Origin of the sequence: Micromonospora sp. CA-244673, assembly GCF_050948395.1 — a bacterium.
Classification (GTDB): Bacteria; Actinomycetota; Actinomycetes; order Mycobacteriales; family Micromonosporaceae; genus Micromonospora.
In genome coordinates this window covers 668,203-723,134 of sequence record NZ_CP192019.1, presented here as the reverse complement: position 1 = coordinate 723,134, position 54,932 = coordinate 668,203, and the positions used below count along the sequence as shown (strand labels likewise).

Annotated in this window: 57 protein-coding genes, 2 tRNA genes and 1 pseudogene (2 of these 60 only partly in view); 25 read left to right on the top strand and 35 right to left on the bottom strand. The window is 73.1% G+C overall.

Annotation, left to right across the window (positions count from 1 at the left end; translation table 11 throughout):
- Positions 1 to 140 carry the start of a hemolysin family protein gene (locus tag ACQP12_RS03670; protein ID WP_357940791.1) on the bottom strand. 886 nt of this gene lie to the left of the window's left edge, so the window shows 140 of its 1,026 coding nt (coding positions 1-140); it begins with the start codon at positions 138 to 140; its stop codon lies off the left edge, out of view.
- A 227-nt stretch (positions 141 to 367) separates the two neighbouring features.
- Here ACQP12_RS03670 and galE point away from each other — a divergent pair, with 227 nt between their 5' ends.
- Both galE and galK read left to right on the top strand, forming a co-directional pair.
- On the top strand, positions 368 to 1,297 hold the full coding sequence (gene galE / locus ACQP12_RS03665; RefSeq protein ID WP_433289111.1) for a UDP-glucose 4-epimerase GalE: 930 nt from the start codon (positions 368 to 370) through the stop codon (positions 1,295 to 1,297).
- A complete protein-coding gene (galK, locus tag ACQP12_RS03660; RefSeq protein WP_433285008.1) occupies positions 1,294 to 2,460 on the top strand; it encodes a galactokinase in 1,167 nt (388 codons plus the stop codon). Before galE ends, galK begins: the two co-directional genes overlap by 4 nt.
- 59 nt (positions 2,461 to 2,519) lie before the next feature.
- Here galK and cysN read toward each other — a convergent pair whose 3' ends face one another.
- The 9 genes and pseudogenes from cysN to ACQP12_RS03615 all read right to left on the bottom strand — a co-directional run bounded on the left by cysN (position 2,520) and on the right by ACQP12_RS03615 (position 11,040).
- Complete coding sequence (gene cysN, locus ACQP12_RS03655) at positions 2,520 to 3,824, bottom strand: sulfate adenylyltransferase subunit CysN (protein ID WP_357940785.1); 1,305 nt, start codon at positions 3,822 to 3,824, stop codon at positions 2,520 to 2,522.
- Positions 3,824 to 4,735, bottom strand: a complete 912-nt coding sequence (gene cysD, locus ACQP12_RS03650; RefSeq protein ID WP_433285006.1) for a sulfate adenylyltransferase subunit CysD — start codon at positions 4,733 to 4,735, stop codon at positions 3,824 to 3,826. Before cysD ends, cysN begins: the two co-directional genes overlap by 1 nt.
- An 80-nt stretch (positions 4,736 to 4,815) precedes the next feature.
- A complete protein-coding gene (locus ACQP12_RS03645) occupies positions 4,816 to 5,649 on the bottom strand; it encodes an inositol monophosphatase family protein (protein WP_357940781.1) in 834 nt (277 codons plus the stop codon).
- Between the two features lie 92 nt (positions 5,650 to 5,741).
- Positions 5,742 to 6,332, bottom strand: coding sequence for an aminoacyl-tRNA hydrolase (gene pth / locus ACQP12_RS03640; protein ID WP_357940779.1), 591 nt, complete (start codon positions 6,330 to 6,332; stop codon positions 5,742 to 5,744).
- A gap of 97 nt (positions 6,333 to 6,429) precedes the next feature.
- Entirely contained in the window at positions 6,430 to 7,122 is a 693-nt protein-coding gene (locus ACQP12_RS03635; RefSeq protein ID WP_357940777.1) for a 50S ribosomal protein L25/general stress protein Ctc, read from the bottom strand.
- A gap of 296 nt (positions 7,123 to 7,418) precedes the next feature.
- On the bottom strand, positions 7,419 to 8,399 hold the full coding sequence (locus ACQP12_RS03630) for a ribose-phosphate diphosphokinase (protein WP_154229876.1): 981 nt from the start codon (positions 8,397 to 8,399) through the stop codon (positions 7,419 to 7,421).
- A gap of 52 nt (positions 8,400 to 8,451) precedes the next feature.
- Positions 8,452 to 9,921, bottom strand: a pseudogene (gene glmU / locus ACQP12_RS03625) (bifunctional UDP-N-acetylglucosamine diphosphorylase/glucosamine-1-phosphate N-acetyltransferase GlmU).
- 171 nt (positions 9,922 to 10,092) lie between these two features.
- Positions 10,093 to 10,164: transfer RNA gene (locus ACQP12_RS03620), tRNA-Gln, on the bottom strand.
- A 15-nt stretch (positions 10,165 to 10,179) separates the two neighbouring features.
- Positions 10,180 to 11,040, bottom strand: a complete 861-nt coding sequence (locus ACQP12_RS03615; RefSeq protein WP_433285003.1) for a helix-turn-helix domain-containing protein — start codon at positions 11,038 to 11,040, stop codon at positions 10,180 to 10,182.
- Positions 11,041 to 11,160: 120 nt separating this feature from the next.
- Between ACQP12_RS03615 and ACQP12_RS03610 the strand changes: the two genes are divergently transcribed.
- Both ACQP12_RS03610 and ACQP12_RS03605 read left to right on the top strand, forming a co-directional pair.
- Positions 11,161 to 12,132 (top strand): acyl-CoA desaturase, encoded by a 972-nt coding sequence (locus ACQP12_RS03610; RefSeq protein ID WP_357940771.1) that lies wholly within the window; start codon positions 11,161 to 11,163, stop codon positions 12,130 to 12,132.
- Between the two features lie 40 nt (positions 12,133 to 12,172).
- A complete protein-coding gene (locus ACQP12_RS03605; protein WP_357940769.1) occupies positions 12,173 to 12,856 on the top strand; it encodes a TetR/AcrR family transcriptional regulator in 684 nt (227 codons plus the stop codon).
- 6 nt (positions 12,857 to 12,862) lie between these two features.
- Here the strand turns inward: ACQP12_RS03605 and ACQP12_RS03600 are convergent, their stop codons facing one another.
- The 6 genes from ACQP12_RS03600 to ACQP12_RS03575 form a co-directional block, all read right to left on the bottom strand.
- Positions 12,863 to 13,336 carry a DUF4383 domain-containing protein gene (locus tag ACQP12_RS03600; RefSeq protein ID WP_433285000.1) on the bottom strand — a complete coding sequence of 158 codons (474 nt, stop codon included), beginning with the start codon at positions 13,334 to 13,336 and terminating at the stop codon, positions 12,863 to 12,865.
- 115 nt (positions 13,337 to 13,451) lie between these two features.
- Entirely contained in the window at positions 13,452 to 13,907 is a 456-nt protein-coding gene (locus tag ACQP12_RS03595) for a DUF4383 domain-containing protein (protein ID WP_357940765.1), read from the bottom strand.
- Between the two features lie 94 nt (positions 13,908 to 14,001).
- Entirely contained in the window at positions 14,002 to 15,801 is a 1,800-nt protein-coding gene (locus ACQP12_RS03590; RefSeq protein ID WP_433284997.1) for an ABC-F family ATP-binding cassette domain-containing protein, read from the bottom strand.
- Positions 15,802 to 15,923: 122 nt separating this feature from the next.
- Complete coding sequence (locus ACQP12_RS03585; RefSeq protein WP_433284995.1) at positions 15,924 to 16,877, bottom strand: 4-(cytidine 5'-diphospho)-2-C-methyl-D-erythritol kinase; 954 nt, start codon at positions 16,875 to 16,877, stop codon at positions 15,924 to 15,926.
- Between the two features lie 83 nt (positions 16,878 to 16,960).
- Positions 16,961 to 17,830 carry a 16S rRNA (adenine(1518)-N(6)/adenine(1519)-N(6))-dimethyltransferase RsmA gene (rsmA, locus tag ACQP12_RS03580; RefSeq protein WP_357940759.1) on the bottom strand — a complete coding sequence of 290 codons (870 nt, stop codon included), beginning with the start codon at positions 17,828 to 17,830 and terminating at the stop codon, positions 16,961 to 16,963.
- A gap of 13 nt (positions 17,831 to 17,843) precedes the next feature.
- On the bottom strand, positions 17,844 to 18,740 hold the full coding sequence (locus tag ACQP12_RS03575) for a TatD family hydrolase (protein WP_433284993.1): 897 nt from the start codon (positions 18,738 to 18,740) through the stop codon (positions 17,844 to 17,846).
- An 82-nt stretch (positions 18,741 to 18,822) separates the two neighbouring features.
- Here ACQP12_RS03575 and ACQP12_RS03570 point away from each other — a divergent pair, with 82 nt between their 5' ends.
- Entirely contained in the window at positions 18,823 to 20,061 is a 1,239-nt protein-coding gene (locus ACQP12_RS03570; protein ID WP_357940755.1) for a hypothetical protein, read from the top strand.
- 58 nt (positions 20,062 to 20,119) lie between these two features.
- A complete protein-coding gene (locus ACQP12_RS03565) occupies positions 20,120 to 20,971 on the top strand; it encodes an alpha/beta fold hydrolase (protein ID WP_357940753.1) in 852 nt (283 codons plus the stop codon).
- Between the two features lie 58 nt (positions 20,972 to 21,029).
- Here the strand turns inward: ACQP12_RS03565 and metG are convergent, their stop codons facing one another.
- Entirely contained in the window at positions 21,030 to 22,832 is a 1,803-nt protein-coding gene (gene metG / locus ACQP12_RS03560) for a methionine--tRNA ligase (RefSeq protein WP_433284990.1), read from the bottom strand.
- A gap of 138 nt (positions 22,833 to 22,970) precedes the next feature.
- On the opposite strand from metG, the gene ACQP12_RS03555 reads away from it, so the two are divergent.
- Positions 22,971 to 23,840: a hypothetical protein gene (locus ACQP12_RS03555; protein WP_357940749.1), complete on the top strand. Its 870-nt coding sequence runs from the start codon at positions 22,971 to 22,973 to the stop codon at positions 23,838 to 23,840.
- A 6-nt stretch (positions 23,841 to 23,846) separates the two neighbouring features.
- Here ACQP12_RS03555 and rsmI read toward each other — a convergent pair whose 3' ends face one another.
- The gene (gene rsmI / locus ACQP12_RS03550) at positions 23,847 to 24,686 is read right to left on the bottom strand and encodes a 16S rRNA (cytidine(1402)-2'-O)-methyltransferase (RefSeq protein ID WP_433289108.1); all 840 of its coding nucleotides are present in this window, start codon (positions 24,684 to 24,686) and stop codon (positions 23,847 to 23,849) included.
- Positions 24,687 to 24,778: 92 nt separating this feature from the next.
- Here rsmI and ACQP12_RS03545 point away from each other — a divergent pair, with 92 nt between their 5' ends.
- From ACQP12_RS03545 to ACQP12_RS03535, 3 genes are all read left to right on the top strand, one after another.
- The gene (locus ACQP12_RS03545; protein ID WP_433284988.1) at positions 24,779 to 26,479 is read left to right on the top strand and encodes a dolichyl-phosphate-mannose--protein mannosyltransferase; all 1,701 of its coding nucleotides are present in this window, start codon (positions 24,779 to 24,781) and stop codon (positions 26,477 to 26,479) included.
- A gap of 406 nt (positions 26,480 to 26,885) precedes the next feature.
- Positions 26,886 to 28,166 carry a VWA domain-containing protein gene (locus tag ACQP12_RS03540; protein ID WP_433284986.1) on the top strand — a complete coding sequence of 427 codons (1,281 nt, stop codon included), beginning with the start codon at positions 26,886 to 26,888 and terminating at the stop codon, positions 28,164 to 28,166.
- 2 nt (positions 28,167 to 28,168) lie between these two features.
- Positions 28,169 to 28,945, top strand: a complete 777-nt coding sequence (locus ACQP12_RS03535) for a peptidase (RefSeq protein ID WP_433284984.1) — start codon at positions 28,169 to 28,171, stop codon at positions 28,943 to 28,945.
- 54 nt (positions 28,946 to 28,999) lie between these two features.
- On the opposite strand, the gene ACQP12_RS03530 is transcribed toward ACQP12_RS03535, so the two are convergent.
- Positions 29,000 to 29,218 carry a hypothetical protein gene (locus ACQP12_RS03530; RefSeq protein WP_433284982.1) on the bottom strand — a complete coding sequence of 73 codons (219 nt, stop codon included), beginning with the start codon at positions 29,216 to 29,218 and terminating at the stop codon, positions 29,000 to 29,002.
- Between the two features lie 162 nt (positions 29,219 to 29,380).
- On the opposite strand from ACQP12_RS03530, the gene ACQP12_RS03525 reads away from it, so the two are divergent.
- The 4 genes from ACQP12_RS03525 to ACQP12_RS03510 all read left to right on the top strand — a co-directional run bounded on the left by ACQP12_RS03525 (position 29,381) and on the right by ACQP12_RS03510 (position 32,286).
- Positions 29,381 to 30,037 carry a 4'-phosphopantetheinyl transferase family protein gene (locus ACQP12_RS03525; protein ID WP_433284980.1) on the top strand — a complete coding sequence of 219 codons (657 nt, stop codon included), beginning with the start codon at positions 29,381 to 29,383 and terminating at the stop codon, positions 30,035 to 30,037.
- A gap of 75 nt (positions 30,038 to 30,112) precedes the next feature.
- Positions 30,113 to 31,189, top strand: coding sequence for a hypothetical protein (locus ACQP12_RS03520; RefSeq protein WP_433284978.1), 1,077 nt, complete (start codon positions 30,113 to 30,115; stop codon positions 31,187 to 31,189).
- Between the two features lie 107 nt (positions 31,190 to 31,296).
- Positions 31,297 to 32,010, top strand: coding sequence for a VOC family protein (locus ACQP12_RS03515; protein WP_433284976.1), 714 nt, complete (start codon positions 31,297 to 31,299; stop codon positions 32,008 to 32,010).
- 84 nt (positions 32,011 to 32,094) lie between these two features.
- Entirely contained in the window at positions 32,095 to 32,286 is a 192-nt protein-coding gene (locus ACQP12_RS03510; RefSeq protein WP_433284974.1) for a general stress protein CsbD, read from the top strand.
- Between the two features lie 415 nt (positions 32,287 to 32,701).
- Here ACQP12_RS03510 and ACQP12_RS03505 read toward each other — a convergent pair whose 3' ends face one another.
- Positions 32,702 to 33,106 (bottom strand): hypothetical protein, encoded by a 405-nt coding sequence (locus tag ACQP12_RS03505; RefSeq protein WP_433284972.1) that lies wholly within the window; start codon positions 33,104 to 33,106, stop codon positions 32,702 to 32,704.
- A 160-nt stretch (positions 33,107 to 33,266) separates the two neighbouring features.
- Positions 33,267 to 34,445, bottom strand: coding sequence for a low temperature requirement protein A (locus ACQP12_RS03500; protein WP_357940728.1), 1,179 nt, complete (start codon positions 34,443 to 34,445; stop codon positions 33,267 to 33,269).
- A 141-nt stretch (positions 34,446 to 34,586) separates the two neighbouring features.
- Here ACQP12_RS03500 and ACQP12_RS03495 point away from each other — a divergent pair, with 141 nt between their 5' ends.
- A complete protein-coding gene (locus ACQP12_RS03495) occupies positions 34,587 to 35,051 on the top strand; it encodes a hypothetical protein (RefSeq protein ID WP_433284970.1) in 465 nt (154 codons plus the stop codon).
- Positions 35,052 to 35,090: 39 nt separating this feature from the next.
- Here ACQP12_RS03495 and ACQP12_RS03490 read toward each other — a convergent pair whose 3' ends face one another.
- Positions 35,091 to 35,435 carry a VOC family protein gene (locus tag ACQP12_RS03490; RefSeq protein ID WP_433284968.1) on the bottom strand — a complete coding sequence of 115 codons (345 nt, stop codon included), beginning with the start codon at positions 35,433 to 35,435 and terminating at the stop codon, positions 35,091 to 35,093.
- A 182-nt stretch (positions 35,436 to 35,617) separates the two neighbouring features.
- Between ACQP12_RS03490 and ACQP12_RS03485 the strand changes: the two genes are divergently transcribed.
- Positions 35,618 to 36,139: a SigE family RNA polymerase sigma factor gene (locus tag ACQP12_RS03485; protein ID WP_433284966.1), complete on the top strand. Its 522-nt coding sequence runs from the start codon at positions 35,618 to 35,620 to the stop codon at positions 36,137 to 36,139.
- A complete protein-coding gene (locus ACQP12_RS03480) occupies positions 36,136 to 37,431 on the top strand; it encodes a hypothetical protein (protein WP_433284964.1) in 1,296 nt (431 codons plus the stop codon). The genes ACQP12_RS03485 and ACQP12_RS03480 overlap by 4 nt, the downstream gene beginning before the upstream one ends.
- 90 nt (positions 37,432 to 37,521) lie before the next feature.
- Here the strand turns inward: ACQP12_RS03480 and ACQP12_RS03475 are convergent, their stop codons facing one another.
- Together ACQP12_RS03475 and ACQP12_RS03470 are read right to left on the bottom strand one after the other, a co-directional pair.
- Positions 37,522 to 38,670, bottom strand: coding sequence for a hypothetical protein (locus tag ACQP12_RS03475; protein ID WP_433284962.1), 1,149 nt, complete (start codon positions 38,668 to 38,670; stop codon positions 37,522 to 37,524).
- Entirely contained in the window at positions 38,667 to 39,173 is a 507-nt protein-coding gene (locus tag ACQP12_RS03470) for a SigE family RNA polymerase sigma factor (RefSeq protein WP_433284960.1), read from the bottom strand. Before ACQP12_RS03470 ends, ACQP12_RS03475 begins: the two co-directional genes overlap by 4 nt.
- Positions 39,174 to 39,642: 469 nt before the next feature.
- Here ACQP12_RS03470 and ACQP12_RS03465 point away from each other — a divergent pair, with 469 nt between their 5' ends.
- Positions 39,643 to 39,999, top strand: a complete 357-nt coding sequence (locus tag ACQP12_RS03465; protein WP_433284958.1) for a PadR family transcriptional regulator — start codon at positions 39,643 to 39,645, stop codon at positions 39,997 to 39,999.
- Positions 39,996 to 40,910: a hypothetical protein gene (locus ACQP12_RS03460; RefSeq protein ID WP_357940711.1), complete on the top strand. Its 915-nt coding sequence runs from the start codon at positions 39,996 to 39,998 to the stop codon at positions 40,908 to 40,910. Before ACQP12_RS03465 ends, ACQP12_RS03460 begins: the two co-directional genes overlap by 4 nt.
- 508 nt (positions 40,911 to 41,418) lie before the next feature.
- On the opposite strand, the gene ACQP12_RS03455 is transcribed toward ACQP12_RS03460, so the two are convergent.
- From ACQP12_RS03455 to ACQP12_RS03425, 7 genes are all read right to left on the bottom strand, one after another.
- A tRNA-Ala gene (locus tag ACQP12_RS03455) sits at positions 41,419 to 41,495 on the bottom strand.
- A gap of 166 nt (positions 41,496 to 41,661) precedes the next feature.
- Positions 41,662 to 42,213 (bottom strand): dihydrofolate reductase family protein, encoded by a 552-nt coding sequence (locus tag ACQP12_RS03450; RefSeq protein WP_433284956.1) that lies wholly within the window; start codon positions 42,211 to 42,213, stop codon positions 41,662 to 41,664.
- A gap of 93 nt (positions 42,214 to 42,306) precedes the next feature.
- Positions 42,307 to 43,089 carry a divisome protein SepX/GlpR gene (gene sepX / locus ACQP12_RS03445; protein WP_433284954.1) on the bottom strand — a complete coding sequence of 261 codons (783 nt, stop codon included), beginning with the start codon at positions 43,087 to 43,089 and terminating at the stop codon, positions 42,307 to 42,309.
- 178 nt (positions 43,090 to 43,267) lie between these two features.
- Positions 43,268 to 43,912 carry a GNAT family N-acetyltransferase gene (locus ACQP12_RS03440; protein WP_433284952.1) on the bottom strand — a complete coding sequence of 215 codons (645 nt, stop codon included), beginning with the start codon at positions 43,910 to 43,912 and terminating at the stop codon, positions 43,268 to 43,270.
- Between the two features lie 52 nt (positions 43,913 to 43,964).
- Positions 43,965 to 45,278, bottom strand: a complete 1,314-nt coding sequence (locus tag ACQP12_RS03435) for a molybdopterin molybdotransferase MoeA (RefSeq protein WP_151464315.1) — start codon at positions 45,276 to 45,278, stop codon at positions 43,965 to 43,967.
- Entirely contained in the window at positions 45,275 to 46,270 is a 996-nt protein-coding gene (locus ACQP12_RS03430; RefSeq protein WP_433284949.1) for a UTP--glucose-1-phosphate uridylyltransferase, read from the bottom strand. The genes ACQP12_RS03435 and ACQP12_RS03430 overlap by 4 nt, the downstream gene beginning before the upstream one ends.
- A gap of 9 nt (positions 46,271 to 46,279) precedes the next feature.
- Positions 46,280 to 48,499 carry a diguanylate cyclase gene (locus ACQP12_RS03425; protein ID WP_433284947.1) on the bottom strand — a complete coding sequence of 740 codons (2,220 nt, stop codon included), beginning with the start codon at positions 48,497 to 48,499 and terminating at the stop codon, positions 46,280 to 46,282.
- Between the two features lie 82 nt (positions 48,500 to 48,581).
- On the opposite strand from ACQP12_RS03425, the gene ACQP12_RS03420 reads away from it, so the two are divergent.
- The 3 genes from ACQP12_RS03420 to ACQP12_RS03410 all read left to right on the top strand — a co-directional run bounded on the left by ACQP12_RS03420 (position 48,582) and on the right by ACQP12_RS03410 (position 50,427).
- A complete protein-coding gene (locus tag ACQP12_RS03420) occupies positions 48,582 to 49,229 on the top strand; it encodes a 5-formyltetrahydrofolate cyclo-ligase (protein ID WP_433284945.1) in 648 nt (215 codons plus the stop codon).
- Positions 49,230 to 49,292: 63 nt separating this feature from the next.
- The gene (locus ACQP12_RS03415) at positions 49,293 to 49,673 is read left to right on the top strand and encodes an FmdB family zinc ribbon protein (protein ID WP_433284943.1); all 381 of its coding nucleotides are present in this window, start codon (positions 49,293 to 49,295) and stop codon (positions 49,671 to 49,673) included.
- Between the two features lie 289 nt (positions 49,674 to 49,962).
- On the top strand, positions 49,963 to 50,427 hold the full coding sequence (locus ACQP12_RS03410) for a flagellar biosynthesis protein FlgA (RefSeq protein WP_433284941.1): 465 nt from the start codon (positions 49,963 to 49,965) through the stop codon (positions 50,425 to 50,427).
- 10 nt (positions 50,428 to 50,437) lie between these two features.
- On the opposite strand, the gene ACQP12_RS03405 is transcribed toward ACQP12_RS03410, so the two are convergent.
- A complete protein-coding gene (locus ACQP12_RS03405) occupies positions 50,438 to 50,623 on the bottom strand; it encodes a hypothetical protein (protein WP_355053696.1) in 186 nt (61 codons plus the stop codon).
- Between the two features lie 109 nt (positions 50,624 to 50,732).
- Between ACQP12_RS03405 and ACQP12_RS03400 the strand changes: the two genes are divergently transcribed.
- On the top strand, positions 50,733 to 51,386 hold the full coding sequence (locus ACQP12_RS03400; RefSeq protein ID WP_433284939.1) for a hypothetical protein: 654 nt from the start codon (positions 50,733 to 50,735) through the stop codon (positions 51,384 to 51,386).
- Between the two features lie 43 nt (positions 51,387 to 51,429).
- On the opposite strand, the gene ACQP12_RS03395 is transcribed toward ACQP12_RS03400, so the two are convergent.
- Positions 51,430 to 51,912: a DUF2231 domain-containing protein gene (locus ACQP12_RS03395; RefSeq protein WP_357940693.1), complete on the bottom strand. Its 483-nt coding sequence runs from the start codon at positions 51,910 to 51,912 to the stop codon at positions 51,430 to 51,432.
- 174 nt (positions 51,913 to 52,086) lie between these two features.
- Here ACQP12_RS03395 and ACQP12_RS03390 point away from each other — a divergent pair, with 174 nt between their 5' ends.
- Together ACQP12_RS03390 and ACQP12_RS03385 are read left to right on the top strand one after the other, a co-directional pair.
- Positions 52,087 to 52,515 (top strand): Fur family transcriptional regulator, encoded by a 429-nt coding sequence (locus ACQP12_RS03390; protein WP_262286943.1) that lies wholly within the window; start codon positions 52,087 to 52,089, stop codon positions 52,513 to 52,515.
- 64 nt (positions 52,516 to 52,579) lie between these two features.
- On the top strand, positions 52,580 to 53,431 hold the full coding sequence (locus ACQP12_RS03385; RefSeq protein WP_433284936.1) for an oxygenase MpaB family protein: 852 nt from the start codon (positions 52,580 to 52,582) through the stop codon (positions 53,429 to 53,431).
- A 10-nt stretch (positions 53,432 to 53,441) separates the two neighbouring features.
- Here ACQP12_RS03385 and ACQP12_RS03380 read toward each other — a convergent pair whose 3' ends face one another.
- Both ACQP12_RS03380 and ACQP12_RS03375 read right to left on the bottom strand, forming a co-directional pair.
- The gene (locus tag ACQP12_RS03380) at positions 53,442 to 54,287 is read right to left on the bottom strand and encodes a RecB family exonuclease (protein ID WP_433289106.1); all 846 of its coding nucleotides are present in this window, start codon (positions 54,285 to 54,287) and stop codon (positions 53,442 to 53,444) included.
- 132 nt (positions 54,288 to 54,419) lie between these two features.
- Positions 54,420 to 54,932, bottom strand: partial view of a MarC family protein gene (locus ACQP12_RS03375; RefSeq protein WP_189193044.1) — the 3' portion only. The gene runs 102 nt beyond the window's last position; only the last 513 of its 615 coding nucleotides appear in the window; the start codon falls outside the window, past its right edge; its stop codon occupies positions 54,420 to 54,422.

Sequence of the window (54,932 nt, the reverse complement as noted above, 5' to 3'; positions counted from 1 at the left end):
AGCAGGTCGGTGACCAGGCGGGTGGCGCCGTCGGCGGCGCGCACCACGAGCCGGGCCACGGTGCGGGCCACGGGTCCGGGTTCGCGTCTCGGCCGCCCCGGCGGGCGTCGCCGGGGCCCGGGACCACCTCCCTCCCGCATGACAAGGATGGTAGACAGCGGGCGCCGGGCAGCCGGGGCGATGTTCGGATCTGTTCAATCATGAAGGATTATGATGGAATAGCGGACGCCCCACCCGCAGCCGCGACACCGCCCGCGGCCTTAGGGTGATCACGGACGGCCGCCGCGGCGCGCGGCCAGGCAGGAGGAGCGACGTGAAACTGCTCGTCACCGGCGGCGCCGGTTACATCGGCAGCGTGGTGACCCGGATGCTGCTCGACCACGGTAACCAGGTGACCGTCCTGGACGACCTGCGCACCGGTCATCGGGAGGCGCTCGCCCCCGAGGCGACCCACGTCGACCTGCCGATCCACGAGGCCGCCCGGGTGCTCACCCCCGACGCCGGGTTCGACGGCGTGCTGCACTTCGCCGCCCTGATCGCCGCGGGCGAGTCGATGGTCAAGCCGGAGCTCTACTGGCAGACCAACACGGTCGGCTCGCTCGCCCTGATCGACGCGGTCCGCGCCGCCCGGGTGCCCCGGCTGGTCTTCTCCTCCACGGCCGCCGTCTACGGCAACCCCACCGAGCTGCCCATCCCGGAGACCGCCGTCAAGGCCCCCACCAACACCTACGGGGCGACGAAGCTGGCCGTCGACATGGCGCTCACCTCCGAGGCGGTCGCGCACGACCTGGCCGCCGTCTCGCTGCGCTACTTCAACGTGGCCGGGGCCTACCGCCACGACGGGCGGACCATCGGCGAACGGCACGACCCCGAGACCCACCTCATCCCGCTCGCCCTCGACGTGGCCGCCGGCCGGCGCGACAAGCTCCAGCTCTTCGGCGACGACTACCCGACCGCCGACGGCACCTGCGTCCGCGACTACATCCACGTCGCGGACCTGGCCCGCGCGCACCTGCTGGCTCTCGACGCGGCCACCGGGGGCCGGCACCGGATCTACAACCTGGGCAACGGCAACGGCTTCACCAACCGGCAGGTGATCGAGGTGGTCCGCGAGGTCACCGGGCACCCGGTGCCGGTCGAGGTGGCCCCGCGTCGCGAGGGCGACCCCGCCGAGCTGGTCGCGTCCTCCGCGCTGGCCCGCGCCGAGCTGGGCTGGGTGCCGGAGAAGCCCACCCTCCAGGACATGGTCGGCGACGCGTGGGAGTTCTACCGCACGCACATCCTGGGACAGCAATGAGCGTGGGAAGTGACGTCGCGGCCCGCGCCACCGCCGGCTTCCGGCAGCGGTACGCCGCGGAGCCGGCCGGCCGCTGGGCGGCTCCCGGCCGGGTCAACCTGATCGGCGAGCACACCGACTACAACGACGGGTTCGTGCTGCCCTTCGCGCTGCCGCTGCGTACCGTGGTCGCCGCGGCGGTCGCCGACGACGGGCGCTGGGCCGTCTGGTCGGAGCTGGACGACGAGCCGGTGGAGTTCGGGCCCGCCGAGGCCGACGAGCCGGGCCGCGTCGACGGCTGGGCCGCCTACGTGGCCGGGGTGGTCTGGGCGCTGCGCGCCGCCGGCCACGACGTCCCCGGCGCCCGGCTGGCCATCGCCTCCGACGTGCCGGTCGGCTCCGGGCTCTCCTCGTCGGCGGCCATCGAGGCGGCGGTGCTCGCCGCCCTGGTCGACCTCGGCGGGCTGGACCTTCCCGCCGACCGCCGGCCCCGGCTCGCCCAGCGGGCCGAGAACGACTACGTCGGCGCGCCCACCGGCATCATGGACCAGTCCGCGGTGATCCGCGGCCGGTCCGGGCACGCCCTCTTCCTCGACTGCCGCACCGAGGAGGTCGAGCAGATCCCGTTCGACCTGGACGCCGCCGGGCTGGCCGTGCTGGTGGTCGACAGCCGCGCCCCGCACCGGCACGCCGACGGCGAGTACGCCGCCCGCCGCAAGTCCTGCGAGCGGGCCGCCGAGGCGCTCGGGGTGGCCGCGCTGCGCGACGTCGCCACCGCCGACCTGGACGCCGCGCTGGCCCGCCTCGACGACGACGAGACCCGCCGCCGGGTCCGGCACGTCGTCACCGAGGACCAGCGGGTGCTCGACACGGTCGAGCTGCTGCGCGCCGGCCGGGTCCGCGACATCGGCCCGCTGCTGACCGCCTCGCACGCCTCGATGCGGGACGACTTCGAGATCACCGTTCCGGAGATCGACACCGCGGTCGAGGCGGCCCTGGCCGCCGGGGCGTACGGGGCGCGGATGACCGGCGGCGGCTTCGGTGGCTGCGTGCTCGCCCTGGTCGACGCGGACGCCGCCGACGCCGTGGCGGCCGCCGTGACGGCCGCGTACGCCGACCGCGGCTTCGCCGCGCCCGGCACGCTCACCGTTCTCCCCTCCCCCGGCGCGACCCGCCTCGACTGACGACGAGGAAGGGCCCCCGGTCGGTCGACCGGGGGCCCTTCCTCACACGTGGGCAGTGGTCAGCCGGCCTCGACGATCATGCCGGCGCCGACCGTGCGGTTGGTGGCCTCGTCGATGATGACGAACCCGCCGGTGGTGCGGTTGCGCCGGTACTCGTCGGCCAGCAGCGGGACCGTCGTCCGCAGCCGCACCCGGCCGATCTCGTTGAGCTTCAGCTCGCCGGCCGTCTCGTCGCGGTGCAGCGAGTTGACGTCCAGCCGGTAGTGCAGCCCGCGCACGATCGCCCGCGCCGAGCGGGTGGTGTGCTTGATGGCGTACCGGCCGCCGACCTGCAGCGGGCGGGTCTCGTCCATCCAGCAGATCATCGCCTCGATGTCCTGCGCGACGGCCGGGGCGTTGTTCGGCCGGCAGATCATGTCGCCGCGCGAGATGTCGATCTCGTCGGCCAGCCGGACGGTCACCGACATCGGCGGGAACGCCTCGTCCACCGGGCCGTCGGCGGTCTCCACGGCGGCGATCCGGCTGGTGAAGCCCGAGGGCAGCACCATCACCTCGTCGCCGGCCTTGAGCACGCCCGAGGCCACCTGGCCCGCGTAGCCCCGGTAGTCCGTGACGGTGGTGGACTGCGGCCGGATCACGTACTGCACCGGGAAGCGGACGTCGACCAGGTTGCGGTCCGACGCGATGTGCACCCGCTCCAGGTGGTGCAGCAGCGACGGGCCCTCGTACCAGGGCATGTTCTCCGAGCGGGTGACGATGTTGTCGCCCTGCAGCGCGGAGATCGGCACCACGGTCAGGTCCGGCACGTCGAGCTTCGCGGCGAACGCCGTGAACTCGTCGGCGATCTGCTCGAACACCTCCTGCGACCAGTCGACCAGGTCCATCTTGTTCACGCACAGGACCAGGTGCGGCACCCGCAGCAGCGAGCAGAGGAACGCGTGCCGGCGGGACTGCTCCACCAGGCCCTTGCGCGCGTCCACCAGGATCAGCGCCAGGTCGGCCGTGGAGGCGCCGGTGACCATGTTCCGGGTGTACTGGATGTGCCCCGGGGTGTCGGCGATGATGAACTTCCGCCGCGGCGTGGCGAAGTAGCGGTACGCCACGTCGATGGTGATGCCCTGCTCCCGCTCGGCGCGCAGGCCGTCGGTGAGCAGCGCCAGGTTGGTGTACTCGTCGCCCCGGGCCGCGCTGACCGCCTCCACCGCGGCGAGCTGGTCGGTGAAGAGCGACTTCGTGTCGTACAGCAGCCGGCCGATCAGGGTCGACTTGCCGTCGTCGACGCTGCCCGCGGTGGCGAACCGCAGCAGGTCCATCGGCCGGGCCGACGCGTCGGCCTCGGCCGGCGCAACAGTCTCGACGCTCATCAGAAGTAGCCCTCCCGCTTGCGGTCCTCCATGGCGGCCTCGCTGACCCGGTCGTCGCCGCGGGTCGCGCCGCGCTCCGTGATCCGGGTGGCGGCCACCTCCTCGATCACCTTCTCCACCGTGTCGGCGTCCGAGCGGACCGCCGCGGTGCAGGAGGCGTCACCCACGGTCCGGTACCGCACCTGGGCCTTGAACGGCTGCTCACCGGCGCGGCCCCGGAAGAACTCGTTGACCGCGTAGAGCATGCCGTCGCGCTCGATCACCTCGCGCTGGTGCGCGTAGTAGATCGACGGCAGCGGGATCCGCTCCCGGGCGATGTAGTGCCAGACGTCCAGCTCGGTCCAGTTGGAGAGCGGGAACACCCGGATCGACTCGCCCGGGTGGTGCCGGCCGTTGTAGAGCGCCCACAGCTCGGGGCGCTGGTTCTTCGGGTCCCACTGGCCGAACTCGTCGCGGAAGCTGAACACCCGCTCCTTGGCCCGGGCCTTCTCCTCGTCCCGGCGCGCACCGCCGAACAGCGCGTCGAAGCGGTGCTTCTCCACCGCGTCGAGCAGCACCGGGGTCTGGATCCGGTTGCGCATGCCGTCGGCCGACTCGCGCACCAGCCCCTTGGTGAGGGCCTCCGGCACGCTGGCCACGATGAGCTGGAGACCCAGCTCGGCGACGCGCTGGTCCCGGTATTCGAGAACCTCGGGGAAGTTGTGCCCGGTGTCGATGTGCATCACCGGGAAGGGAATGTTGGCCGGGGCGAACGCCTTCTGGGCCAACCGGAGCATCACGATCGAGTCCTTGCCGCCGGAGAAGAGCAGCACGGGGCGCTCCATCTCGGCGACGACCTCTCGCATCACGAAGATGCTCTCCGCCTCGAGAGCGTCCAGATGCGACACCTGGTACGCGGCGGTGGCCGTCATGACACGAACTCGATTCGCTCGGATCCGCACATCGGGATTCCAGACCTTTCCGGTCGGACTCGTGAAGAAGAACGCTCAGGCTACCCGGAATGCCTCTGCAGCGCTGCAAGCAACCGGCTGGCGAGATCCTTGCGGCAGACCAGCAGGTCGGGCAGGCGTGGGTCGGCCTCGTTGTATTTCAGCGCAGATCCGTCGATCCGGGAAGCGTGCAGTCCGGTGGCCGTCGCCACAGCGACCGGAGCGGCGGAGTCCCACTCGTACTGACCGCCCGCGTGGATGTACGCGTCGACCTCGCCGGTGACCACAGCGGCGATCTTCGCGCCCGCCGAGCCCATCGGAACCAGATGCGCGCCGATGTCCTCTGCCAGATCGGTCAGGAAAACCGGCGGACGGCTACGGCTGGCCGCCAACCGGATGGTCCTCGCGCCGCCCGCCGTGGCGGCCTCCAGGGTCATCGGCGGGTACGCCGGCGGGTAGTCCGTGCCCAGCACCCGGTGCTGGGCCGGCAGCCCCACCGCGCCCGCGACCAGACCGTGCGGCGTCGGCGCGCTGCGCGACCAGAGCGCCACGTGCACGGCCCAGTCCGAGCGGCCCTCCTCGGCGAACTCCCGGGTGCCGTCCAGCGGGTCGATGATCCACACCCGGTCGGCGTTCAGCCGGGACACCGCGTCGCTGCTCACCTCGGCCGTCCAGGCCAGCCGGGAGCCCTCGTCCTCCTCCGACAGCACCGCGTCCGCCGGCCGCCACTTCGCCAGCTCGGTGCGGATCAGATCGTGCGAGACCTTGTCCCCGGCCGACTTCAGCGCCCCCGCGTCGGCGAAGCCCAGCTCCGCGCGCAGGCCCATCAGCGCCTGCCCGGCCCGGGCCGCCAACCAGCGGGCGAACGCCCCATCGATCATCGGAGGACTGCCCATGGTGTTACCGCTCCCGTCGCCCGCCTTCGCACGTCAGAAGGCGCAGACTACCGGCACCGGACCGGCCCGCCCGGGATGCCCCGCCCGGCGCCTCAGGCGCCGTGGTAGAGGTTCTGCGTCGGCTCCACACCCTTGGTGACCACCGACTCCACCACGTCCGCCGCCCGGTCCACCAGGAACTCCAGTTCCTTGCGCTCGGCCGCGGAGAAGTCCGACAGCACGTAGTCAGCCGGGTCCTGCCGGCCCGGCGGCCGGCCGATGCCGAACCGCACCCGCACGTAGTCCTTGGTGCCCAGCGACTTCGACATCGAGCGCAGGCCGTTGTGGCCGCCCTCGCCGCCGCCGCACTTCACCCGCAGCTGACCGTAGGGGATGTCCAGCTCGTCGTGCACCGCGATCACCCGCCCCGGCGGGATCTTGTGGAACTGCGCCAGCCCGACCACCGGGCCGCCGGAGAGGTTCATGTACGTCAGCGGCTTCACCAGCACCAGCTTCGGGCCGCCGAAACCCAGCCGCCCCTCGGCCACCTCGGCCACCGCCCGCTTGTGCCGGCCGAACTTCCCGCCCAGCCGGCCGGCCAGCAGCTCCGCCACCATGAAGCCGACGTTGTGCCGGTTCCCCGCGTACTCCCGACCGGGGTTGCCCAGGCCGACCACCAGCCACGGCCCCGCCTCGTCCGTCACCACACGTCCCTTCCGCCCGGCCCCGCCGGCCCGTCTCCGATACGCCGACAGGCGCCCCCGGCAACCGGGGACGCCTGTCGCACAGCCTGCGAAACGATCAGGCTTCGGTCTTCGGCTCCTCGGCAGCCGGCTCGCCCTCGGCCGGGGCGCCCTCCGGGGCCTCGGCGGTCTCCTCGCCGACCTCGGCCTCGGCCTCGGACTCGGCGACCTCCACCTCGGGAAGGGTGGCCTCGAGCTGCTCGGCGGTCGGGGCGGCGGTCACCGAGGCGACCTGCAGCTCCCCGTCCGCGACCAGCTCGACACCGGCCGGCAGCTCGACGTCGGCGGCGGTGATCTGGGTGCCGGGCTCGGCGCCCTCGATGGAAGCCTCCAGGTGGTCCGGCACCTTGGTGGCGTCGGCGGTCACCGTGAGGGTGTCGTGGTCGTGCACGATCAGGGTGTCCTTGGCGGCCTCACCGGTCAGCTGGACCGGGACCTCGACGGTGACCTTCTCGCCCCGGCGGACCAGCAGCAGGTCCACGTGCTCGAAGGTGTCCTTGATCGGGTCACGCTGGATCGCCTTCGGCAGCGCCAGCACCTGGGTGCCGTCGCTGACCTCGATCGCGAAGAGCTGGTTCGCGCCGCCCTTGCGGATCGCGGCGGCGAACTCACGCGCCGGGAGCGCGATGTGCTTGGGCTTCTCGCCGTGGCCGTACAGCACGGCGGGCACCTTGCCGGCCCGGCGGGTACGACGGGCACCACCCTTGCCGAACTCGGTACGGGGCTCGGCGCTGATCTTTACCTCGGACACGGGGAAACTCCTGATGCTTCGCTGCGGCGGCTTGTCGTCTGGCGGTGCTGGGCGAGGGGCTCGCTGGGGCTCAAGGTCATGAACGACCGCCCGGAGCACCGCGTCGATGACGGCGCCTCCGTGCGGTGCTTTTCAGCGGCCCGCCGGGCACCCTCGCCGTGGCAACCGCACCAGTCTACCCGAGGGATTTCCGAGCTATCCGGCAGTCCCCATATCACCGCCGGTGACACCCCGCAGGCCAACTTTCCCACCGGCGGCGACCGTCTCGGACGGCCACCGCCGGCAGGCGCCGGACCTCAGCTCAGGCCACCGAACAGGGTCGTCACCGAGCCGTCGTCGAAGACCTCCCGGATCGCCCGGGCCAGCAGCGGGGCGATCGACAGCACGGTCAGCTTGTCGAGCTGCTTCTCCGGCGGCAGCGGCAGCGTGTTGGTCACCACGACCTCGCTGATCGGGCTGTTCTTCAGCCGCTCCGTCGCCGGGTCCGACAGCAGCGCGTGGGTGGAGGCCACCACGATCTCCGCCGCGCCCGACTCCTTCAGGATGTCGGCGGCCTTGGTGATCGTGCCACCGGTGTCGATCATGTCGTCGACGATCAGGCAGACCCGGCCCTCGACCTCACCGACCACCCGGTTCGCCACCACCTGGTTCGGCTTCAGCGGATCCCGCGTCTTGTGGATGAACGCCAGCGGGCAGCCACCCAGCCGGTCCGTCCACCGCTCCGCCACCCGCACCCGGCCCGAGTCCGGCGCCACCACGGTCATCGGCCGGCCCGCGTACCTGTGCTCCACGTACTCGGCCAGCACGTCCATGGCGAACAGGTGATCCACCGGACCGTCGAAGAAGCCCTGGATCTGCGCGGTGTGCAGGTCGACCGTCAGGATCCGGTTCGCGCCCGCGGTCTTCAGCAGGTCGGCCACCAGCCGCGCCGAGATCGGCTCCCGGCCGCGGTGCTTCTTGTCCTGCCGCGAGTAGGGGTAGAACGGCAGGACCACGGTGATCCGCTTGGCCGAACCACGCTTCAGCGCGTCGACCATGATCAGGGTTTCCATCACCCAGGTGTTGACCCCGTGCGTCACGGACTGCACCACGAAGGCGTCCGAACCGCGTACCGAGTCCTTGAAGCGTACGAAGATCTCCCCGTTGGCGAAATCGTACGAGTCGGAGGGAGTCGGCGCGACGCCGAGCACCTCACCGATCTCCTTGGCCAGCTCCGGAAAACCCCGTCCGGAGAAGAGCATCAGGCTCTTGCGGTTTTCGGCGACGATGCTGCCCATGGGCCCGTCTGCTCCCGTATGTCGGTGGTTCCCGGCGGCGGTGAGCCGGGGACTATTCGGTTGCAGTATCCCCCGCGTTCACCGGTCCTCCCACGGTCTCCGGCCCCCCGTGGATTCAGTCACCTTCGCTTGCGGCACCGGCCGGGTCCGACGCACCCTCGCGGGCCCGCTGCGCCGCCTCCGCGGCCGCCGTGCCGGACCGCTTGCGCAGCACCCAGCCCTCGACGTTGCGCTGCTGACCCCGGGCCACCGCCATGGCACCCGCCGGCACGTCCGAAATGATCACCGAGCCCGCCGCCGTGTACGCCCCGTCACCCACCCGCACCGGCGCCACGAACATGTTGTCCGCCCCGGTACGCGCGTGACTGCCGATCGTGGTGTGGTGCTTCCGCACCCCGTCGTAGTTGACGAACACCGTCGCCGCGCCGATGTTGCTGTGCTCGCCGATCGTCGCGTCACCCACGTACGACAGGTGCGGCACCTTCGAACCCTCGCCGATGGCGGCCTTCTTCGTCTCCACGAACGTGCCGACCTTCGCCTTGCGGCCCAGCCGCGACTCCGGCCGCAGGTACGCGTACGGCCCGACGCTGGCCTCCGGGCCCACCTCGGCGCCCACCGCGTGGCTGCGCACCACGCTCGCGCCCGCGCCCACCGTGGTGTCCACCAGCGTGGTGTCCGGGCCGACCAGCGCGCCCGCGCCGACCACCGTCGCACCCTGGAGCTGGGTGTTCTGGTCGAGCACCGCGTCCCGCTCGACGGTCACCGTCACGTCGATCCAGGTGGTGTGCGGGTCCAGGATGCTCACCCCGGTCCGCATCCAACCCTCGTTCACCCGGTCCCGCAGCAGCCGGCGCAACGCGGCCAGCTCGACCCGGTCGTTGCAGCCCAGCGTCTCCACGTGGTCGGCCGCGCAGTGCACCGCCACCGGCTCCCCCGCGTCCCGCAGCAGGCCGAACACGTCGGTGAGGTACTCCTCGCCCTGCTCGTTGTCGGTCGAGAGCTTGCCCAGCGCGTCCCGCAGCCGCGCCACGTCGAACGCGTAGATGCCCGCGTTGATCTCCCGCAACGCGCGCTGCTCCGGGGTGGCGTCGCGCTCCTCGACGATCTGCGCCAGCCGCCCCTCGACGTCCCGGACGATCCGGCCCAGGCCGGTCGGGTCGGGCACCTCGGCGGCCAGCACGGTCGCCGCCGCGCCGGCGCCCTCGTGCGCCTCGACCAGGGCCACCACGGTCTCCGGCCGCAGCAGCGGCACGTCCCCGTTGATCACCACGACCGTGCCGGCGGCCTCCGGGACCGCGTCCAGCGCGATCCGGACCGCGTGTCCGGTGCCGAGCTGACGCTCCTGGAGCACGGGGGTGGCCGCCGGGGCGACCTCGGCCAGGTGCGCGCGCACCTGGTCGGCGCCGTGACCGACCACGACCACCTGGCGGTCCGCGCCGAGCGGCGCGGCCGCGGCCAGCACGTGACCGAGCAGGGTACGGCCGAGCAGCGGGTGCAGCACCTTGGGCAGGTCCGACTTCATCCGCTTGCCCTCACCGGCGGCGAGCACGACAACGGTGCGGAGGTGGGGCTGGGACACGACGTGGCTCCAGTCGGGACGGCGACAGTCTCGCGGCCATGCTAACCACGCGGCTCGCTGCAATTCGCATCTGGCCACACAAATGCCGTCATCTCGCGTGCGATTGACGGGGAGCTGGGGTGCCTGGATTCGAACCAGGAGCTCAAGGCTCCAAAGGCCTGCGGGTTGCCGTTACCCCACACCCCATTGCCGCGTCAAGACCTACGGCCCCTCTTTTTGGGTCCCCGTATCGTCCGCGATCCGGAACAGCTCGGCGATCATACCTTCGATCCGCCAGTAGAGCGCGCGGCTACGGGGCACCGTGATCACCAGACAGCCGTGGTAGTCGTCGCCGGTGTTCCGGCGCACCGTGGTCGGGTTGTGCCGTTTGAGCACCGACCGACGGAACCGGTCGGCGGGAAGTCGGAGCCGATCCGCCCACCACCGGACCGCCGCCTCCGCATCGGCCGACTCATGGATGCTCACCCGGTAGGTCGGCACTGTCGGGTCGACGCCGCACACCTCGAGGAACCGGAGGAAGAGGGCCAGCAGGCCGGGATCACTGTTGACGAACTGCATGGTCACAGCCGGGCGCCACGGTTTCGCCTTGGCCCCCTCGCACCAGTAGATCGCCGCGCCGAGCACCAGCAGGTCACGTTCGTCGAGCGCGCCGACCACACCGGCCGCACGCTCGTGTTCCGCCGCCCGGGCCGCGTCGCGCGCCTGCCGGTGCGCGCCCCAGCGGGCGTCCGTCATCGCCTTCGAATGCGCCCGCCGCCGCTCGGCCGTCGCCTCGTCCGGGTTCAACGGCAGGTGCCGCACCCACTGGTACGCGGTCGACTTGGCGATGCCGAGCTGCGCCGCGATCTCGGTGACCGACCGCCCCTCGCCCCCTAGCCGCTCGGCTTCGGCGCGGGCCGCGTCACGGGCCCGGGGCCGCCGGGTCCACTCGGGTGGCGGGACGCCGCGCAGCAGCGCGTAGGCCCGGTCGCGGCCGATGCCCAGGCGGGCCTGGATCTGCGCGACGGAAAGCTGTTCCTCGACGCGCAGGCGGCGCGCCTCGGCGGCGAGCGGGTCGGTCACTTCGACAGGTTAGGACTGGCGTACGACAGGTCGGCCATCGACGGAGTGACGTGTCCGCTGCGGTCCGGCCCGTTCCTGGTTACGGTGACGTAGGCGTAGCCCGTACCGCTGGGAGGTGCCATGTCGACCACCCTGACCGGCCCGGAGAGCGGCCCGAAGCCACTTACCCAGGGCCACCAGTCCCGCGGCATCCTGATCGCCCTGTGGGCCTTCGTGGCCGTCCCGTTCCTCGCCCTGCTGGCCGCCGTGCCGGTGGCCTGGGGCGGTTGGCTGGGCTGGACCGACGTGCTGGTGGCCGGGTTCTGGTACGTGCTGTCCGGACTCGGCATCACCGTCGGCTACCACCGCTACTTCACGCACGGCTCGTTCAAGGCGAAACCGTGGCTGCGGGCGGCCCTGGCGGTGGCGGGTTCGTTCGCCGTGCAGGGCGAGATCATCCAGTGGGTGGCCGACCACCGGCGGCATCACGCGTTCTCCGACCAGGAGGGCGACCCGCACTCGCCGTGGCGGTTCGGGGAGAGCGTCGGCGGGCTGGCCAGGGGGCTGTTCCACGCGCACGTCGGGTGGCTGTTCAACCGGGAGTTGTCGAACCGGGAGCGGTTCGCACCGGATCTGCTCGCCGATCCGATCACCCGCCGCGTGGACCGGCTGTTCCCGGTGCTGGTGGTGGTCTCGGTGCTGGGGCCGGCGGCGATGGGCGGGCTGCTCACCGGGTCGTGGCAGGGCGCGTTGACGGCGTTCTTCTGGGGCGGGCTGGTCCGGATCGCGCTGCTGCACCACGTCACCTGGTCGATCAACTCGGTGTGCCACGTCTACGGTGAGCGCCCGTTCGCGGTGCGGCAGGGTGACCGGGCGTCGAACTTCTGGCCGCTGGCGTTGCTGTCGTTCGGGGAGAGCTGGCACAACCTGCACCACGCCGAGCCGACCAGCGCGCGGCACGGGGTGCTGCGCGGGCAGGTCGATCCGTCGGCGCGGGTGATCTGGCTGCTGGAGAAGGTCGGTGCGGCGTGGTCGGTGCGGTGGCCGAAACCGGAGCGGATCACGGCGAAGCTGGTGGAGCCGGGGCGGGTGCGCGGCCGGCCGGCGCGGTGACCGGTCGATCGGCTGGGGCGGGTTTGGCAGGATGGGCCGGGTGACCGACGTTCCCGGCAGCGACGCCAGCACCGCCCGCCGGCGGGCCGTCCCGGCGGCGAAGCCCTCCCGGGTACGGATGTCCGCGACCCAGCGGCGCGAGCAGTTGATCTCGATCGCGCGGCAGATCTTCGCCGAGCGGGGGTTCGACGCGACCTCGATCGAGGAGGTGTCGGCCCGGGCGAAGGTCTCCAAGCCGGTGGTCTACGAGCATTTCGGCGGCAAGGAGGGGCTCTACGCGGTGGTGGTGGACCGGGAGGTCCGCTCGCTGCTGGACCGGATCACCACGGCGTTGACGGCGGGGCATCCGCGGGAGTTGCTGGAGCAGGCTGCGTTGACCCTGCTGACGTACATCGAGGAGGAGACCAGCGGGTTCCGGGTGCTGGTCCGGGAGTCGCCGTTGATGTCGGCGACGGGAAATTTCAGCAGCGTGATGAACGACGTGGCGCACCAGGTGGAGCACATTCTGGGCGCCGAGTTCTCCAGCCGGGGTTACGACCCGAAGTTGGCGGAGCTCTATTCGCAGGCGCTGGTGGGCATGGTGGCGTTGACCGGGCGCTGGTGGTTGGAGGTGCGCAAGCCGCGGAAGGAGACGGTGGCGGCGCACCTGGTGAACCTGGCCTGGAACGGCCTGTCGCACCTGGAGGCGAAGCCGGGTCTGATCACCGTCCGTAAGCGGGGCTGAGCCGGTTCAGCGGTGGGCGTCGGCGACGGGGTGCTCGCGGCGGCGTCGCTCGTCCGCGGCGTGCTCGTCCGTCCCGACCTTGTCGTAGAGGCCGGTGGCGAGCAGGATCAGCCCGAACACCAGCGAGATGAGCACGGTGGACATCGAGAAGTTGAGGAAGTTCGCCGACGTCTGCAGCACGGCCATCATGAGGATGCCGGTGACCAGGAAGACCGCCCCGGCGGTCAGGTTCATGTAGTGGCCGAGGTTGTCGCGGCGGGACGCGCCGATCAGCAGGAAGGCGCCGAACACCACGGAGACCAGGGAGAACGCCAGGTTGGTGCGGAGGCCGAGGGCCGTGGTGTTCTCCCGGCTGAAGAGTCCGTCGCCCCAGGTTTCGAAGACCCCGTAGACGCCGAATACCAGGATGTAGAGGCCGATGAGCCCGGACAGCACCCGGTAGAGCGGCCGTGCGGGGTGGTTCACCGGGAAGTGCGCCATGGGAGCCTCCGGTCTGCTGACTGATTTGGCGCAATTGTCCCCCGAGTTACCCGGTCCCGTCCCCGGAAAACGCCGAAGGCCCGGCGGGCGCCGGGCCTTCGGGGGTGGCTGCGGGTCAGAGCACCAGCCGGGCCTTCTGCCAGGCCTCGTGCTCGTCGTCGGTGCCGACCTTGCCGTACATGCCGACCATCAGGAGCACCAGGGAGAGCGTGAGCACCACGATGACGGTCATGATCGAGAAGTTGAAGACGTTGGCGTCGGTGTGGAGGAACGCCAGCTCGGCCAGGCCGAGGACCATCAGGACGTAGGCCAGCCACTGGTTGATCGCCACGTCGAGGTTGCGGCCGATCGCGGTGCCGACCAGGATCGCGGCGCCGAGCAGGATCGCGAGCATCGACAAGCCGAGGTTGGTGCCCTGGCCGAGGACCTTGGTGTCGTCCTGGGCGAGGACGTCGTTGCCGGCGCTGGCGATGATGCCGAGCACGCCGAAGACGACGAAGTACAGACCAACGAGCCCGCCGATCGCCCGGTAGACAGGCCGCGCGGGGTGGTTGACGGGGGTGTGGGCCATCTGTGCGTCTCCAAGACCGAACGGAAGAGGGGTCGCCTGCGATTGTCCCGCACGCCCGTCAGTGACGCCGCACACCCCCCACCCCGGGTCGGGGTCAGCCGGCCGGCAGTTCCTCGGCGAGGGCCAGCCAGGCCTCCTCGGTGCGGTCCCGTTCGGCCCGGACCTCCTTGAGCTGGGCGTCCAGCTCGGCGACCTTGGCGTAGTCGGTGGCGTTCGCGGCGAGCCGCTCGTGCAGCGTCGCCTCCTTCTGTTCGAGCTTGGCGATCTGCCGTTCCAGCCGGCTGAGCTCCTTCTTGGCGGTGCGTACCTCGGCGGCGGACATGCCCTCGCGGGCCGGGGCGCCCGCGGCCGGGGTGAGGTCCGCGGGCGCGGGGCCGCCGTGCGCGGCGGCGCGGGCCAGGTACTCGTCGACGCCGCCGGGGAGGTGCACCAGCCGGCCGTCGCCGAACATGCCGTACGCGACGTCGGTGACGCGCTCGATCAGGTAGCGGTCGTGGCTGGCCACGACGATCGTGCCGGGCCAGGAGTCGAGCAGGTCCTCCAGCGCGGCGAGGGTGTCGGTGTCGAGGTCGTTGGTGGGCTCGTCGAGGAGGAGCACGTTGGGTTCGCCGGCGAGCAGCCGCAGCATCTGGAGCCGGCGGCGCTCGCCGCCGGAGAGGTCGCTGACCGGGGTCCAGAGCCGCCGGTCGTCGAAGCCGAAGACCTCGGCGAGCTGCGCGGCGCTGATCTCCCGGTCGCCGAGTTGCACCCGCCGGGCCACCTCCTCGACGGCTTCGAGGACGCGCAGGTGGCCGGGGAGTTCGGCGAGTTCCTGGGAGAGGAACGCGGGGCGTACGGTCTGCCCGGCGGCGAACCGCCCGCCGTCGGGGCGGGTCACTCCGGCGAGCATCCGCAGCAGGGTGGTCTTGCCGGCGCCGTTGCGGCCGAGGATGGCGACGCGGTCGCCGGGGCCGACCTGCCAGGTGGTGCCGTGCAGGATCTCCTTCGGGCCGGCGTGCAGGGTGACCTGGTCGAGGTCGTACACCTGCTTGCCGAGCCGGGCGGTGGCGAGCCGTTGCAGCGACATGGTGTCGCGGGGTTCCGGCACGTCGGCGATGATCGCGTTGGCGGCGTCGATCCGGAACTTCGGCTTGGAGGTACGCGCGGGCGGGCCGCGGCGCAGCCAGGCGATCTCCTTGCGGAGCAGGTTCTGCCGGCGGGCCTCGGTGGCGGCGGCGACGCGCTGCCGCTCGATGCGGGCCAGGGTCCAGGCGGCGAAGCCGCCCTCGTAGGCCCGGACGGTCTGGTCGGCGACCTCCCAGGTGGTGGTGCAGACGGCGTCGAGGAACCAGCGGTCGTGGGTGACCACGACGAGCGCGCCCTTGCGGGTGACGAGGTGCCGGGCCAGCCAGTCGACGCCGCCGACGTCGAGGTGGTTGGTGGGCTCGTCGAGGATGAGCAGGTCGGCGTCGCGGACCAGCAGGGCGGCGAGCGCGACGCGGCGGCGTTCGCCGCCGGACATCGTCCCGACGGGCGCGTCGAGGCCGAGGTGGGGCATGCCGAGGCCGTCGAGGATGGCCCGGACGCCGGCGTCGCCGGCCCACTCGTGCTCGGCGCCCATGCTCTGGCCGAGCCAGGCGGTGCCGAGCACCACGTCCCGGACGGTGGCCTCGGGGGCCAGGGTCAGGTTCTGCGGCAGCCAGGAGACCCGCAGGTCGCGGCGGTGGGTGACGCGGCCGTCGTCGGGGTCCTCCTGCTTGGTGAGCAGGCGCAGCAGGGTGGACTTGCCGGCGCCGTTGAGGCCGACGACGCCGACCCGGTCGGCGTCGTCGAGGCCGAGCGAGACGTCGGTGAGCAGCGGCCCGGCGGCGCCGTACCCCTTGGACACCCGGTCCAGGTTGACGATGTTGGCCACGGAGCCACCCTTTCATGATCAAGGCGCCCCGGTGCCCGGGACGCCCGCCGTCAAGGGTACGCGGACCGCGCGGCGCGCCGCCCGCCAACCATGATCGACACCGGGTCGGCGGGCCGGAGGACTCAGACGATGCGGGCGCCGGGGACCGGCCCGTGCGCGACCCGCGCGTCCCGGCAGACGCCGGCGGCGGACAGGTCGGCGGCGATCCGGCCGGCGTGCGCCTCGTCGGTGGCGAGGAAGACGCAGGTCGGGCCCGAGCCGGAGACGAGGCCGGCGAGCGCCCCGGCCGCCTCGCCCGCCTTGAGCGTCTCGGCCAGCGACGGGCGCATGGTCAGCGCGGCGGCCTGGAGGTCGTTGCCGAGGGCCGCGGCGAGCACCCGCGGGTCGCGTTGGCGCAGCGCGCCCAGCAGGGTGTCGGTGCTGCCCAGCGGCTCCCCCGCGGTGCCGGCGTCGCGGAGCCGGTCCAGCTCCCGGTAGGCGGCCGGGGTCGAGAGGCCGCCATCGGCGAGGGCCACCACCCAGTGCCAGGAGGTCGGGCGGGCCAGCACCGGGCTGACCGCCTCGCCCCGCCCGGTGCCCAGCGCGGTGCCGCCGTGGATCAGGAACGGCACGTCGGAGCCGAGGTCGGCGGCGATCCCGGCCAGTTCGTCGCGGGACAGCCCGGTGCCCCAGAGCGCGTCGCAGGCGACCAGCGCGGCGGCCGCGTCGGCGCTGCCGCCGGCCAGCCCGCCGGCGAGCGGGATCTGCTTGCGCAGGTGCAGCCGGGCGTGCGGCAGGACGCCCGCGTAGCCGGCGAGGGCGTGGGCGGCCCGGATCACCAGGTTGGTGTCGTCCAGGGCCAGCTCACCGGCGCCCTCGCCCTCCATGGTGAGGGTCAGCGTGTCGCCGCGGCGGGCGGTCAGCTCGTCGTAGATGGAGATGGCGTGGTAGACGGTGTTCAGCTCGTGGTAGCCGTCCCGGCGCAGCGGGCCCACCCCGAGGTGCAGGTTGACCTTGGCCGGCACCCGCACCTTCACCGGGCCGCTGGCCCCGCGCCGCTGCCCGTCCTCGTCGTCCGGTCGCCAGGCCTCGGTCACGGGACGATGTCCCGCGGGCGCAGGCGGATGTCGAACGGCTTCTGCACGGTCAGCTCCTCGGCGGGGTCGGCAACGGCGCCAGCCTACTGGGCGACCGCGGAAGCGGCCGGGGCCGACGCGGCGATCGCGGCGAACTGCTCCACGGTGAGTGACTCGCCGCGTGCGCCGGGGTCGACGCCGGCGGCGGTGAGCGCCGCGGCGGCCCGGTCCGCGCCGCCGGCCCAGCCGGCGAGGGCGGCGCGCAGGGTCTTGCGGCGCTGCGCGAACGCCGCGTCGACCACCGCGAAGACGGCCTCCCGGGGTACGTCGGGGCGGGGCGGCTCGCGCCGGGTGAAGGCGACCAGCCCGGAGTCGACGTTCGGCACCGGCCAGAAGACGTTCGGCGGGACCTTGCCGGCGGCGCGGGAGCGGGCGTACCAGGCGAGTTTCACCGACGGGATGCCGTACACCTTGGAGCCGGGACCGGCGACGAGCCGGTCGGCGACCTCCTTCTGCACCATCACCAGGCCGTGGCGCAGGGTGGGCAGCTCGGCGAGCAGGTGCAGCACCACCGGCACGGCCACGTTGTACGGCAGGTTCGCCACCAGCGCGGTCGGCGCCGGGTCGGCCAGCTCGGCGGCGGTGACCCGCAGCGCGTCGGCGGGGTGCACGGTGAGCCGGGCGGCGTCCGGGCCCGCGAACCGGGCGGCGGTCTCCGGCAGCGCGGCGGCCAGGGCGGGGTCGAGTTCCACGGCGTGCACGTGCGCGGCCACCGGGAGCAGGGCCAGGGTGAGCGAGCCGAGCCCGGGGCCGACCTCCAGCGCCACGTCGTCCGGTGCGAGCCCGGCGGTGGTGACGATCCGGCGGACCGTGTTGGGGTCGTGCACGAAGTTCTGGCCGAGCTTCTTGGTCGGTGTCACGCCGAGCCGCGCGGCGAGTTCCCGGATCTCCGCCGGGCCGAGGAGTCCGGTCACGCCGGGCATCCTTTCACCACGGCCCGAAGGCGCGCTCGCCGGTCGCGGAGATGGCCGCGCACAGCTCGTCGAGGTCGGCGCCGGTGGTCTCGGCCAGGAACCGCACGGTCAGCGGGATGAGGTACGAGGCGTTCGGCCGCCCCCGGTGCGGCATGGGGGTGAGGTACGGCGCGTCGGTCTCCACGAGCAGCTGCCCGGGCGGGGTGACCGCGGCGGCCTCGCGGAGCGCCGTGGCGCTGCCGAAGGTGACCGTGCCGGCGAAGCTGAGCAGGTAGCCCCGGCGGACGCACTCGCGGGCGAAGTCGGCGTCGCCGGAGAAGCAGTGCAGCACCACGGTGTCCGGGGCGCCCTCGTCGTCGAGGATCCGCAGCACGTCGGCGTGCGCGTCCCGGTCGTGGATGACCAGCGCCTTGGCGTGCCGCTTGGCGATGGCGATGTGCGCCCGGAAGCTCTCCTCCTGCGCGGCCCGCCCCTCGTCGCCGGTGCGGAAGAAGTCCATACCGGTCTCGCCGACGCCGCGGACCCGGGCGCGGCCGGCGAGCGCCTCGATCTCGCGCAGCGCCTCGTCCAGGTCGGCCAGGCGGGGCGCCTCGTTCGGGTGCAGCGCCACGGTGGCCAGGACCGCGCCGTAGCGCTCCGCCACGTCGGCGCCCCACCGGGACGACTCGACGTCGACGCCGACCTGCACGAGCCGGTCCACGCCGACGCCGGCGGCCACCGCGACGGCCGCGCCCACCGGGTCGTCGGCGGGTCCCCCGGGTACGCCGGCCTCGCTGACCGTGATGTCGAGGTGGGTGTGGCTGTCCAGCACGGGCACCGCCAGCGGCTCCGGTGCGGGCGGGAACTCACCGGCCCGGCGGGCGGCGCGCTGCTTGCGGGTTTCGGTCTGCTCGCTCATCGCGGCCAGCATCACACACCGCCGGGGGCCGGCGTTTCCGGACCGCCACCGACTGTTCACGTGCACCACATCTGCCACGCCTACGGTCCGGTGCGTGACCGTCACTCCTCAGGCCGGCGAGGCCGCCCCCGAGCGGACCGGGCTGCGCGTGACGTACGACGGCCGCGTCCACCCCGCGGAGGAGATCGCCCGGGGCGCGGCGTACGAGCTGTTCAGCGCCGACGAGGCGCCCGGGTTCGAGTGGGCGCCCCGGCCCGGGGTGGCGTACCCGTGGCGGAAGTTCGTGCACGTCACCGAGGTGAGCGCCGTGCACGGGGCGGCCGAGCCGACGGAGGACCCCGACCCGCCGCTGCTCATGCCCCTGCACCGGGAGCACGGCTGGGCGTACCTGCACCAGCTCAGCCAGCAGCCGGGTGCGGCCGGCGACCCGACCCTCGCGGCGGTGCGCGGCTCGGCGGTGATCCGGCCGGGCACCCGGATGGTGAAGGTGCTCTCCGCCCGCCAGCTCGCCGGCTACGTGCGGGGCTGGCTGCCGCACGGCTTCTGCCACCGGGAGCACGACGTGGCGCACCTGCGCACCCCGGCGGGGATGGCGGTGCTGCGCGGCGACTCGGAGGGCGGCGACGTGGCGTACGCGCTGCGCTGGCGCGCCACCGACCCGGCCGACTACGACGTGCCGGTCGGCCCGTCACACCGAGGGCTGACCGCGCTGGCGCCGCGGGACCGGCTCGGGCCGCCGGTGCTGGGCACCGGGTTCGTGCCGAGCAACGCCCAGCTCGTCCCGGAGTTCGTCACCCGCGACTTCGCCGACCTGCCGATGCCGGCCAACGCCACCCTGCTCGCCTACCCGGCGGAGGGGGTGGAGGTGGTGCTCTACACCTACCAGGCGGAGCAGCGGGGCTGGCTGCGCATGGTCGGCCCGCAGTGGCGGCACCTGCTCGCCGCGGTGCCCGGCCTCTCCCCCGACCAGGAGTACGTGCCGACCAGCGACGCGCCCCGCTCCACCCGGCTCGTCGGCGGGTACGGCGGCATGGAGTACGAGGCGGTGGCCGACCAGCCCGGCGGGTTCCGGGTGCTGGCCATGACCCGGGCGGCCCGCTACCCGGTGGAGTCGGCGGCCCGCCGGCTGCGCTACGCCGCCTGGCGCGGGGTGCCCTGCCTAGTGCTCCGCGAGGAGGCGGGCTGGCTGCGGCTGCGGCTGTGCCGGCCCGATCCGGACGCGGTGGCCACCACCGGCGCGCAGTGCCACGAGCGGGGCGTCTACGAGACGTGGGCGCCGGGCGCCGAGCTGACCGACGACCGGGTGGTGGATCTGCCCTACCGGACGGCATAACGGGGGACGGGCGGGGAAAGCGCGGGCGTCCGAGACGCACGCAAGGGGAGAACCCGACATGCCTTTCGTCACCGTCGGTACGGAGAATTCCGCACCCATCGACCTCTACTACGAGGATCACGGCTCCGGCCAGCCGATCGTCCTGATCCACGGGTTCCCGTTCAACGGGGCGACCTGGGAGAAGATGGCCAACCCGCTGCTCGCGGCCGGATACCGGGTGATCACGTACGACCGGCGGGGATTCGGCAACTCCGCCCAACCGGCGTTCGGCTACGACTACAACACCTTCTCGGCCGACCTCGACGTGCTGATGACCGAGTTGGACCTGCGCAATGCGATCCTGATCGGGCACTCGATGGGCACCGGCGAGGTGACCCGCTACCTCGGGGCGTACGGGTCGGACCGGGTGGACCGGGCGGTGCTGATGGCCCCGTTGGCGCCGTTCCTGCTGAAGACGGCCGACAATCCGGAGGGTGTCGACAAGAGCCTGTTCGAGGGGTTCAAGGCGGCCATCATCCAGGACCGGTTCGCCTACCTGACCCAGTTCTGCGACGCCTTCTTCAACTACAGCGAGAACAAGGGCAAATGGGTCAGCGAGGAGGCGTACCGGGCGCACTGGGAAATCGGCGCGCGGGCGTCGGCGAAGGGCACCCACGACTCCGTGGACGCCTGGCTCACGGACTTCCGGGGCGACCTGCCGAACATCAACATCCCCGTGCTGATCATCCAGGGCGACAAGGACAACGTCCTGCCCTACCCGGTCACCGGCCAGCGGTTGCAGCACATGCTCCCCAACTGCCAGATGATCACCTTGAAGGGGGCGCCGCACGGCACGCCGTGGACCCACCCCACCGAGGTCAACAAGGCGATCATGGAGTTCATCGGCGCGCCGAGCATGGCCCGCGCCTGAGCCACCGACGGCGACGGCCCCGGGGACACCCCCGGGGCCGCGTCGTGCGTCGGTCGGCTCAGCCGGCCAGCCGGGCCAGTTCCTCGTCGACGATCGACGGGTCGAGCTTGCGGAACACCGGCTTCGGCGCCGCGAGCGGCCGGCCCGCCTCCAGGGGTACGGACTCCCAGCGCGCCCCGACCGTGTAGTCACCGGTCAGCACCGGGTACGCCGGCCCGCCGTCGAGGTCCTCGACCTCCTCGATCACCGGCATGGGCGCGTGCACCCCGGTGCCGCCGAGCAGCTCGTGGATCTTCTGGGCGGCGTGCGGCAGGAACGGCGTGAGCAGCGTGTTGGCGTCGCTGACCACCTGGAGGGCGACGTGCAGGATGGTGCCCATCCGCGGCTTGTCCTCCTCGCCCTTGAGCTTCCAGGGCGCCTGCTCGGACAGGTACTTGTTGGCCTCGGCGACGACCTTCATGGCCTCGCCGATGGCCTGCTTCTGCCGGTGCCGGGCGATCAGGTCGCCGACGGTGACGAAGCCCGCCCGGGCGGTCTCCAGCAGGGCCCGGTCGGCGTCGGTGAGCCCGGCCGGGTCGACCGGCGGGATCGCGCCGAAGTTCTTCGCCGCCATCGAGATGGACCGGTTGACCAGGTTGCCCCAGCCGGCGACCAGCTCGTCGTTGTTGCGGCGGAGGAACTCGGCCCAGGTGAAGTCGGTGTCGTTGCTCTCCGGGCCGGCCACCGCGATGAAGTAGCGCAGCGCGTCGGCGTCGTACCGCTCCAGGAAGTCCCGGACGTAGATGACGACCTTGCGGGAGGAGGAGAACTTCCGGCCCTCCATGGTCAGGTATTCGCTGGAGACGACCTCGGTGGGCAGGTTGAGCCGGCCCAGCCGGCCGGGCTCGCCGTCCCGGGAGCCCTCGCCGGAGTAGCCGCCGAGCAGCGCCGGCCAGATCACCGAGTGGAAGACGATGTTGTCCTTGCCCATGAAGTAGTAGCCCCGGGCGTCCTTGCCCTCGCCGTCGGCGGACCACCACTTACGCCAGGCCTCGGGGTCGCCGCTGCGGCGGGCCCACTCGATGGAGGCCGACAGGTAGCCGATGACCGCGTCGAACCAGACGTAGATCCGCTTGTCGGGCCGGTCGCGCCAGCCGTCGAGCGGGATGGGCACGCCCCACTCCAGGTCGCGGGTGATGGCCCGGGGCTGGAGGTCGTCGAGCAGGTTGCGGGAGAACCGGAGCACGTTGGGGCGCCAGCCCTCCCGGTTGTCCAGCCACTGCCGCAGCGCGTCGGCCAGGGCGGGCAGGTCCAGGAAGAAGTGCTCGGTCTCGACGAACTCCGGCGTCTCGCCGTTGATCTTCGACTTGGGGTTGATCAGGTCGATCGGGTCGAGCTGGTTGCCGCAGTTGTCGCACTGGTCGCCGCGGGCGCTGTCGTAGCCGCAGATCGGGCAGGTGCCCTCGATGTAGCGGTCGGGCAGGGTCCGGCCGGTGGACGGGGAGATCGCCCCGGTGGTCACCTTGGGGACGATGTAGCCGTTGCGGTGGAGCCCCTCGAACAGCTCCTGCACCACGGCGTAGTGGTTGCGGGTGGTGGTCCGGGTGAACAGGTCGTACGACAGGCCCAGCGCCCGCAGGTCCTCGGCGATCACCCGGTTGTAGCGGTCGGCCAGCTCGCGCGGGGTGACCCCCTCGGCGTCGGCCTGCACCTGGATCGGGGTGCCGTGCTCGTCGGTGCCGGAGACCATGAGCACGTCGTGACCGGCCATCCGCATGTACCGGGCGAAGACGTCGGAGGGAACGCCGAATCCGGATACGTGGCCGATGTGGCGCGGGCCGTTGGCGTAGGGCCAGGCGACCGCGGCGAGAACGTGACTCATGAGCGCCAAGCCTAGTGAGTGCCGCGGGGCACCGGCGAACCAATAGGGCGCGTCCCACGGGCCAACCCCGCCCGTACGCCCGATTTGTCGCCGACACGCGGCCTGAGCTGCCCGGCGGCCCTGCCCAGCCGGTGTCAAATGAACGGCGTGACCAGCAGACCAGCGGCACCCGGGCAGGGCGGGCCCTCCTCCGCGCCCGCGACCGAGGAGGCCCCGCGCCGGACCCCGGCGCGCGGCACGTCGGTGGCTCCCCAGCCCCGGCTGGACCCGGCGGACCCGCCCGTCGAGGTGGAACCGACCACCGGCGCGCCGGTGGACGCCGTCCCGCGCCGGGTGCCGGTCCGGCAACCGCGCTGGCACCGGCGGTCCGCCCCGGCGGACGGCGGCACGACCTGGGCCCCGATCGAGGAGGTGCACTGGGACGGCACCCCGCTGCGGGAGGAGCCGCGCCGCCGGTCCGCGCCGTGGCCCGTGCGCCGGTGGGCGTCCCGCCGCGCCCGGGCCCGCGCGGCTCCTCCCCCGGACCCGGTCACCGGCCTGTCCGTGCTGCTGTCGCTGAGCCTGCTGGCCGCGTTCTTCGCCTGGGTGAGCGCCGGGCCGCTCTGGCTGGCCCTGGGGCACGGGACGAGCGGCACCGCGGTGATCACCGACTGCACCGGCGGCGGGCTGACGCAGCGCTGCCGGGGGCTCTTCCTGGCCGACGGCGAGCGCTTCCTCGCCCACGGTGTCCGGGTCAGCGGGGTGCCGGCCGACCGCACCGCCACCGGCTCGGTGCTGCCCGCCCGGATGACCGGGCCGGCCGGCGGCACCGCCTACGCGGACGCCGGCGCCGGCCGGCACCTGCGCTGGCTGCTCGGGTTGCTGATGGTGGCCGGCTGCGCCGCCGGCATCGCCCGCTGGACCGGCGCGACCCGGCTGCCGGACCGCCGGCACCGCCGCTGGGCGGTGGGCGTGGCGCTGGCCGGCCCGCTGCTGATCACCGTCGGGTTCCTGGCCTGGGCCTGGTAGCCGCGGTCAGCTGTGCACGACCGTGTAGACCTCACGGCGGCGCAGCCCGTACTCCGTGGCCACCTCGGTGACGGCGTCGCGCCGGGACAGCCCGGCCGCCTCCCGCGCGGCCACCGCGGCGCGCAGCGTGTCGTCGTCGGGCCGGACAGCCGCGGCCGGCGGCGCACCGGCCACGACCAGGGTGATCTCGCCGCGCGGGTCGCCCGCCGCGGCCCACTCGGCCAGCTCGCCGAGCGGCCGGCGGACCACCTCCTCGTACGTCTTCGTCAGCTCGCGGCACAGCGCGGCGGGCCGGTCCGGGCCGAACGCCTCGGCCAGGTCGGCCAGCGCGCCGGCGATCCGGTGCGGCGCCTCGAAGAGCACCAGGGTGCGCTCCTCGGCGGCCAGCGCGCGCAGCCGGGACCGCCGGGCGCCGGGCGTACGGGGCAGGAAGCCCTCAAAGCAGAACCGGTCGCACGGCAGCCCGGACAGCGCCAGGGCGGTGGTCACGGCGCTCGGCCCGGGGGCCGCCGTGACCGGGACGCCGGCGTCGAGGGCGGCCCGGACCAGCCGGTAGCCGGGGTCGGAGACGCTGGGCATCCCGCCGTCGGTGACCAGCGCGACGGTGTAGCCGGCGGCGAGCACGTCGACCAGTTCCGGGGTGCGCCGCTCCTCGTTGCCCTCGAAGTAGGAGACGATCCGGCCCGGCACGGTGACCGCCAGGTCGCGGGCCAGCCGGGTGAGCCGCCGGGTGTCCTCGGCGGCGACCACGTCCGCGGCGGCGAGCACCTCGCGGAACCGGGCGGACGCGTCGGCCGGGTTGCCCAGCGGCGCACCGAGCAGCACCAGGCGGCCAACCTCGGACATTTCACCCACGACGTGCGCTCCTTCATCGACGGCCGTACCAATCTCGGGGACGACGGGCGCCACCGGGCACCTTCGCAGCCTACGATCGCCGGGTGACGAGTGCGTCGACAGCACAGAGCGCGAACGCGGGCGGGTCAGCCGTCGAGCCGACCACCGCCGACCAGGCCACCGGCCCCGCCACGAGTGGCGGTGGTGGCCGGATCCCGGCCGTCGTCCGGCGACGGCTCGACACCGTCGACGCCCGCCTCGACCGGGGGCGCGCGTGGCTGGCCACCGGGGTCGTGGTGGCGATCGCGGCCATCCTGCGCTTCGTCGGGCTGAGCGGCCCCAACGGGAAGATCTTCGACGAGATCTACTACGCCCGTGACGCGTACGGGCTGATCGATCGCGGCGTCGAGTGGAACTACAAGGACAACGGCCCGTCGTACGTGGTGCACCCGCCGCTGGGCAAGTGGCTCATCGGCCTCGGCGAGTGGGCCTTCGGCTACCAGGACGCGGAGACCAAGATCTCCGTGCCGGGGCACCTGTTCACCACCGCTCCCGAGTTCGGCTGGCGGTTCGCGGCGGCCGTCGCCGGCACCCTGTCGGTGCTGCTGCTGGTGCGGATCGGCCGGCGGATGTTCCGCTCCACCACGCTGGGCTGCGCGGCCGGGCTGCTGCTCGCCCTGGACGGCTTCCACTTCGTGCTCTCCCGCACCGCCCTGCTCGACATCTTCCTGCTCCTGTTCGTGCTGGCGGCGTTCGGCGCGCTGGTGCTCGACCGGGACGCCCGGCGGCGGCGCTGGACCCGGGCGCTGGAGGCGGGGCTCGACCCGTCGCTGCCGGGGCGGGCGGGCCGGCCGCCGTCGACCTGGCGGGACTGGCCGTGGTGGCGGCTGGCCGCCGGGGTGCTGCTCGGCTGCGCCTGCGCGGTCAAGTGGAGCGGCCTCTACTTCGTCCCGGCCTTCGCGCTGCTGGTGCTCCTCTGGGAGGTGGGCGTACGCCGCTCGGCCGGGGTCCGCCGCCCGTGGCGGGACGCCCTGCTGGACGAGCTGCCCTGGCTGCTGGCAGCCGGCGTGCTGATGGTCGTCACCTACGTGCTCACCTGGTCGGGCTGGCTGCTCGGCGACGAGGGCTACTACCGCCTGGCCAGCCGCTACCCGAACACCCCCGGGCTGAGCGACACCCCGGTCATCGGGCCGCTGATCAACCTGTGGGAATACCACAAGGCCGCGTACGGCTTCCACACCCAGCTCGACGACCCGCACAAGTACCAGTCCTGGCCGTGGCAGTGGCTGCTGCTCGGCCGGCCGGTCGCGTTCTACTGGTCCGGCGACGGCAACTGCGGCGCGCCGAGCTGCGCCTCGGAGATCCTGCTGCTGGGCACCCCGCTGCTGTGGTGGTCGTTCCTGCCGGCCCTGGCGGCGACGGTCTGGCTCGGGCTGGCCCGGCGCGACTGGCGGGCCGGGGCCATCCTGCTGAGCGTGGCCGCCGGCCTGCTGCCCTGGTTCTGGTTCGCCCTCGACGGCCGCACGATGTTCTCCTTCTACGCCGCGCCGGCGGTGCCGTTCCTCGTGCTGGCGGTGGTCTACGTGCTCGGCGCGATCGTCTCGCCCGCACCGGCGGCCGGCACGGCGGCGCCACCGAGCGCCGAGGCCGCCGCCGACCGCCGCCTGGTCGGCGGGATCATCGCGGGCGCCTACGTGCTGCTGGTCGGCCTCTGCTTCGGCTACTTCTACCCGATCTTCGTGGGCCGGCTGATGGCCTACGCGGACTGGTCCGCCCGGATGTGGTTGGACGGCCGCTGGATCTGACCGGCGCGGCGCGGCCCGGCGGGGGCGCCCCGCCGGGCCGGAAAACCGGTTGCGATCAGGGGCCCGTCCGTCGGCGGCGCCATCGGGCACGAAAAAGCGCGCCCCGATCGCCTGCCACGGGGGAAGCGGGCGATTGGGGCGCGCAAGACAGAGCTTAACCACAGTGCGGCAGTGGCACAACGGGTCGACCCTGGTCAGATTTCCGACGAATGCGCCACCCCACAAAAGGTTTACATCGGGCACCTCACGGTGCGTCACGCTGCGGAAACGTCACGAATTCCTTACCATTTGCCGGCCCGCGGGCGGGGCGGCACACAACTCCTGATCATCGGGCTCAACGCATCGATCCATCTCGACGCCCGGACCCCGATGATCTTCCACAGTGGATCTCACTACACTTCGCCCGGTGATCAACAAGAGACGATCGGCGGCCGTCCTGATCGGACTGCTGGCGACGACCGCGCTGATCGGTCCGCCGCCCGCCGCCGCCGACGACGAGACCGCCGAACCCCCCGCCGAGCCGCCCAAGGTCGAACTGGTCCTGGACGTCAGCGGCTCGATGCGGGCCCGGGACATCGACGGGCGCAGCCGGATCTCCGTCGCCCAGCAGGCGTTCAACGAGGTGGTCGACGCGCTGCCGGACGGGACGCAGCTCGGCATCCGGGTGCTCGGCGCCACCTACCGGGGCAAGGACAAGAAGCAGGGCTGCCAGGACACCCAGCAGATCGTGCCGGTCGGCCCCGTGGACCGTACGCAGGCCAAGGCGGCCGTCGCCACGCTGCGCCCGACCGGCTTCACCCCGGTGGGGCTCGCGCTCCGCTCCGCGGCACAGGACCTGGGCACCGGCAGCACGGCCCGCCGGATCGTGCTGATCACCGACGGCGAGGACACCTGCGCACCGCCCGACCCCTGCCAGGTGGCCCGCGAGCTGGCCGCGCAGGGCACCCGGTTGGTCGTCGACACGCTCGGCCTGGCCCCCGACGAGAAGGTTCGCCGGCAGCTGCTGTGCATCGCCGGGGCGACCGGCGGCACGTACACCGCGGCGCAGAGCGCCGACGAGCTGACCGGGCGGATCAAGCAGCTGGTGGACCGGGCCCGGGACACGTACACCGCCTCCCCGACCGTGGTCGGCGGGTCGGCGGCGTGCGACGGCGCGCCGCTGCTCGCTCCCGGCGTCTACACCGACCGGGAGGCGTTCGCCGAGCACCGCTGGTACCGGGTGCCGGTGCGGCCCGGGCAGGAGCTGCGCGCCTCGGTGAGCGTCGCGCTGGACCGGCCGGTGAACCCGGACTACGGCGTGCTGCTGCGCGCCACCGCTCCGGACGGGCGGGAACTGGTCCGGGGTGTCGACGCCGGCAGCGGGCGTACCGACGTGGTCTCGGCCGGGCTGCGCTGGTCGGCCGCCGAGGAGGAGGGCCCCGAACCCGCTCCGAGCGGGGTGCAGCCGGCGCGGACCGTGTGCCTGGTGGTCAGCAACTCGTTCGCGCCGCGCCCCGGCACCCAGATCAGCCCGGGCATGCCGGTGGAGTTGACCGTGGACGTGGTCGCCGCGTCCCCCGCCCCGGACGGGCCGGACCTCGGCCGCGGCTGGGCGCTGCTGCTCCTGCTCACCCTGGCCGGGTTGGTCACCGGGCTGGTCGCCGGGCTGCTCACCCGCTGGTGGGTGGCCACCTGGAGGGAGAACTGAGGATGCGTACCCTGATCCGCTCCGCGGCGGCGCTGGCCGCCGCCGGGCTGGCCCTCACCCCCACGGCCGCCGCCGCGGCGCCGACTCCCTCGCCCGGCGCGGCCACCGTCACCAAGGCCGGCACCTCGTTCCTGACCGCCACGACCATCACCCCCGGCCAGCCGGTGCGGGTGGACGCCTCGACCGGCGACCACCTCTACTGGTCGTTCCGCGCCGAGGCCGGCGAGGTCCACGAGGTCACCGCCACGGTCTCGTTCGGCGGCAAGGCGCACACCGGCCCGTCCACCTGGACCGTCGACGTCTTCGACGGGCTGCGCCGCCGGCAGGCGTGCACGGCCGGCGCGCAGACCCCGACCGCGGCGGCGACCGCGACCGGCGTGACCCTCGGGTGCACGCTGCGCCGGGTCCGGCCCTGGGCGGAGCCGTGGTCCGGCGACCCGCTGCCCGGCACCTACTACCTCCGGCTCTCGGTCACCGACCTGCCGGAGGCCGACCTCGGCCTGCCGGTCGAGGTGGACCTGCTGGTCGGCGCCGACACCGCGGGCGGCGGGTCCGGCGACGACGGGGAGCTGGCGGCCCCACTGGTGGCGAACACCAGGGCCGGCACGGTGCTCACCGCGGAGCCGGCCCCCGAGCCCGTCGCCGACGAGGAATCCGCCTTCAGTGGCTGGCTCCCGGAGCCCGGCTCGCGCTGGGTGTGGACCGGTGCGGGCGGGATGCTCGCCGCCGTGGCGGGCGTGGTGGGCTTCGCGCTCACCCGGCGGCCCCGCCGCCGGTGAGCCCGCGACCGGTGGCCGCCGCGTCGGGTGCGGGGCGGCCACCGGAAGCGGGGGTCACGGGTGGCGCGGGCCGCGCGGCACCCAGCCGATGAACCGGTCCTGGAGCGAGGTGTCCGGAGCGGCGCGAAGGTCCTGCGCGGCGGCCGCCAGGCAGGAGCCGAGATAGACGCTCAACGAGGCGCGGTCCACCTGGTACTCGTCCAGCAGTTGCCGGCGTTTGGTGACACAGGGCCAATCCTCGCCGCAGGAACCGCAGGTCCAGTCGGGGGTCACGGGGGCGTGCTCGCCCGGTCGTGATTCCGACGCCTTCGCACCAGGCGTCATCGGCCGTTCCTCTCGTCGATGGACATGTGCGTGTGGACGGTGCCTCCCGCAATGACCCAACAGCGTTCGGGAACGCACCGGCGTTACACGGTTGCGGTACGTTTCGGCGTCATGCGGGACCTGCTGCCGCCCGAGGTCGCCGTGGCGGTGGCCGCCGCCGCGGACTGGACCGGCGTGCTGCTCCCGGCCGAGCGGGCCTGCCTGGGCGAGCGGGCCGTGACCGGCCGCCGCCGGGACTTCACCGCCGGCCGCGTGTGCGCCCGCCGGGCGCTGGCCGGGCTCGGGCTGCCGGCCACACCGGTGCCCGCCGGCGCCGACCGCGCCCCGGTCTGGCCGGCCGGCGTGGTCGGCGCCATCACCCACACCCGGGGCTACTGCGCGGCCGCCGCCGCCCGCGCCGCCGAGATCCGCGCGGTGGGCATCGACGCCGAGGGTCACCGGGAACTTCCCACCGGGGTACGCCGGAAGGTCTGCCTGCCCGAGGAGGAGGCGCAGCTGGCCCGGCTGCCCGGCGGGGTGGCCTGGTCGGTCGTGCTGTTCAGCGTCAAGGAGACCGTCTACAAGGTCTGGCACCCGCTCGTCGGGACCTGGCTGGACTTCTCCGACGCCCGGGTCACGCTCGACCCCGACGCGGGCAGGTTCACCGCCCGCATCGCACCGGCCCGGCTCGCCGCCGCCCCGCTGACCGATCCGCCATCATCGATAGCCGGTCGGTTCGCGGTGGACACCGATCTGGTGCGCACCGCCGCCGTTCTGGTAGCCGGGTGAGGGCCTGACGGTCGCGTTGCGGTCGGCTTGTACCGTCGTCCCGACTGACGATCTCGAAGGTGCCCAAGGAGTACGGTGAGCCACCCTCAGCCTCCGTTCGGACCGCAGGACCCGAACCAGCAGCCTCAGGAACCGCCGACCCAGGCGTTCCCCACCGCGCCCATGCCGCCGGTGCCCGGCAGCCCGCAGGCGCCGCAGCCGCCGGTCTCGGGCGCGCCGCAGCCGCCGACCTCGGGTGCCCCGTACCCGCCGCAGCCGCCGACCTCCGGCGCGCCATACCCGCCGCCGGGTGCCGGGTACCCGCCCGCCCCGGAGTCGCCGTACGCGCCGCCGCCGACCTCGGGTGCGCCGTACGCGCCGTACCCGCCGACGTCGGGCGCGCCGTACCCGCCGCCCGGTGCGCCGCAGCCGCCGTACCCGGCCGCGGGGGCCGCGTTCCCCCCGCCGCCCGGGCAGTACCCGCCGCCGGGTGAGGTCTACCCGCCGACCGGGCCGTACCCGCCCGCGCCGGGGCAGTTCGGCCCGCCGGCCAAGAAGTCCAACAAGAACGTCTGGATCACCGTCGGCATCGTCGTGGCCGTCATGTTGCTGCTCTGCTGCGGCGGCGGCATCTTCGCCATCTACAGCGGCGCGCAGAAGACCAAGGACGCGATCGACAGCCTGCCCACCCCCGGGGTCACCTACAGCAACCCGGTCGACGACACCCCGACCGACGGCACCTCGGCGACGCCGGAGCCGGGCCGGACCGACAGCGAGACCTTCAACATGCCGTCGGGCGACAAGCTGATCGTCAACGACGACGACGGCACCGTCGAGATCACGGTCGGCAACTTCCGCACCAAGGACAAGGCCTGCCAGGAGTTCATGCCGGGGCCGAAGAACGGCATGTACCTGATCGCCGACGTGACCGCCGAGGTCACCAAGGGCACCGGCTCGATCAACCCGTTCTTCTTCAAGTGGGTCGGCACCGACGGCACCGAGGAGAGCGGCGTCGGCGGCGCCTTCTCCGGCTGCGGCAAGCTGATGGGCTCGGGCAACAACCTGCCCAGCGGCAGCAAGCGCACCGGGCAGCTCATCTTCGACGTCAAGAACAACAGCGGCACGGTGGAGTACCAGCACCACCTGCGTACCGCGGGCTCCTGGAAGCCGTAACGACTTCCACGGCGTCAGCGAGGGGTCGGTCCCGGTAGGGGCCGACCCCTCGTCCGTTCGGACATTTCCATGTGCGAACGCCGCCGTCGCCCCGCTAGGAAGAACGGATGGCCCACGAGACGACCATCCCGCTGTTGCCGTGCCGTTCCCTGGACGACGTGGCGCCCTTCTACCGCGCCCTCGGCTTCCAGGTCGGCTACCGGCAGGCGCGACCCAACCCGTACCTCGCCCTGCACCGCGAGGATCTCCACCTGCACTTCTTCGGAATGCCCGAGTTCGACCCGGCGACCTCGTACGGCTCCTGCCTGGTCCTGGTGGACGACATCGTGGCGATCCACCGCGACTTCGCCGCCGGCATGCGCGCGGCCTACGGCAAGGTGCTCGTCTCCGGGGTGCCGCGGATGACCAGGCCGCGGGTCCGGAAGAACCAGGACGGGCACACCGGCTTCAGCATCGTCGACCCCGGCGGCAACTGGATCCGGTTCGTGGCCCGCGGCACCCCGTCGGTCGCCGACGAACCGACCGGGCGGCTGGCCCGGACGCTGGAGAACGCGGTGGTGCAGGCGGACTCGCGCGGCGACCACCGGCAGGCCGCCCGGATCCTCGACGCGGCGCTGTCCCGGCCGGACGCCGCCGACGACCCGGTCGTCCATGTCGAGGCGCTGGTCTACCGGGCCGAACTGGCCCTGGTCCTGGACGAGCCGGCGGCCGCCCGGGAGCTGCTGGAGCGGGCGGGAACCGTGCCGCTGAGCGAGGACGGCCGGGAGCGGCTGGCCGACACGCTGCGGCACGCGGCGGACCTGGCCGCGACCACCGACTGACCACCCCGGGTTTCAGTCCCCGTCAGCCGGGGACGCCGCTGGCGGAGGGGTGCTGACGGCGCCCACGGCGACAGGGGAGGCGGCATGAGCGTCGAACGGGCGAAGGACGACCTCGAGGATCTGGCCGGCCCGGCCCGGGCGCGGTTGGGCGACCTGACCCGGGACGAACGGTCCGAGGCGGACGAGGTGCGGCGCGAGGACGAGATCCGGGGCAAGCGGCCCGGTGAGCACGTCCAGCAGGACGCCCGGGATGCGCGGGACGACTTCACCGCTTGAGGCGGGCGTCCCGCCATCGGTCGCCGGTGGGACCGGAACCGGGCTGACCAGCGTTGCCCGCCGGCCAGGTGGATGATCAGCACTCGTCGCTCCGGGCAACCAGTCGCGACCTTCCGATATGACAGGCGGTCGAGGTGTCGGCACGGAGGGTGGCCGATTAGCCGCTAGCAATTGTTGCGGCTGAAAGCACACTGAGAGGCGTGACGTACCCACCCCCGCAGGACCCGTGGCGCGGGCAGGCGCCCCCGCCTCCGCCGCCCCCGCAGCCGACCGCCGAATTCGGCACGGTCCCGCCGTACCCGGTGGCGCAGGTGCCGCCCGCGGGACATAACCGGCAAAGCTTCCCGCCTCCTGTTCCGCCCGGGACGATCAAAGGTGGCGCGAGGGTCGGCCAACGGCGTGCCTTGACGAGGGGTCAGAAGATTGCCGCCGGTTTTCTCGGCGTGGTCCTGCTCTGCTGTTGCGGTGGCGGCCTGACGGCAATCGGCGGCTCGGACGACAAGAAGCCGGCGGCCAGTACGGCTGCCTCCGCCTCGGCGCGGCACGCATTGGAGCAGTCACCGGAATCCCCTTCGGCAGCCGCGACGCGCTCGCCCGAGTCTCCGAGCCCGGCAGCAACGACGAGCAAACCGGCCCCAACGGTCAGACCGACGCCGAAACCGACGCCGAAACCGACGCGGACCAGCCCCAAGCCGGCACCGAAGCGGACCACCAGCGCTCCGCGCACAACCAAGCCAACCACCGGCTCGGTTCGCACCGGCGTGCATCCCGGCGCCTTCTGCAGCCCTGCCGGCGCGCTCGGACGCACCAGCAAGGGCACTCTGATGCGCTGCAAGACCTCTGCGACGGACAGTCGACTTCGGTGGCGGGCCGCCTGAGACCGCAGCTCAGGGAGGACTGATGACGGGACGGCCGGGCGCGGCAGTGCGCCCGGCGGCCGTACCTCGGGCCGGCGCTCGTGCGGCCCCGCTCCGGTTCCGCTAGGGCGGCGGTGAGGGCGCCTCTTCGGGGTTTCTGCGCTCGCGCACCGCGTCCCACACCGCCACCCCGGCGAGGACGACGGTGGCGGCAGCGGCGGCGAGCAGCGGCGGGCGGTGCAGCAGCGCCGGCGTCACGGCGGCGAGCGCGAGCAACCCGACCACCCGGGACGGGGACAGCCTGGCGAACACCTCGTACTCCATGCGGGACCGCCCGGCGAGGAAGAGCCCCGGCCCGCCGAGGAGGACCGCGAGCCAGAGCGGATCCTGGTGTCCGCGCGGTTCCCGGATGACCAGCGCGTAGCCGACGCCGGCGGCCAGGATGCCCGTCACGATGACGAGTTGCGTGTAGTACCCGGACTTGCCGAGCTTGTCGGGGCGAGCGGCGACCTCGACGGCGGCGGAGAACACCGCCCCCGCCCGGTGGAAGTAGATCCGCCACGTCAGCACCGCCGTGGCGAAGGACAGCACGCTCGGCGCCACCCGGTCCGGCGTGAACGCCTCGGCGAACGTCGCCCCCGTGAGCAGAATGGTCTCGCCGATCGTGATGACGATGAGCTGCTGGTAGCGCTCCGCGAGGTGCTCGCCCGCGAGGCGCCAGTCCTCCGCTCCGGTCCGGCCGAGCTTCGGCACGGGCCAGCCGAACACGAGTCCCGCGTAGTCGATGGCGACGGCCACCGTCCAGAGCGCCCCGCGCGCCGGGCTCTGCGGGAACAGCGCCGCTCCGGCGATCCACGGCACCGCGGACATCGTGGCCCACCACAGGTGCCGCGCCGGGCTGTGCCGCTCGACGTCCCGGCGCGCGATCAGCAGGATGACGGGCTTGCCGGCCTGGATGGCGACGTACGTGATCGCGAAGAGCAGCCCTCGCGCACCGAACGCGTGCGGCAGGGTCACCGCGATGATCATGCTGCCGAACATGGTCCAGACGATCAGCAACTGGGTCACCGGTTGTTGGGGTTCGACCCGGCTGGTCACCCATGCCGCGTGGACCCAGACCATCCACAGTGCCAGCAGCAGGAGCACCGTCTGACCGACCTCGGGCAGGACGACCTGACGGTCGGTGGTGAAGTCCTCGATCAGGCGCTGGGAGAATCGGGTCAGCACGAAGACGAAGACCAGGTCGAGGAGCAGTTCCCCCTCCCGGCCCCGCAACAGTCCGCGCCAGCCACCGATCGACATCTACCGCCCGCGCTCCTGTCCGCTTCGCACCGGTTTCACGCAGTCGTACCACGGGGGCAGGGCGGCTGACGGGGATCCGCGTATCCGCGCGGCGCAGTGCGCCGGCGGTCTGGGGTGTCGCCTCGCCCCTATGGTGGGCGGATGATCCTCGCCGACTTCGCCGGGTCCTGGGCCGGCACCAACGGGTTCCGGCTGATGCCCCCTGACCCGCTCGCCGAGTCGCCGGCCACGGTCACCGTGACGACGGCTGCCGGTGGTCACCTGACCTCGATCGCCTACTCCTGGACGCATCCGGACGACGGGCCGCAGGACGGCCTGATCGTCGTCGGGGCCGGCGATCGGGAGGGCTCGCTGGTGGCCGTCTGGGGCGACTCGTGGCACCAGCAACCGACGCCCATGTCGTTGACCGGCGGCCCGGGCACGGGCGCGACGTTCGAGCTTGCGGGCGAGTACGGCGGCGGTTGGGCGTGGCGGATCGTGTTCGACGCCGCCGACGGCGAGCACCTGCGCATGCGGATGGACAACGTGATCCCCGCCGACCAGGCGACGACCGAGATGCCGGGCGGGCCCTACCCGGTCATGGTCACCGACGTACGCCGGGCCTGAGGAGCGGGCCGTGGTCCGCGCGAGGCGCGGGCCGGCCCGTCAGATCGCGACCGGGTGACGCGGTTCGTAGAGACCCAGCTCGCCGCCACCGGGCAGCCGCAGCGCGGTGCGCAGCCCCCACCGCTCCTCGGTGACCGGGATCGTGAACTCGACGCCCTTCGCGGCCAGGTCGGCCATCGTCGCCGCGACGTCGTCGCACATGAGGAAGAGCTCGTGGGCCGACTCGCCGTCGGTCGGGTGCATGGCGAGTTCGGCCGGCGGGAGCTTGAAGATGAGCCAGCCATGGCCGGCGTCGACGTGGTGGTAGCCGAGCGTGTCCCGGAAGAAGGCGCGGTCCGCTTCCGGGTCCCGGCTGTAGATGATCACGTGAGCCCCATTGATCATTCACCGACCATAGTGCCGAGTTTGACGGGGCGCCGCCGATCCGGCCAGAAGCGCGATAGGTGCTCCCCGACGGACCGAGTTCTGCTGTGGCCGCTCGCCGGCCTCGTCGAGCAAGTTGCCGGACCGGTAAACCTCGCCGGCCGATCCGGTGTCTTGCTCATTGACGAAGGCCGGGAGGTCAGATGAGGGATTCGCGTGGAGCGGAGTTCGACGACTTCGTTCGCACACGGTCGATGGCGCTGCTACGGGTTGCCTTTCTGCTGACCGGGAATCGGTATGCGGCGGAGGACCTGCTTCAGGAGGTGCTGGAGCAGGTGTATGTGCGTTGGCGTCGGGTGCGCGGCAGCCCGGAGGCGTACGCGCGCCGTGCGTTGGCGAATCGGTCGATCAACCGCTGGCGCTGGCGTTCCCGGCGGCCCGAGCAGGCGCTGGGCGACCACGACGGGGTGGCCCGGGACCATGCCGACGCCGTGGCTCTCCGCGAGCTGGTCGTCGGGGCGGTGCGGGCCTTGCCGCCTCGGCAGCGGGCCGCGGTCGTCTTCCGTTATCTGGAGGATCTGCCGATCGCCGACGTTGCGGCGGCGATGGGCTGTTCCGAGGGCGCCGTGAAAAGTCACGCCGCGCGCGGATTGGCTCGCCTGCGGAAGGCACTGGCCGAACCGAGCCTCGTCATGCCCATCACTGATTCTGGGAGCTCGCGATGACTTTGAACGACAGTGACGTGCGCGACGTCTTGCATCGCGCGACGGATCATCTGGTCGGTCCGCCGGGTCTGCTTGATGAGGTGCGCCGGGGTGGGCGCCGACGGGTGGTGCGGCGCCGGGCCGTGTTGGCGGCCGTCTGCGCGGCCGTGGTGGCGGTGCCCGTGGGCGGGCTTCAACTGGCGGGCGACGGAGGCGAGGGGCAGGTCGCCTCACCGCTGCTCGACGAGCCCACTCGCGGTGATCTGGCCGGCGACGAAGGGTACCTGCGGCAGGTCCGCGACGCGTGGCAGCGCCGCCTGAAGCAGGACGGAGAGCAGATGCGCGGCGAGCCGCACATCGTCTGGGCGGGAAGTACCCCTGCTGGTCCGGCCGCCTACATCGCCCACCGCACCGTCCACAACCCGGTCGCCAGCTCGGAAGGCGACCGGGTGATCGCGACGGCGGCGTTCGTCGAACCCACCGCTGACGGGCCGCGTGTCACGACCCGGGAGCAGGTCACCGACGCCGGCACGGATGGCATCTCGCAGGCGGCGCTGCTCGGACCACGGCGCGACCTGCTGCTCGTACTCGACTTCGGGCGGCCGGTGGAGTTCTCGCCGGAGCTCAGGTACCTGCCCGACGGCAAAGTCAGCCGCAGCTTCCAGCGGGTGGCGTTTCGAGACGGTGCAGCCGTGCTGACGGTGCCGCCACAGCTCACGAAGATCACCGTCGCGATTTCCAGGACCCCGGTCAGCCGGCAGAACATGGTTCACATCACCAATGACGGGCCGGTTCTTTTTCCCGACGGCAAGGACCGGCCGAGACCACAACAGGTCCGCCACACGTTGCCCGGCGCGGAGAAGGTGTGGGTGGGCGATCCCAGCGCGAAGAAGGTGAGCGCGCCGGCTGAGGCGCTTGCGGATTACATCGACTCGGCGGGCGTGCACACGAGCGACGGGTCTCCCCTCCTGTGGGTCTACGGGGCAACCCCGGACGGCCGGCTGCTCCTCGTGGAAACCATCCAGTACGACGACGACCCGGCCCGCGTCATCGCACTGCTCGCCCCCAGGTACCTCCCCTTCAAGGCGGTCGCCAGCACAATTGCGGACTGGCGAGCACCGTTGCCCGTACGACTGCGACTGCCTGACAACCAGGGCATCCTGGTGGCCGCTGAGGGGGCAGCGCTGAGCTACCGAGTCGGCGATGGCAGCTGGCAGGACGCCGGCCGGAACGCCGCACTTCTACCCGCCAACGCCACCGAGGTACGCGTCGACGCCGGCGGATCCGTCACCACCGTCCCCGCCACGCCCTGAGCCAGCTCGCGCCCACCGCACGGCAACGGGCCGGGCTGGCGGTCACCGACCAGCCCGGCGGACCGTTCACCGCGGCCGGACCATTTCGGGTCAGCGGGCGGCGCCAGGAGCGAGGCCGACCCGCCAACCGGGCACGGTGAAGCTGTCGGCGATGACCGTGACCGTCACCCGTTGGCCGGTCCGGACGGGCACCTTGAACTTGGGCGGCAGGTCGTATTCGGACGCCAGCGCGCCACCCGTCCAGCATTCGCCGGTCCAGTCGTAGAACGCTCGCCGCTCGACCTCCTTTCCGTCGACCAACACGCGGATCCGGCCGGGCGCCACGGCGCAGATGAAGATGTCCAGCTGCAACGGCATGGCCAGGTCGAGCCGGTGGGATCCGTTCGGGGATGCTGCGGTGCGGGCGTCGAGCTGACCGAGTTGGTCCGGGAAGGGCTGACCAGGATTGCCCGTTGCCAACTCCCCGACGGTGTCCAGTTCGACCAGCTCCGCGGGCCGGGGCGGCATCGGGAACTGCTCGAACGGCACCGGTGTGTAGACGCCGACCGCCATCGTTCCGGTGAGGTGTGTGGGGTCACCCGGTCGCGCATCCGCGTTGTCGGCGGCGAGCGGCTTACCGATCTTCACAGTGACCGTCACCGGCTTCCCCGCACGCACTCCGAGGTCACTCCACCGCCGATAGTGCCCGTTCATCCCGGCGTCGACCAGGACCGGGCCGGGCAGCAGTGAAGATCCGCAGTCAGCGGTGCCGATCACGGTCTTGCTGACCGTGACCTGGATCAGGTGGTCGGGTCGGCCGTTGGCCGAGCCTGCCCCCAGCCGGTCATCGCACTTGATGCCCAGCTGGAAATCCGCGGCATCGGGGGTGAAGGTGAGGGTGATACTCGGCTGCCGCGGCAGGGTCATCTCACGCGCCAGGATTCGGCGATGCCCGCGGAGATACTCGGGCAGCAGTTCGCCGGCGGGTGGAGGAGCCGGGCTCGCCGTGCCGGTTGGCGGCGGGGTTGCCGAGGACATGCTCGCCAGAGGCGACGGTGTCGAGTCGACGGGCTGACGTGTGACCAGGCCGACCGATGTCGCAGTGGTCGCCACCAGTACGGCGGCGGCGATGCCCACGGCGCGGACCCGCCGCTGCCGGGCGATGCGACGGTGCAGCATGCCCACGCGGTCCACGCTGGTCGGAATTTCAGCGCTCTGCGTCGTCAGGAGACGGCGTAGGCGCTCCTCTTCGACGGTCAATGAATGAGCTCCTTCTGGTCTCGGCTGTGGACCAACGCGGGATGGGTGCGCAGCTTCGCCAAGCCCTTGCTGGCCTGGCTCTTGACAGTGCCGACGCTGATGCCGAGCGTCTCGGCGATCTGCGCCTCGGTGAGGTCCTCGAAGTAGCGCAGGACGAGGACCGCCCGCTGCCGTCGCGGGAGCTCAGCAAGCAGCCGCCACAACGCATCCCGCTCGACGTACTCCGTCACCCGGTCGGCCGCCTCGACGCGCTCGGGCAGCGCCTGCGGGATCTCGCCGGTCCAGCGACGACGGCGCCACGAGATGAAGGTGTTGACGATCGTCCGGCGGACATAGGCGTCGGGATCACCGTGCACCCGGGGCCACGCGAACCAGACCTTGACCAGGGCGGTCTGCAGCAGGTCCTCGGCCGCTGCCCAGTCGCCGGTCAGCAGGTAGGCGACGCGCAGCAGTCGGGGCGATCGGTCGACCACAAATTGGTCGTATTCGGTTCGGTCGGCCAACCGTCCTCCTCCGTCGAGCCTGCCCCTCATCTACGCGTTGACTCGATGTGACGGTTGCCCGGCGTCGGGGCTGCATTGTTGTTGCGAGCGCTCTCATCCAGCTGGCGCGCCTGCTTCACCCGCATGATCGGCGACGTCCTGGGCGACGGTGAACGCCGCGCCGTCGACCTGGGCTCCGACTACAGCCTCATCCGCGACAAGCCGCGTCGGCAAAGCCGGCCAAGGTCGACGCATCCGACGCCCCTGCCGGATCAGCCCCATCGACGCCCCTGACCAGCGCTGAGCCTGCCGACGCTTGCCAACGTCTGCCGGCATTGGTTGCCCTCAGTTGTACCCGATCTGCACTAGATGATCTTTAACGGCGGCCAAGCTCCTCGGCGCGGTCGCGGGCCGCCAGCCCCCTCCGCGTCGCCGCCGTCGGCACATCAAGTCTTGACCCATGCGTCGATCATCTGCTTATGTCGACGGCATGACCGGATCCTTCGCGTCGATGCGCGAACCCACCTACTTCATCTTGGCCGCGTTGCAGGACGAACCCTTGCACGGCTACGCGATCGTCAAGCGGGCGCAGGAGTTGTCCGACGGGCGGGTACGCCTCACGACGGGCACCCTCTACGCCGCGCTGGACCGGCTCACCCGTGAAGAGATGGTGCGGGTGGCCCAGGAGGCGGTGGTCAACGGCCGTGCCCGCCGTACCTACGAGCTGACTCAGCGAGGTATGTCCGCGCTGAGTGCGGAAGCGCAGCGGATGGCTGCGGCGGCGAGCGTCGTTCGTGATCGTTCCGTCCGCTCGACGCCTGCGGTGGGTTGGGTGGTGCCGGCATGACCGAGCTGGAGCGCCGTTACCGGTGGCTGTTGCGGGCCTACCCCCGCGCCTACCGGCAGTATCGGGCCGACGAGATGCTCGAAACCCTGCTTGTCACGGCTGACAACCCGCGGCGGCCGAGCCTTCGAGAAGCGGTGGCGCTCGTGGTCGGAGGGCTGCGGGCCCGCACCGGTGTCGACCGTCTCGGCTCGCGCTCGGCGCTGGGCTACTCCTTGCTGCGGCTGTCCGCGCTGTCCCTGCTCGTGTACGGCCTGACGCAGCGGGCCGGAGGCCCGATCGGGGTCTTGGTGACGATGCTGTCGGAGGGCCCATACAACCCCGGCGGATGGTGGTTCATCGTCATTCCGGCGCTGCTGACCATCGCGCTCTTCGCTGCGGCGTGGGGTAGCTACCGGCTGGCATTCGCTGCGGCGATCTTGACCGTGGCCGCGCAACATTTGTCGGCGAATGGGTGGGACCTATCGTTCTGGTTCTCGTCGGTTTATGACCTCCAGGACGCGATGCTTCCCGAGTTTTGGCCAGCGCCGCTGGCTTCGCTGGCGTTGCTGCGACTGCTCGGCGCACCCCGAACGCCCGTGGCCCGACCGTGGGCCTGGCCCGTCCTCGGGGCACTGGCAGTCGTCGCTTTGGCGCCGAGCCCGATCAACGGCTGGTTGGACGCACCACTGATGTCCCTGTGCGCGTTCGCCGCACTGGCCGTCATCACCGCGCCGGTCGATGCACGGATGCCCATCGTCGCCTCGGTGCTTCTCCTGGCGCCGGCCTTGGCACAAGCCACCTATCTGCTCGGTTCCAAACAAGCGGGGTGGCCACTAGATATCTCCATCACCGCGATCCTTGTTCTCGCGGCAGTCATGGTGACCACGCTTGCGGCCGGCACAATCGCAGGCCGCCGCCAAGCTCGCATCTAGATACGGGAGCGCCCCCGGCCACCACTTCACGTGGATGGCCGGAAGCCGACCCGGCCGCGCGGGGCTGCTCGTCCAGATCGCGCACAGTCAGTCGGTGATCGCGGCGAACGACGACGCGCCAGGACCGCCAGCGCACTCAGCGCCATGATCGAGCTGTCCACGATCTGCTCACAACGAGTCGCGACGGGCTGGCTTCAGCCGAACCGCAGGATCAACGACAGCGGCCCCTGATCAGCATTTCTGCTGGTCAGGGGCCGCTGGTGCTCCCGGTGGCGGGTAGAGGATTCGAACCCTGTAGCTTTCGCGACGGATTTCCCCTCCGCTGCGTCTTCCAGCCATCCCGGAGTGCCCGAGGACCTCGCGGAGGCACGGTCCTTGTATCGATCAACCGGGTAGACGCGAGCACCAAGCGCCATCACTCCCCGACGACGCCGGAGCAGCGCTGATTTGTACCGGATGTGTACCCGCCGATCTTGGTCGGCGGGTACTCCCAGATCAACGGTGTTACTGGTGGAGCTGAGGGGATTTGAACCCCTGACCCCCTCGATGCGAACGAGGTGCGCTACCGGTCTGCGCCACAGCCCCTCCGCTGGCGTACCAGCGTAGGTCCCACCCGGCATTCACCGGGCGGGCCGGCGCCAAGGCTAACAGGTCCGGCGGTCCCGACGCGAACCGCCCCACCGGACCAGGAGATCTTGGAGGGAAACGGCCCCCATAGGGGCCGAAACTCTCCAAGATCCCCGAGCCGACCTCACGCCGGCGCGTACGTCAGGTTCAGCACTCCGCTCTTGAAGGTCTCGCTGTTCAGCAGCCGCAGCGGGTACGTCGGCGTGTCCTCGAAGAGCCGCTGGCCGCGCCCCACGGCGATCGGGTGGACCAGCAGCCGCAGCTCGTCGAGCAGGCCGTTGGCGAGCAGCCACCGGACCGTGGTGGCGCCCCCCGACATGGAGATGTCCCCGTCGGCCTGCTCCTTGATCTCCCGCAGCCGCGCCGCGACCCGGTCCGGGTCGCCGGAGATCAGGTGCGAGTTCTGCCAGGTCGTCTCGGTGAGCGTGTTGGACAGCACGTACTTCGGCACCGAGTTGATGAACGAGGCGAACTCCATCTCGTCCCCGGACTGGTTGGGCCAGAACTCGGACCACTCCTGGTACTGCGTGCGCCCCATGAGGAACGCCGTGGTCGCCTCCACCCCGCGTCCCACCGTGGCGCCCATCTCGTCGTCGAAGTACGGGAAGTGCCACTGGTCGGGCCGCTCCACGACACCGTCCAGCGAGATGAAGAAGTTCGACACGATCTTGGCCATCACAAGCTCCCTGTCCGCGGCCGGCTCCGCACCGGCCTTCACCAACCCGTCGGACGACCCCCGCCGGATTCGACATCAGCGGCAGAAAAAGTTTCAGGCGCCCCGCCCGCTCTGGTACGGCCGTCCCCGCAGGCCGCCCGCTCGGCGGTAGGAGACCGAGCCGCCGCTCGCCGCGGGCGGCAGGTCCGCGGGCCGGTCCAGCCCCATGGCGGTACGCCGGACCGCCTCCCGCTGGGCGGCCAGCCGGCGCTGCGCCTCGCGCCGGGCCGCGGCGCGCCTCGCCTGCTCGCGGCGCACCTCGGCCTGGCGGGCGGCCAGCCACGCCGCCTCCCGGGCCTCCGCGCGCCGCCGCCGGCGCTCGGTGAGAGCCCGCTGCCGCAGGTGTACGACGTACGCCACGAGGAGGGCGCCGGTGACCGAGACGCTGATCCAGAATCCGGGGCTCACCAGCACCACGCCGATCAGCTCGACGAAGTTGAGCAGCAGCAGTGCGGCGAGCACCCGGCGCCGGCGGTAGACGGCCGGGGTGTGCCGGCGCTTCGCCGGGTGCCGTCGGCGGGACTTCGCGGGGGTGGGCGGCACCGAGCGGAGCCGGCCCGACCGCCGCCGCGCGGGCGGCGCCGACACCGGACGGGCGAGACCGCCCGTGTCGGAATCTTCACTGAGAGTGATGACGAGGGAGCGCGGCGGGTGCACCGGCCGCCGTCCGGGCACGGTGCGACGCCGACGGCGGCGCTGGAGCACCCGGGCCGTCGACTGCGCCCGCTCCGCCACCAGCCGCTCGGTGGCGTCGTACCGGCGGACCAGCGCCGGCGCGAGGGCGAGCAGACCGGCGGCGGCGAGGACGGCGAGGAGCACCGAGGTCGGCACCCTCACCCCTCCCGTCACCAAGTTCGGGGCGAGCGCCACACGACCGCAACTTCTTCCGTCGCCCGTCGTTTATGGCGCAGATCGTGCGGGCAGGCAGCGCTTGCCACAGCTTGCAGTTACTTGAGGTTACGGGCCGCCGACCGACTTCACCGTGCGCCGCGCCGGGCGTGGCGGCGGGGAGCCTTCAACCGCGGTTGTCACGTACGCGGTGCCAGCGGGCCAGCAGCCCGCCCTCGGCGACCACTTCCTCACTGGTCATCGCATATCCGATGTGGTCCCGCCACGCGCCGTCGATGTGCATGTAGCGCACGTGGAAGGCCTCCTCGCGGAAGCCGAGCTTCTCCACCACCCGGCGGGACGGCTGGTTCTCCGGCCGGATGTTCACCTCGATGCGGTGCAGCCCGCCGGGGCCGAACGCGTGGTCGACGGCCAGGGCCACGGCGGTGGGCATGACCCCGCGACCGGCGACCCGGGAGTCCACCCAGTAGCCCACGTAGCCGGAGCAGAACGCGCGCCGCACGATGCTGCCCACGTTGAGGTGGCCGACGAGCCGTTCCTCGCCGTTCTCGCGCAGGCAGACCGCGAACGGCATGCCGTCGCCGGTCCGGGCGGACCGGCGCTGGTCGGCGTGGACGTAGCGGAACGCGGCCGGCGAGTTCATCTCGTCCCAGCTGCCGGGCAGGTGGGACTCCCAGGGGGACAGCCAGGCCCGGTTGGCCCGCCGGATCTCCGACCAGCTCGTCGCGTCGGACCGCCGGTACGGCCGCAGCACCACGGGACCGTCCATCAACACCGCCGGCCATCCCGGCTGCCGCCCGAGCCAGCTCACCGAGCCGGCCTTCCGTTCGGGACCGCGGGGCTCGCCGGCTCAATCCCCGCGGTCACCGACGCCGGTCCAGCAGGAGGACGTCCACAGTCGAGCCCGCGGCCGCGGTGGTGACCCGCTCGCCGAGGACGAGCAGGCCGTTCGCCTCGGCCAGGCCGGAGAGGGTGAACGGCCCACCGGCGAGCGGCTGCACGGTGTAGCCGCCGCCGCGCCGCTCGGCGACGTGCGCGGGGCGGAACTCACGCAGCCCCACCGGGGACGAGACCGTCTCCAGCAGGTGCGCCCGGACGCTGGGCCGGAACACCGGCTCGGCGCCGGCCAGCAACTGGATGGCCGGGCGGGCCAGCACCTCGAAGCCGATCAGCGCCGCGCCGGGCTCACCGGGAAGACACACCACCGGCACCTCCTCGGCGCCGACCGTACCGAATCCGAGGGCCGTTCCGGGATAGAGGGCCACCTCTGTGAAGGTGACCGGCCCGGCCCGGCCGCCCTCCCGGCGGGACAGGATCCGGCGGACCATGTCGCCGGGGCCGGTGCCGGTGCCGCCGGTCGTGATGATCAGGTCGGCCCGCAGGGTCTGGTCCTCCAGCAGGCCGCGCAGCGCCTCGGGGTCGTCGTCGCAGATCCCGACCCGGTACGCCAGCGCGCCCGCCTCGGCCGCGGCGGCGGTCAGCGCGTGCGAGTTGGTGTCCACCACCTGGCCCGGCTGGCTGCCCCGGCCCACGTCGACCAGCTCGTCGCCGGTGGCCACGATGACCACCCGCGGGCTGGGCCGGACCACCACGTGCCCGATGCCGGTGGCGGCGAAGACCGCGACCAGGGCGGGCGAGACGTACGTGCCGGCGCGGGCGAGCAGGGTGCCGGCGGGCAGCTCCTCACCGGCGCGGCGGACGCCGTAGCCCCGCTTGGGGGCGCGGAAGATCTCCACCGCGGCCATGCCCTGGTCGGTCCACTCGACGGGGACCACCACGTCGGCGCCCACGGGCAGCGGGGCGCCCGCCGCCACCGAGAAGCAGGAGCCGGGGGTGAGCCGGACCGGGCGCCAGCTCGCCGCGCCCAGGTCGCCGACCACGTTCAGCCGGATGCTGCGGCCACCGGGAATACCGGAGGGGGCCGGGACGTAGCCCGGCCCCCGGCTCCCTCCGGAGATGTCCTCCCAGCGCGCGGCGTACCCGTCCACCGCCGCCTGGTCGAAGGCGGGGAACGAGTGCGGCGCGACCACGTCCTCGGCGAGGACGTTGCCGTACGCCTGGGTGAGGTCGAGGTCGAGCGGAGGCAGCGCGCGTAACCTGCGCAGCACGCTGCCCAGGTAGTCGGCGAGCGGCGTCAACTCGTTCGCGGCCGCCTCGGCGTCGGCCGTCGCGGTCATGTACCGGCACCGCCGGACTGGTCGCGCACGCCGTTCAGGATCGCCGCGGTGACCGTCTCGTCGCCGTTGTTGACGAACTCGGTCAGCCACTTGCGGAACTCGGCCCCCAGGTCCTCGCGCTCGACGGCGATCTGCACCACGGTCTGGAGGTAGCCGAGCGGCTGGCCGGTGTCGTAGCGGGTGCCCCGGTAGACGATGGCGTGCACCGGCACCCCCTCGTTGCGCAGGATCTCCATGGCGTCGGTCAGCTGGATCTCCCCGCCGCTGCCCGGCTCGGTGCGCCGGATCGCGTCGAAGATCTTCCCGGGGAGCACGTAGCGGCCGAGGACGGCGAGGTTGCTCGGCGCGTCCTCCGGCTTCGGCTTCTCCACCATGCCGGTGACCCTGACGACCTCGGCGAGGTCGCCGAACTCGGGCCCGGCCGGCTCGACTGAGGCGATGCCGTAGCGCGAGGTCTCGGACGGGTCGACCTCGAAGAACGCCAGCACGATGCCGCCGGTGCGGGCCTGGAGGTCCAGCATGGCCGGCAGCAGCGGCTCGTCCATCTTGACGAACTCGTCGCCGAGCAGCACCGCGAAGGGCGCGTCGCCGACGTGCGACTCGGCGTAGCCGACGGCGTGGCCGAGGCCGAGCTGCTCGGGCTGCCGGCAGGTGTAGATCTCGGCCAGGTCCTCGGTGCGCTTGACGGCGGCCAGCAGCTCGGGCTTGTTCTCCAGCCGCTCCTCCAGGTCGGGCCGGCGGTCGAAGTGGTCCACCATGGCCGTCTTGCCGCGCCCGGTGATCAGCAGCACGTCGTTGAGCCCGGCCTGGGTGGCCTCCTCGACGATGTACTGGAGCACCGGCCGGTCGACCACCGGCAGCAACTCCTTGGGGACGGCTTTCGTGGCCGGCAGGAACCGGGTGGCCAGGCCGGCGGCCGGGATGACGGCCTTGACGGCGCGGGAGCGACCGGTCGCGGCGGTCGCTGAGGGGTTCGCTGAGTGCTCCGACATGTCGCGAGACTATCGGCCACGGCTCTGCCGCGGCGGGTGAGGACCGGAAGACGCGCCGCCCTGTGCCGCCGCCGCGGCGTCCCCGGCGCCGGCCCGGGGCAGTCCGTCGGGCGGGCTGGCCGCCGCGACCACCACGGGGATCTCCTGGGTGGGCACCGGGTCGGGGGCTCGCGCCAGCCGGTAGCCGTCGCGGCCGGCGGCCTTGGCCGCGTAGAGCGCGTCGTCGGCGGCGTCGAGAACCTGCTGCCCGCCGGCCGCGTGGTCGGGGTAGACGGCGATGCCGATGGAGACGGTCACCGGCACCCGGACGGGCTCCCCCGCGTGCCCGTCCACCGGCACCGGCTGGTCCCGGACCACCGCGCCGAGCCGCTCGGCGACGATCGTCGCGCCCCGGGCGTCGGTCTCCGGCAGCAGCACCACGAACTCCTCGCCGCCCTGCCGGAACGCGAGGTCGACCTCGCGGATCTCGCCGCGTACCCGGCGGGCGAACTCGACCAGCACCGCGTCCCCGGCGGCGTGTCCCCAGGTGTCGTTGACGTGCTTGAACCGGTCCAGGTCGAGGGCGAGCACGCTGAGCATCCGGCCGAAGCGGTTGGCCCGCTCCACCTCGCGCCGGATCGACTCGCGCAGGTAGCGGTAGTTCCACAGCCCGGTGAGCGGGTCGGTCAGCGAGAGCCGCTGCGCCTCCTCGTGCACCCGGACGTTCTCCACCGCCACCGCGGCGTGCCCGGCGAACGTCCGCAGGGTGACCAGATCGTCGTCGTCGAACTCGTCCGCGCCGAGCCGGTCGTAGAGGGCCAGGACGCCGAGCGCCCCGGACGACGACTCCGGGTCGCGGCGCGCCGAGCTGTCGGAGCCCGCGTCGGCGTCGGCCGGGGGATGCCCCGGCCGGTCCGGGCGCGGTTCCGCGCCGCGGGGCGCGGCGAAGGGCACCGCCACGTACGTCTCGCAGGACGGCTCCCCGGTCGGCTCGCCGTCCACCGGCTCCCACCGGCCGCGCAGCGGCTCACCCGTGGCGGCCACCGTGCCGAGCACCCCGGCGCCGACCGGCACCCGCAGCGTGGCCGGGTCGGCCGGGTCCTCGGTCGGCCAGCGCCCGTCCAGCCCCTCGACGCACTGGCCGACCAGCGCGCCGTCCCCGTCGAGCAGCAGCACGGCGCCGGCGCGGGCGCCGGTGGCGGCGATCGCGCTGTGCAGGATCACCCGCAGGATGCGTTGCAGGTCGTGGGTGCTGGCCAGGGTGTCGCCGAGCACGGTCAGATGGCCGCGGAGCTGGTCCCGGCTGCTGGTCAGGGCGGCCACGTAGCTGCCGGTCTCCCGGGTCATCCGGTTGAACGCGCCCGCCAGTCGCCCGATCTCGTCGCGGCTGCGGATGGGTACCCGGGTGCTGAGGTCGCCACCCGCCACCCGGTCCACGGCGCCCGCCAGCTCGACCAGGGGCCGGGTGGTCACCCGGGCCAGCCGCCAGGCCGCCACCACGGCCAGCAGGGCGGCCAGCACCACGGCGCCGACCAGGGCGGCGTAGAGCCCGGGCGGGCGCTCCCCCGGCACCGAGAGCACCAGCGGCAGCGGCTGGCCGGGGGTGGGACCGACCCGGCGCACGTACCGGCCGTCGGTGGTCCCGGCCACCCGGTCCCCGTCCGCCTGGCGGGCGGCGGCCAGCACCGCTGCGCGTACCTCCCGGTCCTCGGTCGTGTGGGTGATCCGGCCCGGGTCGTCGAGGAGGGTGACCCCGGCCCCGGTCACCGCGGCGAGCCGCGCCACGAACGCCGGGTCGACGGGCTGTGCGGCGGCGACCGTGCCCAGGTCGGCGCCGGCCGGGTCACGGAGCCGGACCCGGGCGGCCAGCGCGCGGACCGGCCCGGCCGTCGCGCCGCCGGCGCAGTCCTGCCAGGGCCCGGCCGGGCCGCCGGCCGTGGCGTAGCTGGTCCGGCCGGCCGGGTCGGCGATCAGCACGGCGGCGGCCAGTCCCCGGCCGACCACCTGGTCGGCCGCGCGGGAGCGGGCGGCCGGGTCGGTCACCAGCGCGACCGCGTCGGCCGCCGCGCGGAGCTGTTGGCAGAGGGCGTCGACGGAGGTGCGCACCCCGGCGGCGGCCACACCCAGCCGCTCGGCGGCCCGACCGCGGTCGACGGCGCTCAGGGTGGACCCGACGAAGAAGGCGCCGAGCAGGACGGGGCCGAGCACCACGGTGAGGAAGGCCGCCGTCAACCGCCCGCGTAGCGTCAAGCTTCCCCCCGGAAGTACCGCGCCCCTCCTGCGATGCTGACACAGAGCGACCGGGAGACAAGCGTTGCGTCAGGAGTGTTGCGTGCCGGAATTTTCTGATGGAGCGGATGTGACCAAGCGGGACCTGCGGATCGCGCTGCTCGCCCACCGCCGGTCGCTGCCGCCACCGCGCCGGGCGGAGGCGGCGGCGTCCGTCCAGGCCGGGCTGGTCGCTCTGGCACGCCGGCTGCGGCCGGCCCGGATGACCGCGTACGTGCCGGTCGGCTCCGAGCCGGGCGGCAGCGACCTGCCCGCGGTGCTGCGGGCGGCGCTGCCGCCGGAGGCCGAGCTGCTGCTGCCGGTGCTCCTCGACGACCTCGACCTGGACTGGGCCGCCTACACCGACCCGGAGTCGCTGCGGGCCGCCGGCCGGGGCCTGCGCGAGCCGACCGGCCCGCCGCTGGGGAGCGTGGCGGTGGCCGGGGCCGACCTCGTGGTGGTGCCGGCGCTGGCGGTGGACCGCCGGGGCTTCCGGCTGGGCCGGGGCGGCGGCTCGTACGACCGGGCGCTGGCCCGGGTGCCCGCCACGGTCCCCACGGTGGCGCTGCTGCACGACGGGGAGCTGGTGGAGGCCGTTCCGGCGCAGGCACACGACCGGCCGGTGGGCTTCGTGATCACACCCGCGGAGGGGCTGGTGGCCGTGCCGGATGTGGCCCAAGGCGCTTCCGCTGGACGAACCCGGGTTCCATGACGCACCATTGGCACTCGAATCCGTCGAGTGCCAACCCGGCCGTGCCAAGATCCGGAGGAGAACGTGCCCACGTACCAGTACGCCTGCACCGCGTGCGGCCACCAGCTCGAGGCGGTGCAGTCCTTCTCCGACGCGCCGCTGACCGAGTGCCCGGCGTGTGAGGGGCGGCTGCGCAAGGTCTTCAACTCGGTCGGCATCGTGTTCAAGGGCTCCGGCTTCTACCGCACGGACTCCCGTTCGTCCGGCTCCGAGAGCAGCACGAGCACCGCGAGCAAGCCGGCCAAGTCCGAGTCGTCGACCAGCGGCTCGTCCGACAGCTCGTCGTCCGGGTCGGGCAAGGGCTCGTCCTCCGGTTCGTCGTCCGGCTCGTCCTCCGGTTCGTCGGCCAGCTCGTCCTCCGGTTCGTCGGCCAGCAAGGCTCCGGCGGCCAGCAGCTCGTCCTGACGCTTGTTCGTCCCCGAAAAGTGGTCATCCCGCGCGGATGGCCACTTTTCGCGTTTCCCGGGGCCTATCCCGCCGGTGGTCCGTTTCCCAGGAGTTCCCGGCGCTTGCCCACAGGCCGGCCGGTTTTCCACAGGTGAGCCGGCGGGGACGGCGGGGGCTGCCGTCGGCCGCTTAGCCTGCCCGCGTACCGGACGGATCGGATGGCGGGAGGGCGCTGGTGGCGGGTGGGGAGGCATCGCTCCGACCGGTGCGCTGGCGCGGTCTGCCGCGGGGACGGACGCTGCTCCGGGTGGCGCTGGTCGCGGTGCTGCTCGGGCTGGCCGCGGCCGTCCTGCAGACCCCGGGCGGCTGTCCGCCGGGCGCGGTCCCGGCCGTCGCGCCCAGCCCGACCGGCGGTGTTCCGGCAGGTGGTGGTTCCCCGCAAGGCGGTGGCGCCCCCGCCGGCGGTGATCGTCGCGCGGCGGCCCTGCCGCTGCCCGCCGGGGCGGTCGGGGTGCCGGTCCGGCTCGCCGAACCGGCCGCGCTGGCGGTGCTCCGCCCGGGTGCCCGGGTGGACCTGCTGGTCGTTCCGGCCGGCGGGGCGGCGGGCGCGGCCACCCTGCTCGCCCCGCGGGCGTTGGTCCTCGACGTGGTGGGTGCGGCCGGGGCGGTCGACGGCTCCTCGGCGCTCTACCTGGCGCTCCGCCCGGAGCAGGCACAGCGCGCGGTCGGCCTGCCCGAGGGCAGCCGCTTCGCCGTGGTCGTACGCGAATGACCGGCGGGGCTCAGTCCCAGTGCGGCGGGCGCTCGGCGAGCAGCCAGTCGTCGTTGCCGGAGGAGCGCTCGCCCCACCCGCGGTCGGTGTCGTCGGTGGTCTGCTCGGGCAGCACCACGAGATCTTCGCTGAGGTCGACCACGCGGTCGTCGTCGCCGCGCGGGACACGGATGCCGGGATCGCTCACGAGCGGCAAGGATACCGCCGCGAGCGGAACAGTTCGACCGCTTGGGCGTCAACGCCGGGCACCGTGGCCCGCCGAGTCGGGCGGCCGACCCGCCGGCGCGTTGGTAGCGTCGGACGGCGTGACGACGCCGAGCGGTGGCAGCCCCGAGGACGAGATCTGGCGACGCCCGGACGGGCCGGCCGACCCCGCCCCGACGCCCGGCACGGACCAGCCCGGTCCGCCGGATCCAACGGCCGGTCCGGCCCCGACTCAGGGCGCCGAGCAGCCCGGTCCGACCGGTGAGCCCGGCCGGCGCCCCGGCTCGGCGGCCGAGAGCGACCAGCCCGGCAGCTCCACCGGCGACGCCCCGGAGGCCAGCCCCTGGTCGCGCGCCGGCCACACGGACAGCCCGTGGGCGAGGCCCGGCCAGGGCGGCGGCTGGGGCGGGTCGGCCGGGGCGAGCGGCGGCTGGGGCGGGCAGGCCGGTTCGAGCGGCGGCCAGGCGGGCCCGGCCGCTGGTTGGCCGCGGCAGCCCGCGCCGGCCGGTGGCTGGGGACCCGGGGGCGCGCCGGCCGGGTATGCGGGTCCGCCGCCGACCGTCCCACCGCCGCCCGGCTGGCGGCCGCCCGTGCACGTGCAGCCGACGCCACCGCGCCGGCTGCCACCGCAGGACATGGCCGCCATGGATCAGGCCGAGGGGCAGTCCCAGCGGCTCACCTACGGCATCGGCGCCGTCGTCGGCGTCGTGCTGGTGCTGCTCACCTGCCTGCTCTGCTCGCGCCTGCTCTTCTGAGCCGGCCGGGCCGCCTCGTCCGAGGCGGCCCGGCCGATCCCGGTCAGACGATGCCGCTCCACACCATCTTGGCGCCGCTGTCACCGGTCAGGTAGACGTAGATGAGCGCGAAGACGGCGAGCACGATGACGATGGCGGTGAGCACCAGGGACAGCCACCGGGGCAGGTCGCGGGTGCGGGGGAGGCCGCTGGTCACCAGCAGCAGCAGGAGCGCTGCCACGGCCAGCCCGACGGTGAACCAGAACAGGTTCTCGCCGTACTCGGAGTGCTCGTGGATCTTCTGCAGGCCCTCGGGCGGGTAGCCGCGGCCGCGCAGCACCTCCTCCAGCGCCTCGCCGGACTCGGTCGCCACCCAGGTGACGATCGGGGTGAGCACGGCGAGGACCGCCACCGCCCAGCCCATCCGGGGCCGCCAGCGGGGCAGCACCCCGTAGGCGACGGAGAGCAACGCCAGCAGCGGCACCAGCACCACCGCGGCGTGAATGACCAGGACGTGGCCCGGCAGACCGTTGACTTCCCTGAACACCGACACCTCCGGCGAGTGGACGGGATCGCGCGGCCAGCGTACGACGTGATGATCCGCCGTCCCGCTTCCGTACACCCACACACGCACGGGCCACCGGCGCGGTTCACCTGTGGCCCAAACCACCCGCGGTCACGCTCGCTTGTCGACCCCGAGGCACCGTGCTGTCATGGACGCATGTCCACGGGGGAGGAGCTGCTCCGGTCGAGGGGCCTGCGGGTCACCCGGCCGCGTCTCGCCGTGCTGGACGTGCTCGCCGCCGGCGGTCACCTGGAGGTCGACGAGATCACCCGCCGGGTCCGGGAGCGCCTCGACTCGGTCTCCACCCAGGCCGTCTACGACGTGCTCGGCGCGCTCTCCCGGGCCGGGCTGTCCCGCCGGATCGAGCCGGCCGGCAGCCCCGCCCGCTACGAGGCCCGCGTCGGGGACAACCACCACCACGTGGTGTGCCGGGGCTGCGGCGAGATCGCCGACGTGGACTGCGCCACCGGCAACGCCCCCTGCCTCGATCCGAACGTCGCGCACGGCTTCGAGGTCGACGAGGCGGAAGTGACCTTCTGGGGCCTCTGCCCGGCCTGCCAGGCCCGCCGCTCCGCCGACGACTGACGAGCCGGGCCCGTTCGAGCTGGCAGCGATCCCCGCGCCGCGGCCGGCGTGGCACTCTTGGTCGGTGGACTCCGATGACCTCGGCCTGTTCGGTCCGGGATCGGTCACGTGGAAGGTGCACGAGGAGCCGATCCTGATCGTCGCCGGCCTGCGTTCGCTCTACCTCCAGGCGCTGCACCCCCGCGCCATGGCGGGGGTCGCCCAGAACAGCAACTACCGCACGGACGCCTGGGGCCGGCTGGTCCGCACGGCCACCTACGTGGCCACGACGGTCTACGGCACCACCGCCGAGGCGGAGGCGGCCGGCCGGCGGCTGCGTACGCTGCACGCCCGGATGCGGGCCACCGACCCGTTCACCGGCTTGCGCTTCCGGATCGACGACCCCGACCTGCTGCGCTGGGTGCACGTCACCGAGGTCGAATCGTTCGTGAGCACCGCGCGGCGCGCCGGGCTCGCGCTGACCGACGACGAGGTGGACGGCTACTACACCGAGCAGCGCCGGGCGGCGGCCCTGGTCGGGCTGGACCCGGCCGACGTGCCGGGCACCGCCGCCGAGGTGGCCGACTACTACCGCCGGATCCGGCCCGAGCTGCGGATGACCAGGGAGGCGGCGGAGACGGCGCTGTTCCTGACCGCCCCGCCGATCCCGTGGAAGCTCAGCCTGCCCGTGCGGCTCGGCCTGCACCTCGGCCCGCCGCGCTGGGCGTACCTGGGGATCGCCGGCACTGCGCTGGCGCTGCTGCCGGCCTGGGCCCAGCGGCTGTACGGCGGGCTCGGCCTGCCCACCACCGCGCTCTCGGCGGACCTGAGCGTGCGCGCCCTGCGGCTCGCCCTGGCGGCGGTGCCGCGGCGCTACCGAGAGGGCCCGTTGCAGCGGGCCGCCAAGGAGCGCGCCGCCCGCCTCGCGGCGGCCTGAGCAGCGGTTGTCAGTCCTGGTCGGCCACCGGCTCGGCGTGGCGCTCCACGGCCGCCCAGGGCTCCTTGCCCGGGGCCTGGGCGCCGGCCGGGCAGGTGCGCCGGTAGTCGCACCAGCCGCACCGGGGTCCCGGCTCGGTGGGGAACGCCTCGTCGGGGTCGGTGCCGTCGGCGACGGCCCGCTCGGCGGCCATGATGTCCCGCGCGGTGTCCTCGGCGCGGGTGAGCTGGCGCTGCAACGACTCCGGGGTGTGCTCGTGCGCCGCGACCGTGCCGGTGGGCAGGTGGTGCAGCTCGACCCGGCGGCACGGGCGGCGGAACACGCGCTCGGCGGCGTAGGCGTAGAGCGCGAGGGCCTGTGAGCCGCGCGCGTCGTCGCCGTCGAGCCCGGTGCGGCCGGTCTTGTAGTCGACGATGACGAGCTCCGGCCGGCCGTCCGGGCCGGGGCGGGAGTCGATCCGGTCGGTGCGGCCGTTGAAGGCGAGGACGGCGGTCTTCACGGCGACCACCCGCTCCACCCCGATCGGCTCGTCGGCCGGGTCGAGCCCCGCCACATAGGACTCCAGCCAGGACAGCGCCCGGCGGAAGGCGTCCCGCTCCTGCTCGTCGTCGCGGTAGCCCTCGCGGACCCAGGTGCCCTTGAGCAGGGTGCCCAGCACCTCGGGGCGGCGGCGGTCGGGGGCCAGCGCGTACCAGTTCTTCAGGGCCGTGTGGACGCTGGCGCCGAGCGAGTTGTGCGCCCACGGCGGACCCTTGGGCGGCGCGGGGCGGTCCACGTACGAGTAGCGGTAGCGCCGGGGGCAGTCGGTGTAGGCGCCGAGCTTGCTGGGCGTGCAGACGAAGAGGCGCTCCGGCATGCCCTCGAAGCCGAGCTGCTCGGCCTGCTCGGCGCGGGGCCGGGGTGGCCGGCCGCCGGTGGGTCGCCCGGTCGGGGAGGGTCGTCGCACGCCTGAGATCCTGCCACCCGCGTACGACAGCGCCGCGACGGCTCAGCTCATGGTGAGGTACTGCGTGACGAACGCGGCGATCGCGTCGGCGATGAGCTGCACGGCGATGGCGGCCAGGAGCAGGCCGGCGATCCGGGTCAGCACCTCGATGCCGCCCGGCCGGAGGACCTTGACGATGCCACCGGAGAAGCGCAGCACCACCCAGACGGCGACCATGACCGCGACGATCGCGGCGGCGATGGCGAGGTAGTCGGTGAACCCGCCGGCCTGCTGCACGAAGAGCATGGTGGCGACGATGGCGCCGGGGCCGGCCAGCAGCGGGGTGCCCAGCGGCACCAGCGCGATGTTGCTGGTCGCCTGCTGGTTCGGGTCGTCGGACTTGCCGGTGAGCAGTTCCAGGGCGACGAGGATCAGCAGCAGCCCGCCGGCGGCCTGCAGCGCGGGCAGGTCGACGTGCAGGTAGGCGAGGATGGTCTGGCCGGCCACGGCGAACACCACGATCACCCCGAGCGCCAGCGCGACGGCCTGCCAGGCGGCCCGGTTCCGGTCGCGGGC

Excerpts from the sequence above, each read along its gene's own strand:
- ACQP12_RS03380 (WP_433289106.1), bottom strand. The coding sequence starts at position 54,287 with ATGCCGGAGCGCCTCTTCGTCTGCACGCCCAGCAAGCTCGGCGCCTAC.
- rsmI (WP_433289108.1), bottom strand. The coding sequence starts at position 24,686 with ATGTCCGAGGTTGGCCGCCTGGTGCTGCTCGGTGCGCCGCTGGGCAAC.
- ACQP12_RS03600 (WP_433285000.1), bottom strand. The coding sequence starts at position 13,336 with ATGGCGCACTTCCCGGTGAACCACCCCGCACGGCCGCTCTACCGGGTG.
- ACQP12_RS03630 (WP_154229876.1), bottom strand. The coding sequence starts at position 8,399 with ATGGGCAGCATCGTCGCCGAAAACCGCAAGAGCCTGATGCTCTTCTCC.
- ACQP12_RS03575 (WP_433284993.1), bottom strand. The coding sequence starts at position 18,740 with ATGCTGGCCGCGATGAGCGAGCAGACCGAAACCCGCAAGCAGCGCGCC.
- ACQP12_RS03525 (WP_433284980.1), top strand. The coding sequence starts at position 29,381 with ATGCGGGACCTGCTGCCGCCCGAGGTCGCCGTGGCGGTGGCCGCCGCC.
- ACQP12_RS03495 (WP_433284970.1), top strand. The coding sequence starts at position 34,587 with ATGATCCTCGCCGACTTCGCCGGGTCCTGGGCCGGCACCAACGGGTTC.
- ACQP12_RS03435 (WP_151464315.1), bottom strand. The coding sequence starts at position 45,278 with ATGACCGCGACGGCCGACGCCGAGGCGGCCGCGAACGAGTTGACGCCG.
- ACQP12_RS03430 (WP_433284949.1), bottom strand. The coding sequence starts at position 46,270 with ATGTCGGAGCACTCAGCGAACCCCTCAGCGACCGCCGCGACCGGTCGC.
- ACQP12_RS03490 (WP_433284968.1), bottom strand. The coding sequence starts at position 35,435 with ATGATCAATGGGGCTCACGTGATCATCTACAGCCGGGACCCGGAAGCG.
- ACQP12_RS03510 (WP_433284974.1), top strand. The coding sequence starts at position 32,095 with ATGAGCGTCGAACGGGCGAAGGACGACCTCGAGGATCTGGCCGGCCCG.
- ACQP12_RS03450 (WP_433284956.1), bottom strand. The coding sequence starts at position 42,213 with ATGGCCAAGATCGTGTCGAACTTCTTCATCTCGCTGGACGGTGTCGTG.
- ACQP12_RS03595 (WP_357940765.1), bottom strand. The coding sequence starts at position 13,907 with ATGGCCCACACCCCCGTCAACCACCCCGCGCGGCCTGTCTACCGGGCG.
- ACQP12_RS03535 (WP_433284984.1), top strand. The coding sequence starts at position 28,169 with ATGCGTACCCTGATCCGCTCCGCGGCGGCGCTGGCCGCCGCCGGGCTG.
- cysN (WP_357940785.1), bottom strand. The coding sequence starts at position 3,824 with ATGAGCGTCGAGACTGTTGCGCCGGCCGAGGCCGACGCGTCGGCCCGG.
- ACQP12_RS03460 (WP_357940711.1), top strand. The coding sequence starts at position 39,996 with ATGACCGAGCTGGAGCGCCGTTACCGGTGGCTGTTGCGGGCCTACCCC.
- ACQP12_RS03465 (WP_433284958.1), top strand. The coding sequence starts at position 39,643 with ATGACCGGATCCTTCGCGTCGATGCGCGAACCCACCTACTTCATCTTG.
- ACQP12_RS03390 (WP_262286943.1), top strand. The coding sequence starts at position 52,087 with ATGTCCACGGGGGAGGAGCTGCTCCGGTCGAGGGGCCTGCGGGTCACC.
- cysD (WP_433285006.1), bottom strand. The coding sequence starts at position 4,735 with ATGACGGCCACCGCCGCGTACCAGGTGTCGCATCTGGACGCTCTCGAG.
- galE (WP_433289111.1), top strand. The coding sequence starts at position 368 with ATGCTGCTCGACCACGGTAACCAGGTGACCGTCCTGGACGACCTGCGC.
- ACQP12_RS03500 (WP_357940728.1), bottom strand. The coding sequence starts at position 34,445 with ATGTCGATCGGTGGCTGGCGCGGACTGTTGCGGGGCCGGGAGGGGGAA.
- ACQP12_RS03645 (WP_357940781.1), bottom strand. The coding sequence starts at position 5,649 with ATGGGCAGTCCTCCGATGATCGATGGGGCGTTCGCCCGCTGGTTGGCG.
- ACQP12_RS03480 (WP_433284964.1), top strand. The coding sequence starts at position 36,136 with ATGACTTTGAACGACAGTGACGTGCGCGACGTCTTGCATCGCGCGACG.
- ACQP12_RS03610 (WP_357940771.1), top strand. The coding sequence starts at position 11,161 with ATGTCGACCACCCTGACCGGCCCGGAGAGCGGCCCGAAGCCACTTACC.
- ACQP12_RS03565 (WP_357940753.1), top strand. The coding sequence starts at position 20,120 with ATGCCTTTCGTCACCGTCGGTACGGAGAATTCCGCACCCATCGACCTC.
- galK (WP_433285008.1), top strand. The coding sequence starts at position 1,294 with ATGAGCGTGGGAAGTGACGTCGCGGCCCGCGCCACCGCCGGCTTCCGG.
- ACQP12_RS03485 (WP_433284966.1), top strand. The coding sequence starts at position 35,618 with ATGAGGGATTCGCGTGGAGCGGAGTTCGACGACTTCGTTCGCACACGG.
- metG (WP_433284990.1), bottom strand. The coding sequence starts at position 22,832 with ATGAGTCACGTTCTCGCCGCGGTCGCCTGGCCCTACGCCAACGGCCCG.
- ACQP12_RS03555 (WP_357940749.1), top strand. The coding sequence starts at position 22,971 with ATGAACGGCGTGACCAGCAGACCAGCGGCACCCGGGCAGGGCGGGCCC.
- ACQP12_RS03515 (WP_433284976.1), top strand. The coding sequence starts at position 31,297 with ATGGCCCACGAGACGACCATCCCGCTGTTGCCGTGCCGTTCCCTGGAC.